The following is a 56,827-nucleotide window of genomic DNA, read 5'->3' as shown; positions in this document are numbered from 1 at the left end:
ATGCAACCCGCGCGGGGAGTGGGAGCTGCTCGGCGGCCGCCCCAATCCGGAGGACACCTCACCACAGGAGACGCTGCGGCGGGAGCTCCTCGAGGAGGCGGGCCTCGCGATCACCGTCGGCCCGATCCTCGACTCCTGGATCTACGACCTCGGCGATCCGGGACGCATCTGCCTGGTCACCTACCTCGCCTCCCCCGCGACGACCACCCCGCCGCACCTCAGCGAGGAGCACTCCGAGCTGCGCTGGTTCACCCCCGCCCAGGCGCAGGAGGCGACCATGCCGCAGGGCTACAAGGACAGCATCGCGGCGGCATCGGCCCGGTGACGTAGGGGGTGCGGAGTCCGTGAGGGACGAGGGGTGGCGGATCCCGTCGATCCGCGGAGTGCCAGCGCGTCATCGGCGGCCGACGATTCACGCCAGGGGCGCACCGTCGTAGGCCGCCAGCAGGCTCTCCATCGCGTCCTGCGTCTCCCCCGCCACCTCGGCGGGGTCCTTCCCCGTGAGCTGGCACGCCTGGATCGCGTCGGAGATCAGCTTGTTCATCTCCGAGGGCATGCGAGGTTCGCCGAGCGCGCCGGGGAAGATCTCGTCGCGGAACGTCCGCATCGGCCCGTCGTCGAAGAATCCCTGGTCGGTCGCACGCTGCATCGCGGATCTGCGATACGGGAGGTACGACTGCGCCTCGACGCACCATGAGGCGACCCGGTCCACGGAGTCCTCGCTCATCGACCCCAGCGCCCAGACGCAGAAGCGGGCCGCGGCCTCCGGGTCGCGACCGCGCGCATTCGCCGCGAAGGCCCAGCCGCCGGTCGCGGTCACGTAGGTGCCGCCCTCCGGGACCGGGATGCGGAACACCCCGTACTCGAGATCGGGAGCGCCGCCCGCCAGCGCGGAGACGCCCCACATGCCGGCGTTCTGCATGGCGCAGTACCCCGAGCCCAGGTTGCTGACGACGTCGGAGCCGCTGCTGCCCAGCAGGGTGCGGGGCGCCACGCCGCTGCCGATCATCTCCTGCCACAGCGTCAGGGCGTCGACCGCGCCCGGTGAGTCGAAGGATCCCTGAGGGGTCTCGAGCCCCGGGAGCCCGCCGCCCGCCATCCACAGGAACGGATAGAAGGTGAAGTTCTGGTAGTAGGTGGGACTGGTGTCCACGACCAGCCCGAACTGCTCGTCGGTGGTGAGGGTGTCCGCGACGTCGAGCAGCTCGTCCCAGGTCCCCGGCAGATCTCCCTCGGACAGCCCCGCCTTCTCGAAGGCCGGTACGGAGTAGTACATCGCCATCGGCCCGCCACCCATCGGCAGCGCGTAGATCCCCTCACCGACGGCCCGAGAGGCGATCAGATCCGGAGAGAAGTCCTCCCTGGCCTCCCGGGTCATGTACGGGGACAGGTCCTGGAGAACACCCCCGTTGTAATACCTCAGGAAGTCGCCGGGGCTGACGACGAAGACGTCCGGACCGTCCTCCGCGCTGAAGGCGGTCTGCAGCTTCGGGCCGCCGACGTACTGAGAGTTCGGCACGAACTGCAGGCTGATCGCCGTCTCATGGCCCTCGTTCCACTGCGTCACGAGCTCGTCGAACCAGTCGTTCTGCGCGGCGCTCGCGCCACGCGGTGCGTAGAACTGCCAGAAGCTGAGGGCCCCCGCGGGGCCCTCGGCCTTCCGGGAGCCGCATCCCGGGACCGCTGCGGCGGCCGCGGTCGCCCCGAGTCCGCCCAGCATCGTGCGCCGCGACAGGTGCGAGGAGGTCACGCCCTGGCCCTCTGCTCGGCCTGTCCCTGCTGCGCGGAGATCTCTGCACCGAAGTCCTCCACGCAGCGGTGCAGCTCGTCCAGCACCTGGGGATACAGCGAGGCCAGGTTGTAGTTCTCCCCCGGATCGGCCTCGAGGTCGAACAGCTGGGGCAGCTCGCGCAGGTCCTTGGTCGGGAAGCGGTCCACGTGCAGCTTCCAGCGCCCCCGGCGCACGGCGTTGAGGTGCCAGTGGCTGAAGAAGAACAGCGGACGCTCCGGGACCTCCCCACCGAGCAGGCAGTCGGTGATGTCGACCCCGTCCAACGGACGGTCCTCGGGGCAGTCGGCGCCGGTCAGGGTCGCCAGCGTGGGCATCAGGTCGATGAAGCAGGCCGGGGTGGTGCAGACGCTGCCCGCGTCGATCCGTGCCGGCCACCGGGCCAGGAACGGCATCCTGATCCCACCTTCGTAGGTGTCGATCTTGCGGCCGCGCAGCCCACCGGTGCTGCCTTCGAACCAGGGACCGTTGTCGCTGGTGATCATCACCAGCGTGTTCTCCGCCAGTCCGCGGTCCTCGAGATGATCCAGGAGTCGACCGACGTGATGGTCCAGGCACTCGATGACGTCTCCGTAGGTGCCGGCGGCCGAGGTGCCCCGGAATCCCTCTTCGACGTGCAGCGGGATGTGGGGCATCGTGTGCGGGAGGTAGACGAGGAAGGGCCCCTCGCGGTGCTCGTCGATGAAGTCCATCGCCTCGTCCGTGTACCGCCGGGTCAGGGTCGACTGGTCGACGTCCTCCTCCACCTCGTCGTCGACGTGGAGGACGACGGGATGCATGTCATTGCTGTAGGGCAGGCCGACGAAGCGGTCGAAGCCGTGGCGCAGCGGGGAGTGCTCCCTGCGCGCCCCGAGATGCCATTTGCCGAAGGCCCCGCAGGCGTAGCCCTGCTGCCCGAGCATCTCCGCGAAGGTCACCTCCTCGTGGGAGAGACCTTCGGGCTCCTCGGGGAAGATCACCCGGGGCAGCCCCACCCGCTGCGCGTAGCGTCCCGTGAGCAGCGCCGCGCGCGAGGGCGTGCAGGTGGGCGCGGCCGAGTACATCTGGGTAAAAGTGATGCCCTGCTCGGCGACGGAGTCCATGCGCGGGGTGCGGATCAGGCTCGAGCCGGTGCAGCTCAGATCGCCGTACCCCATGTCGTCCATGAAGATCAGCACGATGTTCGGAGCCGGAGAAGGGGTCGTGGGGGTGCGGGGGGTCGTGGTGGACATCGGTCTCCTCATTTCAGGCCGGTCGTCTTGATGGATTCGATGATCTGGCGCTGGAAGACCAGGAACAGCCCGAGCGTCGGGACAGTGGCGACGGTGGCGCCCGCCAGGATGTAGTTCCAGGCACCGGCGTGCTCGCCCTGCAGGGCGTTGATCCCGACCTGGACCACCCATCGCGACTCGTCGCTGGTGGTCGTGAGCGGCCAGAGGAAGGCGTTCCAGGCTCCGAGGAAGACGAAGATCGCGAGGGCGGCGAGGATGGGGCGGCTCAGCGGCAGCGCGATCCGCAGGAAGACGCGGAACGGTCCGCATCCGTCCAGCCGCGCCGATTCCTCGAGCTCCCCGGGCATCGACAGGTAGAACTGCCGCAGGAGGAACAGGGCGAAGCCCTGGAAGATCATGGGCGCGGCCACCCCGGGCAGGGTGTTCAGCAGGCCGAGCTCGCGGACCACCATGAACAGCGGCACGATGACCATCGGCATCGACACCAGGATCGTCGAGAAGAAGGCGAAGAAGATCTTGTCCCGCCCGGGGAACTCCAGCCGCGCCAGCGCGAAGGCCGACATCGAGTGGAAGGCCATCGAGACCACGGTCACGACCGTGGCCAGCAGGAAGCTGTTGGCTAGGTAGCGGGCGAAGGGCACCGTGGCGAAGACGTAGCGGAAGTTCTCCCAGGTCGGCTGTGCCGGGAGGAGGCGGGCGTCGAACACCGCCTCGGGCTGCTTGAACGCGCTGGAGACCATGAGCAGGATGGGTGCCGCCGTGAGCAGGGCGAGCAGGATGGCGACCACGAGCAGGGCAGCTCGGCGGACTCTACGCATCGTCGAACCTCCCGGCCCTGGTCAGGGCGAACAGGGCACCTGTCACGACCACCAGGAAGGCGACGACGGTGGCCGACATCGCCGAGGCGTAGCCGTAGTTGTTGAACTGGAAGGCCTGCTGGTAGATGTAGAACATCCCCAGGGAGGTGGCGTTCGCGGGTCCTCCCTGGGTCATCACGTAGATGAGGTCGAAGGCCTGCGCGCCGCTCACGGCGGCGACCGTCGAGACCACGAGCACGAAGAAGCTGGTCGGACGCAGCTGCGGCCAGGTGATGTGGCGGAACCGGGCGATCGCCGAGGCGCCGTCCATCGTCGCCGCGTCGTAGTACTCCGTGGGGATGTCTCCCAGCCCGGCCAGGAAGATGATCATGTAGTAGCCCATGTAGAACCAGATGCTCACCACGAGCACGGTCAGCAGGGCGAACCGCGTGTCACCGAGCCAGGAGATCCCCGAGAGACCGAGCGGTGCCAGCACCTGGTGGACGATCCCGACCTTGTCCACGAGCAGGAATCGCCACACCAGCCCGATCACCACCAGGCTCACCACGTGGGGCAGGAAGAACGCGGCGCGCAGCAGCCCGCGCATCGGGAGGCGGCTGTTCATCAGCAGGGCGAGGGCGAGGCTCGCCACGAACACTCCGGGGACCATGCCCAGGACGTACAGGCAGGTCACCAGGAGACTCTGCCCGAACAGGGGGTCGCTGAGCATGCGCCCGTAGTTGGACAGTCCGACGAAGTCGTAGGAGCCGAACCCGTCGGCGTCGAAGAGGCTGAGCACGAGGCTCGCGAGGATCGGGACCCCGAGGAACAGACTGAAACCGAGGATGTTCGGCGCCAGCATCACCACGGCGGCGAGGCGGTCTCCCCGGGCGCCGGGCGCCGAGCGGGGCGCACGGGTTCGCGGAGCGGCCTGGGCCATGACCATCCTCCGTCCGGTCCGGCGGACCATCGGGCCGCCGCGTACTCTTTAAAACCTACCGAGCACTCGGGAGTTTATGCAGGAACCCACCGCGCATGCAACGGGCCCCGGCGATAGGCTCTCGGCGACCGGCACCCGCCGCGCGGACGAACAGGATCGGAATGCCACGACCGACACGGACCACCCCCAAGGGCGCCGAGGCGCGGGCTCGCGTGATCACCGAGGCCACCCGCGTCTTCTCCCGCGACGGCTACCGCGCCGGTTCCCTGAGCAGGATCGCCGAGGCCGCAGGGCTCACCCAGCAAGGGCTGCTCCACTACTTCCCGAACAAGGCGGCGCTGCTGCTGGCGGTGGTCGCCGAGCGAGAGCGGAGCACGGCCGAGCATCTCGAGCGGACCTCGGGCAGCCGCTCGGTCCTGGACCGCTTCGTCGAGGCGGTCGAGCACAACATCGAGGAGCCGTACCTGGTCGAGCTGATGACCGTGCTGTCCGCGGAGAGCACGGATCCGGACCATCCGACGCACGCCTGGTTCCTCCAACGCTACGACGACCTGGTCGCGCGGCTGGCCGCGGGCGTCCTCGAGGAGCAGCGGTCAGGTCGCTGGGCGGGCGGGGCCGAGCCGGAGCAGGCGGCGCGCACGCTGGTCGGCCTGGCCGACGGGCTACGCCTGCAGCGGCTCCTCGGCCATCCGGAGCTGGATCACGCGGCCCTGCTCAGGACCCACCTCCAGGCGATGCGCATCGGGGGGACGACCCCCTGAGGTCACGGCCCTCGGCGCCATCGGGCCGATCCCTGCCGGTCAGCCCTCGGCCTCCTCGTCCCGCGAGGCCGCACGGCCGGCGACGTGGACGGCGACCCCGGCGCCTCGCAGCTCCTCGAGCAGGCTCGGATCCGCCGACGGATCGGTGACCAGGTCGTCGATCTGATCCATCCGCGCGATGCGCGCGAAGGCGGTGGCGCCGATCTTCGTGCCGTCGGCGACGACGACCACCCGGGAGGAGCGCTCGATGAGCCGGGCGCTGATGGCGGCCTCGGACTCGTCGTGGGTGCAGGCGCCGTCGGCGGCATTGACCGCGTTGACCCCGAGGAAGAGGATGTCGAGCCGGATCTGTCCGAGGAGCTGCTCGGCCCATCTGCCCACCAGCTCGAAGCTGGATTCGCGCACGATGCCGCCGGTGACCACGAGCTGCAGATGACGGCGGACCGCGAGCTCCTGCGCGATGTTCACCGCGTTGGTGACCAGCACCGTCGGGCGTTCCGCGTCACGGAAGGACGCGCGGGCGGCCAGCTCATGGGCGAGCGCGGTGGTGGTGGTGCCGCCGTTCAGACCGATCACGCCGCTCGGCGCGGCCAGGTCCACCGCCGCGGTGGCGATCGCCTCCTTGGCGGCGGCATGGCGGGCGGCGCGATATCTCATCGGCAAGGAGCTCGAATCGGGGTTCGCGGAGGCCCCGCCGTGGGTCCGGACCACGAGCTGCTGGTCGGCGAGCGCATCGAGGTCGCGACGTGCGGTCGCCGGGGAGGACCCGAGCTCGGAGACCAGATCGTCCACCGCGAGATGGCCGCGCTCGAGCACCATGTCGAGCACGAGATCCAGGCGTCGCCGCCTGCCGCGCACCCCCGTGGTGATCGACGCGCCGTCGCGTCCCGACTCCGCTCGCGCCATCGGCCCTCCTCGTGCTCTCCCGGCAGTCGTCCCGTCCTCGGCCTCATCCGTCGTCGATGAGCCCGGGCCCCGGCAGGATATCGCCCCCACCTCCGTGCTCGTTGATTGTTTTTGAGTGTTTGATAACGGTACGCTCACAGGACAGCATTCAGATGCAGACCTGCGACCCCACCGACCGCCTCCAGGAGGACCGATGACCAGCGCCACCGAGACCGAACTCCGCTCCCAGCCCCAGACCTGGCGTCGAGCCCTCGACCTCCTGGAGCAGGTCCGTGACCTGCTGCCCCGTCCCGGGGAGAGGGTGCTCGCCATCGGCTGCGGCACCTCCTGGTTCATGGCGACGGCCTACGCCGCCCTGCGCGAGGCAGCCGGCCAGGGCGTCACCGACGCCGCCACGGCCACCGAGATCCCCACGGGACGCGACTACGACCGCGTCGTGGCGCTGTCCCGTTCCGGGACCACCACGGAGATCATCGAGGTGCTGGCGGCGACCGCGGCTCCCTCGGTGCTGCTCACCGCCGTCGCCGGCGGGCCCGCCGCCGCCCACGCCGACTCCGAGATCGTCCTCGACTTCGCGGACGAGTCCTCCGTGGTCCAGACCCGCTTCGCCACCACGGCCCTGGCCCTGCTGCGCGCCTCCCTCGGGGACGACCTCGGCGCGGCCCTCACCGACGCCGAGACGGTGCTGGCGACGGAGCCGGACCCCACGTGGGTCGCGGCCGACCAGGTGACGTTCCTGGGCACGGGATGGACCAAGGCACTGGCCGACGAGGCCGCGCTGAAGTTGCGCGAGGCGACCAGGTCCTGGTCCGAGTCGTACTTCGCGATGGAGTACCGGCACGGCCCCATCGCGATCGCCGAGCCGGGCCGACTCGTCCATCTTTTCGGCGCCGCCCCGGCAGGGCTCGAGGCGCAGGTCACCGAGACCGGGGCCACCTGGGTCTCCACGGCGTCGGATCCTCTCGCGCAACTGGTCGCCGTGCACTTGTGGGCGCTCCGGCGTGCCGAGCGGCACGGCCTGGACCCGGACCGGCCGCGGCATCTCAGCCGCGCCGTCCATCTGGGCTCATGACCGGGCCGCGACCGGGCCGCCTCCCGCACACGATCGGCGTCGACGTCGGCGGGACCCGCACCAAGATCGGCCTGGTCTCTGCCGACGGATCGCTCGGCATCCCGTACTCCCTGCCGACCCCTCGGGAGCCCGAGGAGCTGTGCGCGATGATCGCCCACGAGTCGACCTCGCTGCACGAGCGGGCCGGCCTCGCGGTCACGGCCCCGGTCGGCGTCACCGTCCCCGGCATCCTGGACGAGGAGCGCGAGGTGGTCGAGCTCGCCGTGAACCTCGGCTGGAGGGACCTGCCGCTGGGCCGGATGCTCCGCGACGTCATCCCCTCCCCGCTGGCCGTGGGCCACGACGTGCGAGCAGCCGGCATGGCCGAGGCCGCGTGGGGCACTGGACGACTGTTCCCCCAGCATGCCGGGACGCGGGACCTGCCCCCGCTCGCCGATCTCGTCTTCGTGCCGATCGGCACGGGGATCGCCGCCGCGGTGGTCCATGACGGTGCCGTCTTCGGCGACCGGTTCACCGGCGAGGTCGGCCAGGTCCGCGTCGAGGAGCCGTACACCGCGCAGATGCTCAGGCTCGAGGAGGTCGCCTCCGCGTCGGCGATCGGGCGACGCTATGCCGAGCAGATCGATGCCGCCGACCATCCGCTGGTGACCACGGACGGCGGCCGGCCGGCCGCCCGCGCCGTCGTGGACCGCGCCCGCGCCGGCGATCTCGGGGCCGAGAGGATCCTCTTCTCCGCGATGGACACCCTCGCCCAGGCGCTCGCGACGATCACGACCGGCGTCGGCACCGTGCCCGTGATCATCGGCGGCGGACTCGCCGAGGGCGGCTCCATCGTGCTGGACACGCTGCGCGAGTCGATCGCCTCGCGACTCGGTGTGGTCCCCACGCCCCCGGTGCTGCCGAGCTCGCTGGGCATGTGGGCAGGCTGCCAGGGGGCGGGCCTGCTCGCCCGGGAGCGGGCCACACAGGATGATCCGACGTGATCCTCACGCTCACCCCGAATCCGGCCCTCGACCTCACCTGCACGGTCGACGAGGTGCGCGCGCATCACGAGCATCGCGTGCAGCAGGTGCGCACCGCCGCCGGGGGCAAAGGGGTCAACGTCGCCCGGGTCCTCGCACAGCTGGGCGTCCGCTCCCTGGCCGCCGGACCTCTCGGTGGCACAACCGGCGGCCTCCTGCGAGAGCTGCTGGACAGCATCGACGAGATCTCGCAGGCCTGGACCCCGATCGACGGCGAGACCCGTCGAACGCTCACCGTGGTGGACCGCTCGGGCGCGACCGGCTTCCACGGACCCGGCCCTCACCTGTCCACCGCAGAGGTCGCAGCCCTGCGCACTGACCTGACCCTCCTGCTCGAGGCACCGCAGGACGCAGGCGCCGACGTCGAGGCCGTGACCGTCTCGGGGTCGCTCCCGCCCGGCATGACGGCGAGCGCCCTGGCCGGCCTGGTCCGCGCCCTGGCCTCCCGCGGGCGTCCGGTGCTCGTGGACACCTCGGGCCCCGCCCTCCTCGAGGCCGCCCGCTCCGGCGCGACCGTGCTGAAGCCCAACGCCGCCGAAGCCCTCGCGACCACCGGGACCAGGACGCCGCTCGAGGCGGCCGCGGCCCTCGCCGATCTCGGACCGCACGTCGTGGTCTGTTCCCTGGGAGCCGACGGCATGCTCGGCCTCGAGCGGACCGAGCACGGCTCCCGGGCCTGGCTCGCCCGACTTCCCGAGCCGCTGGGTGGCAACCCCACCGGCGCCGGCGACTCCGTGGTCGCGGTGCTGGCCTCGTCCCTCCTGGCCGACGGCGCCGCGCTCCCCGAGGTGCTCGTGCGCGCCGTCGCGGTCGGCGCGGGCGCCGTGGCCCGGCCGGTCGCCGGAGAGATCGACCTCGCCCTCGCCGAGCTCCTGCACCCCACCGTCGAGATCGAGGAGATCCCGTGCCCCTGATGCCGCTCACTCCCCCGGCCCTGCGCGCCCGAGCCCACGGGCGCGGCCTGGCCGCGTTCAACGTCGTCCATCTCGAGAACGCGGAGAGCTTCCGGCTCGCCGCCGAGGCTGCCGGCGAACCGGTGGTCCTGCAGATCAGTCAGAACGCCTCCCGGTTCCACGGCGGGCTGGCCCCGCTCGCCCTCGCCACCCTCGAGGTGGCCCGACGAGCAGAGGTCGAGATGGTGGTCCACCTCGACCACGCCGACGATCTCGACCTCGTCGCCGAGGCGCTGGAGCTGGGCTTCGGCTCGGTGATGTACGACGGGTCGATGCTGCCCGACGAGGAGAACCGGTCCCGGACCGCGCAGGTGGCACGCCTCGCGCACGAGTACGGGGCCGGCGTGGAGGCGGAGCTCGGCGAGGTGGGCGGCAAGGACGGGGTGCACGACCCCTCGGCCCGGACGGACCCGGCGGACGCCGCCCAGTTCGTGGCGGACACGGGAGTGGACCTGCTGGCGGTCGCCGTCGGCTCCTCGCACGCGATGACCGAGCGCTCCGCCGCCCTGGACCATGACCTCATCGCCCGCCTCGCCGCGACCCTCGAGGTCCCCCTCGTGCTGCACGGCTCCTCCGGAGTGGCCGATGCGGACCTCCAGGCCGCGATCCGGGCGGGGATGACGAAGGTCAACGTGTCCACGCACCTGAACCAGGTCTTCACCGGCGAGGTCCGTCATTTCCTGGAGGAGAACCTCGACGTGGTCGACACGCGCCGGTGGATGCACCGCGGCCGCGAGGTCGGCGCCGCGGAGGCGGAGCGCCTCATCCGGCTGTTCCGCGACGCTCCCCACTCCCCGCGCGTCCCCGACCGGAGCTGATCTCGTGCCCGGGCCGGGCCACCGGCGCTCGGGCCGCCCGGGGTCAGACCGTCAGGGTCCGGGCCGACTCCCTCATCTCGGCCAGCCATCGCTCGTGCTCCGCCGTCAGCTCCTCGACGACCTCCGGATGCCATGCGGCCAGGTCCGTCGTCTCGTCGAGCCCCGCGAGGGTGGGGGCGGAGGCGCTGAGCTGCAGACCGTGCCCGATGTCGGTGTGCTCCACCTGGAGGATGCCGGCCCGGGCCCGTGACTCCGGGTCGACGTGACGCAGCTTCCACTGCGGGGTGCGGACGGCCCATTGGAAGGTCGTGTCGAAGTGGAGCACCTCGTGCACGGGGGTCGCGGCGTCCTCGAGGGAGGCACGCAGGTCGAGGCCGTCGCAGAGGGCTCCGTCCTCGAGCCCGCGACCGCTCGCCGCGAGGAACGTCGGCGCGAGGTCGAGCGAGCTCACCAGTGCCTCGGACACCGTGCTCGGCTCGGTCACACCCGGCCAGGAGATCAGCATCGGGGTGCGGATCCCGCCCTCGTAGAGGGTGTACTTCGAGCCCTCGAGGGGGGTGTTGCGGCCGTAGTTGCAGCGCGATCCCCCGTTGTCGGTCATATAGACGACGATCGTGTTCTCCGTGAGGCCGGACTCCTCGAGGTGCGCCCGCAGCCGCCCGATCTCGCGGTCCATGATCTCGAGCTGGGCGAGATAGTACTCGCGCCCGTTCTCGAGGTTCGGCTCCACCGCGCCGTCGTACCAGTCCAGGTACTCGGTGGTCTCGGCGTCGAAGTCCGGGTGGGCCGGCAGGCCGCGGGCGTCGAGCTCGTGCCGGGGCAGCTGCCAGGTGAAGTTGTGGACGGCGTTGAAGGCGACCATGGCGAAGAAGGGGCGCTCATCGGGCGCCTGTACGAAGTCGAGGGTCCGCTCGATGAACTCCTCCGTGAGGTGCCGCTCGCAGTCGACGGCCTCCGTGCCCTCCCACATCGGGGCGACGCCGTGGCGGTGGGCGGCTTCGCCGTAGGCCGCCTCGTGCGCCCGGGAGTGGTGCAGGTAGTGAAGGGGCCCCATGGAGTGGGCGGCGAGACCGTAGAAGGAGGTCTCGAAGCCGTGACGGGGCGGGCAGGCGCGGCTGCCCTCCTCGTCGGCCCCGTAGTGGACCTTCCCGAAGTACCCGGTGCGGTAGCCGCGCTCGCCGAGCTGTTCGGCGAGGCTGGGGACCGCCTCCGGGGCCATCTCCGAGTCGGTGAACCAGTGCGCACCCCAGCGCGCCTGGTGCACCCGGTGATCAGCCCCGCCCGGGAGGGGCTGCAGATCGGCGCGGTGACGTATGCGTTGTCGTAGACCCTGCCGTCGGCAGCGAGTGCGTCGAGGTGCGGGGTGGAGACCGCGGGGTCGGTGCCCCGGAACCCGAGGTCCCCGAACCCGTGGTCATCGGAGACCAGGAGCACGATGTTCGGGCGGCCGGCCTCCGGCGACCCCGCGCCGGGCTCTGCCATGGCTCAGGCCTGGCCCTCGTCGAAGTACGTGCGCAGCTGCTCCGGCAGTGCGGGGATGTCGTAGGGGGTCCCGCCGTGGCGGATCGACTCGGCGCCGTAGACGCCCGTGGCGACGGCCTCGCGGGCGGCGATCACCGACACGTCGGTGGCTCCGCCGTCGCGGGCGAAGCGCAGGAACTCCGCGACCAGGCTCGGGTCGGCGCCGCCGTGGCCGCCCGTCGCGCGGGCGACGACCTCGACCGCGTCGGGCCGGCCCGGACCGGAGCGACGGGACTCCCAGATGTGGATCTGGTCGCCGCTGCCGTCGCCCATGTTCTCGATCCGCCCGGCGTCCCCGATCACGGTGTAGTTGCGCCAGTAGTCGGGGGTGAAATGGCACTGCTGGTAGGAGGCGAGGACCCCGTTGTCCAGCGTCATGGTCAGCATCGAGATGTCCTCGACGTCGATGACGGGGTTGAGCTCCTTCTGCGTCGTGGGCGGCCAGATGTCCTCGTCGTACCACTCGCCCATCCGGCGGTCGGAGTTGTCGCGCCGGTCGGTGACGTCACCGTAGACGGCCAGGTCACCGATGCCCGAGACCCGCCGGGTGTATCCCCCGGACAGCCAGTGGATGACGTCGATGTCGTGGGCGCCCTTCTGCAGCAGCAGGCTGGTGGCCTTCTCCCGCTCGGCGTGCCAGTCCTTGAAGTAGAAGTCGCCGCCGGTGCCGACGAAGTGGCGGCACCAGATCGCCCGCACCCGGCCGATGCGCCCCGAATCCACGATCTGCTTCATCTGCCGGATCACCGGCATGTGGCGCATGTTGTGGCCCACGTAGAGGCGGGTGCGCTTCTCCTGGGCGAGGGCGAGCATCGCATCGGTGTCCTCGACCCGGATCGCCATCGGCTTCTCGCAGAAGGTGGGGATGCCGGCACCGAGGGTCTGCAGGGCCACCGAGGCGTGCGCGAAGTCGGGAGTCAGGATCATGACCGCGTCGACCGCGTGCCCGGCCAGCAGCTCTTCTGCCGAATCGACCGTCGCGACGCCCTCACCGAACCGCTCACGAGCCAGCTCCTTGCCGCGCGCGGAGGGATCCGCGACGACGGTGACGCGAGAGCCTTCGCCGGGCCGGTGGGCGTGCGTGGCCAGGGAGGAGCGTGCGCCGAAGCCGATCACGCCGAGCTGGAGGTCTGCCATGGAGGGGTACCGCTTTCGAAGAGGGGCACGACGGGCGTCTTCACCATTGTTCCCGACTGCTCCGTGCGGGGGACCGGTCGAAGCGTCGCCGACACGATGTACAACTGAGGTGAAAGCATTTACGCTCTGAGCCACCCTGTCAAGGCATCGACGCCTTCTGCGGCGAGCGCGCCTCCCCAGGGACACCACCGAGAGGACGGATCTCGTGACCATTCCCGCCACCACGCAGCCGCCTGCGCCGCCCGCAGGGGCGGTGAGCGCTGCGAGCACCCCTGGCTCCACGGTCCGCCGGCGCCCTCGCGCCTCGCTCCGCAGCCGCCTGCGCAAGGACTGGCAGATGCTCGTGCTGATGATCCCCGGCGCGCTGTGCCTGCTGCTGTTCTTCTACATCCCCATCCTCGGCAACGTCATCGCCTTCCAGGAGTACTACCCCTTCATCACCATCCCCGAGGCGCAGTGGGTCGGGCTGTGGAACTTCATCGATCTGTTCCACGACGAGCAGTTCCTGGTGGCGCTGCGCAACACTCTCGTGCTCGCGGCGGTGCAGCTGGTGCTGTTCTTCCCGGTCCCGATCCTGCTCGCGCTGATCGTGGACTCGATGATGACCCCGCGTTTCCGCAAGGCCTTCCAGTCCATCGTGTACCTGCCCCACTTCCTGTCATGGGTGCTGGTGATCGCGCTGTTCCAGCAGATGCTGGGCGGGGCCGGGTTCATCAACCAGTTCCTCGCCTCCCACGGCATGGACACGATCCCGTTCATGACCAACCCGAGCACCTTCCCCCTGCTGGTCACCCTGCAGACGATCTGGAAGGACGCGGGGTGGGGCATGATCATCTTCCTCGCGGCGCTCGCCTCCATCCCGGCCTCGCTGTACGAGTCGGCCGCGATGGACGGCGCCGGCCGTCTCCACCGCATCTGGCACATCACGCTGCCCGGGATGCGCCCGGTGATCGTGCTGCTGCTGATCCTGCAGCTGGGCTCGATCCTCACCGTCGGCTTCGAGCAGTTCATCCTCCAGCGCGACGCCGTCGGCCCCGACGCCGCCGAGGTGCTGGACACCTACAGCTACTACGCCGGGGTGATCGGCGGCAGCTGGTCGATGGGCGCGGCGGCCGGGCTGGCCAAGGGGATCGTCGGCACGATCCTCATCCTCGCCGCCAACAAGGTCGCCCACCTGCTGGGCGAGGACGGCATCTACCGAGGGAGCAGCAAGTGAGCGCAGCGACCGCACATCGCACGGACTCGGCCCCGCGCCCAGGACGTCCCGACGAGCGCGGGATCCACCGGCGCCTCTGGGACCTCATCGGCGGACGCTCCGAGCGGCCCAGCTGGATGGAGAAGCCCTCCCCCGCGCTGTCGGCCCTCAAGACGATCGTGATCCTCGCGGTCTCGATCTCGATCCTGGTGCCGATGCTGGTGGTGGTCTCCACCTCGCTCGCCTCGGACTCCGAGATCCGCGAGGCCGGCGGCTACGTGCTGTTCCCGACGGACCCGACGCTCGAGGCGTACCGCACCATCTTCGCGAGCCCGCTCATCTTCCGCGCGCTCGGGGTGAGCGTGCTGGTGACCGTCGCCGGGACCCTGATCGCACTGTTCGTGACGATCACGATGGCCTACGCCCTCAGCCGCCCGGTCCTGTTCGGCAAGCCGATGCTGCTGGGGATCGTGCTGACGATGTTCTTCTCCCCCGGCCTGATCCCGCTGTACCTCATGATCAAGGAGCTGCACCTGCTGGACAGCCTGTGGTCCCTGATCCTGCCGACGGCGTTCGCGGCCTTCAACTTCATCGTGATGCGCTCGTTCTTCATGGCCCTGCCCCAGGAGCTGCTCGAAGCCGCTCGGATCGACGGCGCCAGCGATTTCCGGATCCTCTGGCAGATCGTGATGCCGCTGTCCAAGGCCGTCATCGCCGTGATCGGCCTGTTCTACGCCGTGGCGTACTGGAACTCGTTCTTCAACGCGATGCTCTACATCAATGACCAGGAGCTGTGGCCGATCCAGCTGATCCTGCGCAGCTACGTCATCCAGGGCACCTCGATGACCGCCGACCAGCTCGGGGTGCAGCAGTCGGCCGCCCCGCAGTCGATCAAGATGGCCGTCGTGGTCGTCGCGCTGGTCCCCATCCTGCTGATCTACCCCTTCCTCCAGAAGTACTTCTCCAAGGGCGTCATCACCGGCGCCGTCAAGGGCTGAGCGGCCCACCCCCGAGAAAGGACCCCCCATGCGTCACGAACCCCGACGCCGCCACGTCCTCGCCGCCGCTGGAGCCCTCGCCCTCGGCACCGGTGCCGCCGCGTGCGGCTCCCGGCCCGTGCCGGAGATCCCCGACGTCGCCGACGTCACCCTCCCGACCTACCGTCCGCTGGAGGGCCTCACCCCGGATCTGCCCGGCAGCTCCGAGGGCCTCCACGACGTCTACCTGACCGTCCCCGACCAGCTGCTCACGACCACCACGGCCGAGCCGATCACCTCCGGGACGATCACAGGGCTGACCCAGACCTTCCAGACGCCTCCCCCGCCGATGGACCGCAACCCCTTCTGGCAGCGCCTGAACTCTGCATTGGGCGGGGTGTTCGACCTCGACGTCGTGGTGGACGACTACCCCTCGAAGTTCGCCACCACTCTGGCCTCGGGCAATCTGCCCGACCTCATGTGGGTGCCGCCGAACCAGGGCATCCCCAACGTCGGACCGATGCTCGAGGCCGCCTTCACCGACCTCACGGATTACCTCGCCGGGGATGCGGTGCTCGAGTATCCGAACCTCGCTGCGCTGCGGGAGGATTCCTGGCGCACCGCCGTGGTCAACGGGCGGATCTGGGGAGCCCCGATCCCCTCGACCCCCTTCGGCCAGGTCTACGTGGGCAACCCGGCGGTGTGGCAGGAGGTGGACGGCTTCCGCGCCGAGAGCGCCACCCAGTTCCTCGAGAAGTGCCGGGAGCTGTCGATACCCGGCAGGCGCTGGGCGCTCGAACCTTTCCTCCCCAATGCCTTCCACATGATCGGCGAATGGTTCGGCGTCCCCAACGGGTACCGCGTCGAGGAGGATCGCAGCCTCACCGCCGCGCAGCAGACCGACGAGTACCTCGAAGCCCTCGAGTTCGCCCGCGAGCTGTTCGCCTCCGGCGCCTTCTACCCGGACTTCAACCTGGCCGAGGCGCCGCAGCTGCTGGCCAACGGCACACTCTCCGCGCTCGTCTCGGTGGGGCCGAGCGGCGCCGCCGAGACCCGTCAGGACGACCCCGAGCTGAGGGGCGACATCCTGATCCCGTTCCCGGCCGTCGAAGGGCGCATCCCCACCTACGACATGGGATACGGCACCGTGGGCTTCACTCCCTTCCGCAAGACGGACGACGAGGCCCGCATCCGCGAGCTGCTGAGCGTGATCGACTACCTCTCCGCCCCCTTCGGAACCACCGAGTTCATGCAGGTCAACTGGGGCACGGAGGGCAAGGAGTACACCGTCGAGGACGGCAACTACGTGCTGACCAAGGAAGGATCCCAGAACGTGCCCGGCCTCCAGAGCGCGCTGGAGATCATGGCCGCGGGCGAGGGCGTCATCTACAACCCGATCCCCGACGACTCCCGCTACATCTACGAGCGCGAGCAGGAGCTGCTCCCCCTGGCGCAGAAGAGCCCGACGAAGGGGCTCTACTCCCCCACCGACTCCCGGGTGGGGACGACGATCAAGACCCGTCTGGACGAGGCGCGCGACGAAGTGATCCAGGGCCGCGCGACGATGGACCACTTCACCGCCGCCCTGCGGGAGTGGGAGGAGGAGGGCGGCAAGCAGATCATCGAGGAGTACTCCGAGCTGCTGCCCGAGGAGGTCCCCGTCACGCCGTCGAACCGGGTCTGACGCACCCGCCGGGCCCTCGGGCGGCCTAGTCGTCCGCGCGGCCGAAGCGGTGCTGCTCGGCGAGTGCGAGGTGCGTCGGGCGCTTCTCGAGGTCGACCAGCAGCACCTCGTTGCGTCCCTCCCGCACCAGCGGTGCCGGCACGTAGAGCGTCTGCTGCGGGCCGATGTTCCAATAGCGGCCGACGCAGAAACCGCCCACGAAGGCGACGCCGTGGCCCGCCCCGGAGACGTCGAGGAAGGTGTCGGCCTGCCGGTCCGCCGTGAAGGAGGCGCTGACCAGGACCGGCAGGGCGTCGTCGAGGGCGGGCGGAGACTTGGAGGGACCCTTGTCGGGATCAGAGCCGGGATCTGAGCCGGGATCTGAGCCGGGACCTGCGACGTCGCCACCGTCCGCCCCACCGCGCGCCACCGTTCCCGTGGCGCTGCTCTCCTCGAGCTCGGGGCCGACCTCGACCAGCGCGGCGAGCTCCTCGGCCATGTCCTCCAGCGGCCAGGGATCGGCCTCCCAGTCGTTGAGGAAGCGGACGCTCTGCCAGACGCCGCCGAGGATCCCCTTGCGCTCTCCCAGGTACGGCCCGAAGTTCACCCGTCCCAGGTTCTCGACCAGGATCTCCACCCGCACGGTGCGGTGACCGCCCCCGGGCAGGAGGCGGTCCGCGAAGGGCGCGAGCTCGATCATGGCGGGATCGGTGTCATCGGAGCGCTCGCCGCGGGGGCGGAGGGCCTGCGCCGGATCGAGCCCGGTGGCGCCCACGAAGATCCCGTCGACGTACACCCAGGCGCGGTCGTGCAGGCCGTAGAGCCGCAGCGGGTCGATGGCGGGCGATTCCCCGTGGCCGGTGCGGGTGATCTCCACGTCCCTCGTCAGGCGCAGCAGTCCCCGCTCGAGCCCGACGTCCTCGAAGGACGGCGGGGCCGGATGCACGGGGGCGGGACGGGTGAACCGCTCGGTGCCGCGCAGGGCGACGACCTTCTCCAGCGCCACCTCGCCGGCCGCGAGGCGGGCCGGGGCCGCGTCGAGACCGAGTCGAGTGAGGTGCTCCTGGAGCGCGGGCAGCGGGCGATGGCGGGCGATCACCTCGCGGAAGGCCCGGAACTTCTCCGTGAGCTCCCCGTTCTCCGCGATCGGGGCGTCGTAGTCGTAGCTGGTGGTGGTCGGCTGCAGCGCGCCGTCGTGATTGGCGCCGGCGCGCAGACCGAAGTTGGTGCCCCCGTGAGCCATGTAGAAGTTCACGCTCATCCCACTGCCCAGCATGTCGGCCAGCTCCCGGGCGGCGTCGCCCCCGGTGCGCTCATGATGCTCCTCGCCCCAGTGGTCGAACCAGCCGTTCCAGAACTCCATGCACATCTGCGGCTGGGCGGGCAGCTCGCGCTCGGCCATCTCGAGCACCTGCAGCGCGCGGGAGCCGAAGTTCACGGTGGCCAGCGCTCCGTCGACCGTGCCGCCGGTCAGCCAGCCACGGGTCGGGCCGTCGGAGGTCACCAGCAGCTCGTCGATGCCGCGCTCGCGCAGCCCGTCGCGCAGGTGGTGGAGGTAGGCAGCATCGTCGCCGAAGCTGCCGTACTCGTTCTCGACCTGCACCATCACGACGTTGCCGCCGCGGATGGCCTGTCGGGAGGCGATCACCGGGATCAGCTGGTCGAACCACGCGTCCACCAGCGCCAGGTAGCCGGCGTTGCGGTTCCGCAGGCGCAGATTGCGGTCGGCGAGGACCCAGCCGGGGAACCCGCCGTTCTCCCACTCGGCGCAGATGTACGGTCCAGGGCGCACGATCGCGTCCAGCCCCTCCTCCGCGGCGAGGTCCAGGTACCGGCCCAGGTCCGCGATGCCCGCGAAGTCGACCACGTCGGGCGCCGGCTGGTGGACGTTCCAGGCCACGTAGGTCTCGACCGTGTTGCAGCCCATCGCGACCAGGCGGCGCAGGCGGTCGCGCCACTGCTCGGGGTGCACGCGGAAGTAGTGGATCGCCCCGGAGATCACGAGGTGGGGCTCCCCCGCGCGGAGGAATCCGTCCGGGGTGGGCTGCAGCAGGGCGGTCATCGTCGTCCTCTCGGTGAAACTGTTCACGCCGCTCAGTGTGCCAGCCGAGCTCAGTTCTCCCGGATCACCGCCGCGGCTCCCGCATGCACCGTCAGCGCCCCGCTGGCCGCCGCCCCGGTGAGCATCTCGTGCCCGCTGACCTGCACCACCTGGTCGCGGTCGGAGTGGTTCAGGACGAACAGGTAGGTGGTGCCATCCTCGGCAAAACGGCGCACGGCCTCGACGTCGCGATGCAGGCCCGGAACCGTCGGCTCCACCCCTGCGGCGGTGACGATCTCGTTCACCAGCGTCTCGAGTCCCTCGGCGGCGGGGCGCGCGGCGACGTACCAGGCCGCACCCTCCCCGACCACCTGACGGGTGATCGCGGGCCAGCTCCGAAGCGGCCCGTCGGCCCAGGTGCGCACCGCTTCGGCGCCCTCGAGATGGGTCTTCTCGCTCCACAGGTCGGCGACGGTGCCGTCGTCGAGATAGCGGAGCTCGCCCTCCTGCAGCGGATGGAACTCCTCGCTGCGCACGCCGAGCAGGTCGCGGAAGGCGCCCGGGTATCCGCCCAGGCGGACGTGGTCGTTCTCGTCGACGATCCCGGAGAAGAAGGTGACCACGACCTGGGCGCCGGAGCGGGCCGCCTCGGCCAGACGCTCGGCGTCCTCGTCGGCCACCGTGTACAGCGTCGGGGCGAGCACCAGGTCGTAGCCGGTCAGGTCCGTGCCCGTCGGCACCAGGTCGACTCCGACGCCGAGATCCCACAGCGCTGTGTACCAGCGCAGCAGCTCCTCGCTGTAGCGCAGCGCCTGGGTGGGGTGGGAGTCCAGCTCGCTGCCCCACCAGGAGGGGTAGTCCATGACGATCGCGACCCGGTTCAGCACCCGGCTGCCGTGCACGGGGGCGAGCGCCTCGAGGGCACGTCCGAGCGCGACGGTGTTGCGCCACACGTCGGTCTCGCGCCCGGCATGGGGCACCATCGCCGAGTGGAACTTCTCGGCGCCGGCCTTCGACTGACGCCACTGGAAGAACATGATCCCATCGGCCCCGCGCGCGACGTGCGAGAGCGAGTTGCGCAGCATTTCCCCGGGGCCCTTGGCGCGGTTGTGCGGCTGCCAGTTCACGGCGGAGGTGGAATGCTCCATGAGGATCCACGGGTCACCGCCGGCGACACCGCGGGAGAGGTCCGCAGCCAGCGCCAGCTCGATCTGCCCGCGTTGCTCGGCGGCGATCAGGTAGTGGTCGTTGGCGATCAGATCGAGGTCATCCGACCAGGAGAAGTAGTCCATCCACTTCATCGCGGAGGAGAGCATGAGGTTGGTGGTGGCAGGGGTCTGCGGGGTCACCTCGCGCAGCACGTCGCGCAGGGCGCGGTAGTGGGCCAGCAGCTCATCGCTCGAGTAACGGGCGAAGTCGAGCTGCTGGGTGGGGTTGGGATAGGTGGGCGCGGCACGCGGCGGCAGGATCTCGCGGAAGGAGTCGTAGCGCTGGGACCAGAAGGCGGTGCCCCAGGCGTGGTTGAGCTCCTCGATGGTGCCGTAACGGCGTTCGAGCCAGCCGCGGAAGGCGACGGCGGCGTGCTCGGAGTAGTCGTGGGGGACGTGGCAGCCCAGCTCGTTGTCGACGTGCCACAGCGCGAGCGCCGGATGGTCGCCGTATCGCTCGGCCATCACCCGCGTCATCCGCAGTGCGTACTCGCGCAGCAGCGGCGAGGAGACGGCGTAGGCCTGGCGTCCGCCCTGGCCGAGCACGGTGCCGTCCGCGGTGACCGGGAGGATCTCGGGGTGGTGGCGGGTCAGCCACGGGGGCGGGGAGGCGGTCGCCGTGGCCAGCGCCACCTTGATGCCGGCCTCGCCGAGGGAGTCCATGACCTCGTCGAGCCAGGCGAAGTCGTACTCGCCCTCGCGGGGCTCGAGGGTGGCCCAGGCGAAGATCGCGACGCTGACCAGGGTGACCCCTGCCTCGCGCATGAGCTCGATGTCCTCGAGCCGCACCTCGCGGGGCCACTGCTCCGGGTTGTAGTCGCCGCCGTAGGCGATGCCGTCGACTCCGACGGGCCAGGGACGTGCTGCGGTCATGTCTCCTCCATCGCGAGAACCGTCGAGCGCTCTGTCACCAGGGTAGTCGGAGCAGCCGGGACCGCCCCCCGGACTCCAGTTACAGACCGCGCCCACCCACACCCGTACCCGGACGCAGCCAACTGCCCGTCCCCGCGAGCGGACCAGCGGCGACTACTCGGTTCGGGTCGGATCCCCGATCCAGCCGAGAACCAGGGGTGCGCGGGTGGAGCGCTCGTAGGCGACGACGAGGAACGGCGAGTCCAGCACCAGCTCATGCTCATCGATCACCACCGACGTCGTGCCCACGGCGGCTGCGGTCGCGGCGGCGGCCTCCATGCCCTCGTCGTCGACAGTGATCACCGCCTTCTGCAGCACGTGGGTGATGAAGAGGTCCTCCTCGCCGGTGATGCCGGAGAGGTCGGCGTCCTCGGAGAGGGCCTCGGTCATCCCGAGCTGGTCGAGCACGGGTGTCAGCGGCGCGTCCCATGCGATGTCGAAGCCGGGGAGGGTGAGCTTCGTGCTCTCCTCGGACGCCTCGAGCCCGGTGAGCAGCGCACCGAGGCCGGCGCGATCGTCGTCGGCCAGCTCCGACCAGGCGTCGAGGACGGTGTCGAGGTCCCGGGTGGGCTGGACGAGGGCGAGCGAGAGGTCATCTCCGTAGGTCTCCAGCGCGGTGGCGCGGCAGAGGTCGTCCTCGTACCAGCGCGGGGTGGAGCCGGAGAGCAGCTCGGTGCTCAGTGCGCTCCCGTCGGCGGTGGTGAAGGTGCCGGTGGTGCGGCTGAGCGTCTTGTGCCAGGCGGCCTTGAGGTGGAGGGCGTTGACGAGGACCAGGCGACTGTCGGCGTCGAGGACGTCCTGCGGGACCAGGTCCTGGATCAGGTCCTGCGTGGCCTCGGCGGCCCAATCGTTGATCCGCACGCGAGCCTGTTCCCGCTCGGCGTCGTCGGTGAAGTCGGCTTCGAAGACACCGCTGCCGAAGTATCGACCCAGGTCCTCGAGGTAGGAATCGCGGACAGTCATGCCCTGCTGCAGCCAGAGGCCGTTGACCAGCGAGACGGCGGCCGGTTCGGGCGCCTCGTCGTCCCGGTCTTCGCGCTCCTCATCGCCAACGGCAGCGAGCACGGCCGTCAGGGTGTTTGCGGCCTGGGCGAGTTCGTCCATGCCGCCGCCGAGGGTCTCCTCCATCTGCGCCCGGGTATCTCCCGCGGCGCCGAGGCCGATCATGGTCAGGACGATCTGGGCGGACAGGGGCGAGCAGACGGCGTTGACGTCGGCCCGGTCGATGGCGGCGAGCATCCGCGCACTGAACTGCGCGACGGGGTCCCCCGCCGTCGCGGAGCCGGGGTCCTCACGCGGCAGCTCGGCCTTCAGATCGGGCTCGGCGGACCCGTTCCGACCACTGCTGTCCCCGGCGCCCGCTGCGAGCGCGGGGGCGGTGAGCGGAAGCGTCGCGCCGGCGGCGAGGACGGATCGGCGGAGGAGGCGGGTGCGGGGCTCAACAGAACTCATGTCTCCATCGAAGAGCACTTCCGGCGCCGGGGCAAGGGGTCGCGCACATATAGAGCGCAGATCGGCGCCAGGTTATCGGCGTCGATCCACTCGCGCTCGGGATCCCGGCGAGGATCGCACCGATCCTGCTGGCTGCCATGATCGGCCTGAGGCCCATGCGAGCCCCAGGTCCCGGCGACCTCACGGGCACGGGGCCGAGCACGAAGGATACCCCGGCCCACCTCCTGAGAAAGGTGGACCGGGGGATCCGGGAACGGCCGACGGTTCGACGCCGGTCACCGGCTCGAGATCAGGCTCTACCTCGGTGCGGTGAGGGGTGTCAGCCTTTGATGGAGCCTTCGGTGAGGCCGCCGCGCCAGAAGCGTTGCAGTACCAGGATGAGGATCGCCAGCGGGATCACCGACAACAGGGCACCGCCGGTTGTGAGCTGGTAGAACTCCGGCAGCCGGTCGGTCTGGGCCCTCCAGTTGTCCAGCCCCAGCGTGATCGGATACAACTTCTCGTCCGCCAGCATCACCAACGGCAGCATGTAGTTGTTCCAGATCGCCACGAACTGGAACAACACGATCGTCACGATCGCCGGCGTCAACTGCGGCAACGCGAGACGGTGGAACAACCCCAGCTCCCCCACCCCATCGATCCGGCCCGCCTCCAACAACTCATCAGGCACCGCCGCACTGGCGTAGATCGAGGCCAGGAACAACCCGAACGGGCTCACCAGCGACGGGATCAACACCGACCAGTACGTGTTCGTGATCCCGATCGAGCTGAACAAGAAGAACAACGGCAACGCCACCGCCGTACCGGGCACCAGCACCCCACCCAGCACCAGGACATAGACGAAACGTCGCCCCGGGAAACGGTACTTCGCCAGCGCGTACCCCGCGGCGACCGCGAAATACGTCGCCAGCACCGACCCCACCCCGGCATACAGCACCGAGTTCACCGCCCAGCGGGGGAAGATACCGCCGTTGGCCGACAGCACCGCCTTGATGTTCTCCCACAGCTGGAAGCTCTCCCCGAACCAGAACCCACTGGTGCCGAACAGATCCTCCGTCGACTTGGTGGCATTGATGACCACCCAGTACACCGGGACCAGGAAATAGATCGCCACCACCGCCAAGATCGCGGTGACCAGGATCGTCGTCGTCGGCTTCCGCCCCGCATCACGAGTCCCGGCCCGACCATCCCCCTCCCGCGCACGCGGCGGGGTCGCCTTCCGCCGCCCCGCCACGGGATCCTGCCTGTGCTGCGTATCGTTCGAGGTGGTCATCGACGCTTCTCCGTCCACGAGGAGATTCCCAGCGCGACCGCTGAGAGGAGGAACGCGGAGACCGCGATGATCACGGCCTGCGCGGCCGCCATACCCACATCGTTGTACTGGAACGCGAAGGCATAGGCGGACATGTTCGGGGTGTACTCCGAGGTGATCCCCGCACTCATCGTCTGCATCAACCGCGGCTCGGCGAACAGCTGCAGCGTCCCGATGATCGAGAAGATGATCGTCAACATCAACGCCGGCCGGATCAACGGCAGCTGGATCGCCATCGCCACCTTGAACCCGCTGGCACCGTCGATCTTCGCCGCCTCGTACAACTCACCCGGGATCGCCTTCAGCTGCGCAATGATGATCAACATGTTGTACCCCGTATACGTCCAGGTCACGATGTTCGCGATCGACCACAACACCATGTTCGGGCCCAGGAAGTCGATCTCCAACCCCACCCAGCCCAGCACGTCCACGATCGGCGACAACCCCGGGATGTACAGGAACGACCACAAGATCGTCGCAATCACACCCGGAATCCCGTACGGCAAAAAATACGTCGCCCGGAAAAAGCCCGGCCACTTCGCGTTCGCCGTCTCCAACAACAACGCCAACACCGTCGCCGCCACGATCATCACCGTGACCTGCACGATACCGAACAGGACCATCCGCCCGATCGACTCCACGAAGTTCGCATTCGACAACGCCTTCACATAGTTCTCGAACCCCGCGAAACTATTCGTGAGACCACCCTCACCCAACAACCCCGACCGCTCCACCGAACTGAACGAATACCCGATCGCCATCACGATCGGCACGATCATCGTCCCGATGAAAACCACCAGAAACGGAGCCAACAACACCCACGGAGCACTCCTCGACCTCATCGCGCCTCCTCCGCATCCAAACCCATATCCCGCATGATCTGCACGATCTTCGTCTGCGTCTGCGGGAGCATGTCCACCAGCGGGACCTCCCCGCTGACGGCGGTGGTCATCCCGTCGCCGACGATGGCTGCTGCGCGCTGCATCAGCGGCGCCCACGTCCAGTCGAGGTTCTGGTCTTCGGCCATGGGGAGGATGACCTCTTCGTTGTAGTTCTGTCCGGAGAAGAACTCCGAGGGCTCCTGCCGGGTCTCGCCGATGTAGTCCTTGGCGGGCGACCAGCCGATGCCGGAGTACTCGATCATGGCGTCGATGCCCTCGGGATCGGTGCACATCCAGGTCAGGAACTCGAGTGCCTCCACGGGGTGCTTGCTCGTGGACAGCACCGCGGCCGCGGACCCGCCGTGGGCGCCGGAGGCATACCCGTCGGGCCAGGTGGGCATGGGGGCCACGGCCCACTTGCCCTCGGCGTCGGGCACCGACTGGACGAGCGCGTCGGCCCAGGAGCCGCCGATGGAGGCGAGCACGTCGCCCTCGCCGGCGGCGGCCATCCACGGGGTCGAGAAGGCGCCGTAACCGGTACCGATGATCTTCGCGGCCAGGATCTCGTCCCAGAACTCCGCGACCCGCATCGACGCGTCGCCGGTCATGTCCACGATCCACCCGTCACCCTCGGTCCGGAACCACACGGCACCGGACTGCATGATCCAGGAGATCAGGTAGGAGCCGTCCGACGGGTCGAGGGTGATGAGGTTCTTGCCGGCCTCGGAGACGGTCCCGGCGGTCTCGCGGAACTCCTGCCAGGTGGCCGGGGGTCGCAGTCCGAGCTCGCCCTCGAGCACCTCCCGGTTGTAGAAGGTGGCGACGGGGCCGGTGTCCTGCGGGACGGCCCAGTAGTCCTCGCCCACCTTCACCTGGCTGAGCGCGCCCGGATCGTAGGCGTCGGCCTGGGCGGCGAAGTCGTAGCGGTTCAGCTCCGTCAGGGCGCCGGCGAGGGCGAACTCCGGGACCTGCCGCAGCTCGACCTGGGCGATGTCGGGCCCGCCGTCCGCGGCGACCGCGGAGAGGATCTTGGCGTAGCCGCCGCTGTTGCCGCCGGGGATCCAGGTGGTCTCGACGCGGATGCGGTCCTGTTTCTGGTTGAAGATGTCGGCGACCTTCTGCAGGTCCTTCAACCAGGCCCAGTAGCTGAGGGTCACCGGGCCGTCAGTAGGTGGGATGACGGCCTCGGCGTTGACGTTGCCGGGGTTCGGCGGTGCACAGGCGGCCAGGCCGCCCACCATTGCCGCCCCGGACCCCGCCAGCGCTGTGCGCCGGGTCAGACGTGGCTTCATCGCTCTCCTTGTCCTTCCTCGTCCTTGAGTTCCCCGTGAGCGTAGCCGCTCCACCGCGGCATGGCGCCCCTCGGAGCGTGAACGTTCACGAATCGTGATCGTACGCGATCTTCCCGACTCGGCCCATCTCATGGCCTCCCACCCGCGGAAGGCGTCCCACCGGAACGCACGTCGGGCGCCACTCGGCCTCCGGGGATCGGGCGCCGCCCCGCCTCCGGAAACACTTCCGCCGGAGCGCGCGTCGAGCGCCACTCCGGGTGCGCGGGCGCCCCGGGCGTTCGATCGGCGGCGCGTCTCCGTATCACGACACCGCCACTACTGTCCCGCGGTTGCCGCTGTGAGCCATCGCAGGACTTCCCATCCGGTGGTAGCGTGTCCGCCCGGCGGTCAGGCTCCGCCGCCTCGAGGACGACGCAACAGGGCGTCGCGCCCGAGGCGCCCCTCTCCTTCCTCCGGAAAGCTGGTCCCCATGGTCGACATCCGCCTGGATGCTCAGTGGATCGACTACGCGATCATCGCGTTGTACTTCGTGTTCGTGCTCGGCGTGGGCTGGTATGCCAAGCGCGGCGTCTCGAACTCCATCGAGTTCTTCCTCTCCGGGCGCTCGCTGCCCGCCTGGGTCACCGGCCTCGCCTTCATCTCTGCCAACCTCGGCGCCGTCGAGATCATGGGCATGTCCGCCACCGGTGCGGAGCTCGGCATGCCGACCATGAACTACTTCTGGGTCGGCGCGATCCCCGCGATGCTGTTCCTCGGCGTCGTGATGATGCCCTTCTACTACGGCTCCAAGGTGCGCTCGGTCCCCGAGTTCATGCGCATGCGTTTCGGCACCGGCGCGCACCTGGTCAACTCGATCAGCTTCGCCGTGGCGCAGCTGCTCATCGCCGGCGTGAACCTGTCGCTGCTGGCCACCATCGTGAACCGACTTCTGGGATGGCCGATGTGGGTGGGCCTCGTGCTCGCCGCGGCCTTCGTGCTCTTCTACATCACCGTCGGCGGCCTCTCCGCCGCGATCTACAACGAGGTGCTGCAATTCTTCGTGATCGTCGCGGCCCTGCTGCCGCTGACGCTGATCGGCCTGCACCGCGTGGGCGGCTGGGGCGGCATGAAGGAGCGCGTCGCCGGTGACGGCATGCTCGGCTCCGAGCAGCTGCACACCTGGCCCGGTACGGCGCTGTCCGGCTTCGACAGCCCGATCCTGTCGGTCGTCGGCATCGTCTTCGGTCTGGGCTTCGTGCTCTCCTTCGGCTACTGGACCACGAACTTCGTCGAGGTCCAGCGCGCGATGGCCTCCAAGTCCATCACCGCCGCCCGGATGACGCCGATCCTCGGCGCCTTCCCGAAGATGTTGATCCCCTTCATCGTGATCGTCCCCGGCATGATCGCCGCGGTGATGGTGAACGAGCTGACCGAGTTCAAGCAGCTCGACAGTGCCGGCGACTCCGCCGCGGCCGCGGGCACCGGTGTCACCTACAACGACGCCCTGCTGCTGCTCATGCGCGATGTGCTCCCCAACGGTCTGCTGGGGGTCGCGATCGCCGGCCTGCTGGCGGCATTCATGGCCGGCATGGCCGCGAACATCTCGGCCTTCAACACCGTGGTCAGCTACGACCTGTACCAGCAGTACGTGAAGAAGGACGCGCCCGACGACCACTACATCAAGGTGGGTCGCATCGCGACGGCCGCGGCGTGCGTGATCGCGATCTTCACCGCACTGATCGCCGGGCAGTTCTCCAACCTGATGGACTACCTCCAGACCCTGTTCGGGTTCTTCAACGCGCCGCTGTTCGCGACGTTCATCCTGGGCATGTTCTGGAAGCGGATGACCGCGACCGCCGGCTGGACCGGCCTGGTGGCGGGCACCCTCTCGGCCGTCGTGCTGTGGGGATCCTCGACGTTCTTCCACGTGTTCACGCTGCCGGGTCAGGGGCTCGCCTTCATGAGCGCCGCGACCGCGTTCGTCGTCGACATCGTCGTCTCCGTCGTGGTCACCCAGTTCACCGCCCCGAAGCCCGTGCACGAGCTGAAGGGCCTGGTCTACTCGGAGACCCCGAAGGCGGACCTCGTCGACCCCGAGGAGGCGGCCATGCCCTTCTGGCGTCGTCCCCTCCCCATGGCCGGCATCGGTCTGGTCCTCGTCGTCGCCCTGAACGTCATCTTCGCCTAAGGAGCTCGTCATGACCCCTTCGCACAAGGAAGCCCCCGCGGGCGCGGCCGCCGAGTCCGAGCACGTCGAGACCGCTGGCGCCTTCGACATCCGCAACTTCATCGGCACCCTGCTCGGCCTGTTCGGCCTGATCCTGCTGGCCATGGGCCTGTTCGCCTTCGACGAGGGTGCGGCCGCCAAGACCGACGGTCTCAACGCCAACCTGTGGGCGGGCCTGGCCATGGTCATCGTGGCCGTCGCCTTCGTCGTCTGGACGAAGCTGGATCCCATCCGCATGGTCGTCCGCGAGAACGAGGAGGGCGCGGAGGAGCCGCGCGACATCGCTCCGCTGGACTGATCCTCCCGGCCACGCCACCGCACCACCACCACCGCACACCACCGCGAATCCCTCGATATGCCCCGCCTCCGGGGCAAATCGAGGGATTCGCGCATGCGGAGGGGTGTGTCGGCCGCGCACTGCGTCGACGGCCACCGCGCGGGCGTGCCCTCGCTCCATTGCCCCGCCGTCGGCCTCGCATAGCATCGAGGTCGACGCCGGATCCGACGAAGGAGCACGAGTGACCGACCAGCCCAGCACCCCCTCCCCCGATGCGGCGACCCACGCCGCCGGCCCCGACGCCGAGAAGCCCGAGGACCACCTGGTCACCACTGTCCACTCCCTGGCCCTGCCGGACAGGGCGCTGGACTACACGGCGACCACCGGCACGGTGGTGCTGAAGGAGGAGCCCGAGGGCGAGGAGTACGGGCGCGGCGCCGCCTTCGCCGAGCTGTTCTCCGTCTCCTACGTCGCCCAGGGCGCCGGCACGCAGGAGCGACCGGTCGTGTTCGCCTTCAACGGCGGGCCGGGAGCGTCGACGGTGTGGCTGCACCTGGGTCTGCTGGGTCCGCGCCGCGTGGACTCGGGCGATGCCGGCTCCCCCGCGGCCCCGCCGCATCGGCTGCTCGACAACCACGAGACGGTCCTGCGCCAGGCGGACCTGGTGGTGGTCGACGCGATGACCACCGGCTACTCGCGTCCCGTGCCCGGGGCGAAGACCGACCGCCATCACGGACTGGCCGCGGACCGCGATCTGATGGCCTCCTTCGTCATCGACTGGCTGACCCGCAACCAGCGCTGGACCTCGCCGATCTTCCTCGCCGGCGAGTCCTACGGCACCACCCGTGCCTCCGCGGTCGCCGCGCGCCTCATGGACCGCTACTACGTGGCGATCGCGGGCATCGCCCTGATCTCCCCGGTGCTGGACTTCGGCACCATCCGCTTCCACGAGGGCAATGACCGGCCCTTCGTGCACTACCTGCCCACCTACGCGGCGATCGCGCACGCGCACGGCAAGCACGAGGGTCGCCTGCTGCAGGACGTGGTCGACGAGGCGGAGGCCTTCGCCGAGCAGGAGTACCCGGCCCTGCTCGCCGCCGGGCTGCGCCTCGCCCCCGAGCAGAAGCAGGAGGCCGCCGCCCGCATCGGCGCCCTGATCGGTGTGGACCCGGACTGGGTCGAGCGCGCTGACCTGCGCGTCGAGCACCAGGCATTCCTCGCCGAGCTGCTGCGCGAGAACGGTCTGCAGGCCGGCCGCATCGATGGACGCTTCACCGCCCCGGCGGGTGACGGCAACACCGCCACGATGGAGAGCGACCCTTCGATCGACCAGCTGGCGCCGTCGTACACCGCGACCATCAACCAGTACCTCCGCCGCGAGCTCGACTTCACCAGCGACGTGGTCTACGAGATCATGTCCGGCCGCGTCCATCCGTGGAGCTACAAGGACTTCGAGAACCGCTCCGTCGAGGTCGCCTCCGACCTGGCCCGGCTGCTGCGGAAGTCACCGCACACGACGGTGCTGGTCTCCCACGGGTACCACGATGCTGCGACCCCGTTCCATGCCAGCGAGCACGTGCTGGCCCAGCTCGCGATCCCGCGGGAGGACTACAGCCAGCGGATCCGCATCGAGTACTACGAGGCCGGGCACATGATGTACTGCCACGAGCCGAGCCGCCTGGCACTGTCGCAGCACCTCGCCGAGTTCGTCACCGGCCAGGACGCCGCGGCCGACGAGTCCTGACCCGAGGCACCGACAGTTTCCCTGCTCGAGGACGACCGAGAGGATCCCAGCGATGACCGATCAGAGCCCGACGGCCCCCGTTCCGGAGCAGGAGGGCGTCCAGGTCCGCGATAATCCGTCTGAGAGTCGCTTCGACGTCTTCGTCGACGGGGACCACGCCGGCTTCTCGGTGTATCGCGACGTCGAGGGCATCACCGGCGACGCGCAGCGAATCTTCCACCACACGGTCGTGTTCGACGAGTTCGGCGGGCGCGGCCTGGCCGGCGCCCTGACCCGGGAAGCCCTCGCGGGCAGCATCGCCGCGGGTCGCCGGATCGTCGCGGTGTGCCCCTACGTCACCAAGTGGCTTTCCACGCATCATGAGTTCGACGCCTCCCTTGACCCGGTGACGCCCCGGCACCTCGAAGCGCTGGGCTGAGGCGGTCCGCTCCCCCGACGTCGTGACGAGAGGATCCCCCGTGAAGAGCCCGATCCCGGATTACCTGGACGAAGTCCTCGAGGACCTCCGCAGCGATACCGGTGGCGCGACTGCGCAGTACATCCCCGAGCTCGCGGCGGCCGACCCCGACCGGCTCGCCGCCGCGATCACGACCACGTCGGGAGCCACGTACACGGCGGGGGACGTCGGGACGGAGTTCTCGATCCAGTCGATCTCGAAGCCGTTCGCCTACGCGGCGGCACTCATGGACCGCGGCCTCGAGAAGGTGCTGAGCTCGGTCGGCGTCGAGCCGAGCGGGGAGGCCTTCAACGAGCTCTCCCTCGAGGGTGGGACGCACCGGCCCAAGAACCCCATGATCAACGCCGGGGCGATCACCACCCACTCGCTCCTCGTCGGTCGCGGCGCCGCGCAGGCGTCCCGCGTGGAGCACGTGCTCGACCTCTTCTCGCGGCTCGCGGGCCGGACTCTGCGCGTCGACGAGGAGGTGTGCGCCTCGGAGCTCGCCGAGGCCGACCGGAATCTCGCGATCGCGCACATGCTGCGCACCTACGGCGTGCTCGAGGACGATCCCCATGACGTGGTCGAGGGATACACGCGCCAGTGCTCGATCCTGGTCGGCGTGCGCGACCTGTCGATGATGTCCGCGACGCTCGCGACCGGAGGGGTCCAGCCCGTCACCGGCGAGCGCGTGATGACCCCGGAGGTCGCCCGGCAGGTGATGGCGGTGATGGCGGCCGCCGGCATGTACGACGCCGCCGGCGACTGGCTCACCCGCGTCGGCATCCCGGCCAAGAGCGGCGTCGCCGGGGGAATGGTCGGGGTGCTCCCGGACCAGGTCGGGATCGGGACCCTCTCCCCGCGGCTCGACGAACACGGCAACAGCCGCCGCGGCAGCGAGATCTTCGCCCGGCTCTCCCGGGACATGGGCATGCATCTCTTCGCCCCCGGTCAGGGCAGGCTCGATGCCGTCACCGCGCGCGAGGGCGAGCACAGCACGGTCCTCGCGACCCAGGGGACGGTGCAGTTCACGGCCGCGGCCGAACTGCTGGACCTGATGGCCGAGGTCGTCCAGGACGCCGTCGTGGAACTGGACGTCTCCGCGGTGCACTCGTTCACGGACGTCGGCCGCCGGATGACGCTCGAGGGACTGCGGCGGCTGCGCCTCGAGGGCCACGCGGTCCGGCTGCACGACCCCGGATCCGTCCTGCCCCAGCCGGACCTCGGCGACGGGAGTCTCCCGGATCTCGTGTGAGCGGCCTCGACCCCGGCCGTTCAGACGGGGTGGCGAGCCGGCCGAGGGTCTCGTGGAGCGATTCGGCCGAAGAGGGATGGGTCCCGATGCCGCCACCGTGGTCCGGCATGGCGCACCGTCCCGGCCGAGTTGACTGGTTCCCCACCGCTGCGAGGCCCTGCGTGGTGGACTGGGGCCATGACCAGTCCGCTCATCGAAGACCATGCCCTGCTGTCGGACCAGCGCACCACCGCGCTCGTGACCCGGGAGGGGGACATCGACTGGCTGTGCATGCCGCGGTTCGACTCCGATGCCCTGTTCTGCTCGCTGCTCGGGGACGAGGAGCACGGGCATTGGTCGCTGCGGATCGCCGACGGGGAGGTGGTCTCGCGCCGCTACCTGCCCGCCACGATGGTGCTCGAGACGGTGTGGCGCTCCCCCACCGGGACCGCCACGGTCACCGAGTTCCTGCCGATCGACGCCGATCGCACGCGGCCCGCGTCCGACGAGGGCACCGGCTCCGACGCCTCCCTCGGCGAGACGACCGGGCCCCGCGCCGACGACAGTGCCTCGGCCGGGGGCGAGCCGACCGGCTCCACCGCCGGGTCCTCGCCGGGCAGTGCGACCTCCCTGTCCGGGGACGTCGATGATCACTCGGACCTCGTCCGCTCGGTGACCTGCACCGAGGGGGAGGTCGAGGTGGTCCAGCAGCTGAAGATCCGCTTCGAGTACGGGCAGGCCGTGCCGTGGGTGCGCCGCGGGCAGGACACCGCCGTCGACAGGGTGCTGATCGCCGTGGCCGGTGGGGACGGCATCGCCCTGCACGGACCGCCGCTCGCGGCGAAGGGGCGCTCTCATGAAGGGCGCCACGAGCTGACCGCCGGCGAGACCGCCGCCTGGGTGCTGACCTGGTTCCCCTCCTGGCAGGAGGTCCCTGCGGAGCCGGACGTCGCGTCCGCTCTCGAGCGGACCTCGCAGGGGTGGTCGACCTGGCTGGGGAAGGTGCGCGTCGAGGACGAGCACTCCGAGCACGTGGCCCGCTCGCTGCTGGTGCTGCGCGCTCTCACCCATCGCCGCACCGGTGGGATCATCGCCGCCGCGACCACGAGCCTGCCCGAGGATTTCGGCGGGGTGCGCAACTGGGACTACCGCTTCTGCTGGCTGCGCGACGCCGCTCTGTCCCTGGAGGCACTGCTGGCCCACGGCCACGTGGACGCCGCCTCGACGTGGCGCGACTGGCTGCTGCGCGCGATCGCCGGCGACCCCGAACGGCTGCAGATCATGTACTCCATCACCGGCGACAGGAACCTGCCCGAGCGCGTGCTCGAGCACCTGCCCGGCTACGAGGGCTCGGTGCCGGTGCGGATCGGCAACGGCGCCGCCGTGCAGTACCAGGCCGACGTGGTCGGCGAGGTGATGATCGCACTGTCGGCCATGCGCGATGCCGGGCTCGAGGAGTCCGAGTGGTCCTGGCCGCTGCAGAAGGCTCTGGTGCGCTTCACGGTGGACCAGCTCGACGAGCCCGACCAGGGCATCTGGGAGATGCGCGGCGAGCCCGCCTTCTTCACCCACGGCCGGGTCATGGTGTGGGCGACCTTCGACCGGGCGATCGACGCGGTCCAGTCCCACGGCCAGCCCGCGTCCTCCGAGGACCTGTCCCTCTGGAAGCGACTGCGGGACCAGGTGCGCGAGGAGGTCATGACCCGCGGCGTCGGCGACGATGGCGCCTTCACCCAGACCTACGGCAGCACCGAGGTCGACGCCTCCCTGCTGCAGATCCCGCACACCGGCTTCCTTCCGGCCGACGACCCGCACATGCTCGCGACCGTCGCCCGGATCGAACAGGACCTCCGCACTCGGGACGGTCTGATCCTGCGGTACCGCACGCAGGGTCAGGACGGTCTGCCGGGCGACGAGCACCCGTTCCTGGTGTGCTGCTTCTGGCTGGTCGAGCAGTACGCCGCCTCCGGGCGGCTCGAGGAGGCCTCGGCACTCATGGAGCAGCTGCTGGGCTGCGCGAACGATCTCGGGCTGCTGGCCGAGGAGTTCGACAGCGGCGCGGGGCGGATGGCCGGCAACTTCCCGCAGGCGTTCAGCCACCTCGGGCTGATCCGGGCGGTCGACGCCCTCGCCGCCGCTCGTCGCTGAGGCCGCCGATCCGCCGTCATGTGCACCGCCCCGGGCGGACCGACCGGTCACGACACCCCTCCACCGATCACGCCGCCGGGTGCAGACTGGGAGGACCCGTCGACGCAGGAGGATCTCGTGCCTGATCTGCCCACCATCACCCCCGACCGCATCGCGGACCTGCTCGAGCGTGTGCCCCGCAGCTCGTTCGTCGGCGGCTCCTTCCTGGGGGGAAATCCCTCCCTCGAGGTACTGGATCCGGCCACCGCCAGATCGCTGACCACGGTGGTCGACGCCGAGGCCGCCACCGTCGGCCCCCGGGCGCTCGATGCCGCGGCGGCCGCGCAAGCGGACTGGGCGGCGACCCTTCCCCGCGAGCGCTCGGAGATCCTGCGCCGCGCCTACGAGCTCACCCATGAGCGGGCCGACGACCTGGCGCTGGCCATGACGCTCGAGATGGGCAAGCCGTTGAAGGAGGCCTACGGCGAGGTCACCTACGGCGCCGAGTTCCTGCGCTGGTTCAGCGAGGAGGCGGTGCGTCTGCCCGGCCGCTTCCGACACGCCCCCTCCGCGCAGGAGGCGATCGTGACGGTGGCCCGGCCCGTCGGCCCCACCCTGCTGATCACGCCGTGGAACTTCCCGCTGTCGATGGGCACCCGCAAGATCGGCCCGGCGCTGGCGGCCGGTTGCACCGTGGTGCTCAAGCCCGCGCAGAAGACCCCGCTGACCTCTCTGATCCTCATGGAGATCCTGGCCGAGGCGGGTGTGCCCGCCGGGGTGGTGAACTGCGTGGTCACCTCCGACTCGAAGGGTTTGAGCTCCACGCTGATGGCGGATCCGCGGCTGCGGAAGGTCTCGTTCACCGGTTCCACCCCGGTGGGCAAGGTCCTGCTGTCCCAGGCCTCCGAGCACGTGCTGAAGACCTCCATGGAGCTGGGCGGCAACGCCCCCTTCCTCGTGCTGCCCTCGGCGGACGTCGAGGTCGCCGTCACCGCGGCGATGCTCGGGAAGTTCCGCAACAACGGCGAGGCCTGCACCGCCGCGAACCGCTTCTACGTCCACTCCTCCCGCGCCGAGGAGTTCACCCGGCGGCTGACCGAGGAGACCGAGAAGCTGGTGGTGGGCCCCGGCGCCGAGGCGGGCACGACCCTCGGGCCGCTGATCGACGAGGACGGGATCGCGAAGGTCGAGGACCTCGTGGCCGATGCCGTCGAGCGCGGCGCGCGGGTGCTGACCGGCGGGAAGCGCCTGGAGCGCGAGGGCTTCTTCTACGCTCCCACCGTGCTGGCCGATGTGCCGCGCGAGGCCCGCGTGAACCGGGAGGAGATCTTCGGGCCGGTCGCGCCGGTCATCGTGCTCGACGAGGTCGAGGACATGGTCGCCGCCGCCAACGACACCGAGTTCGGGCTGATGGCGTACGCGATGGGTGAGGACCTCGGCGAGACGGCGGACGTCGCCGGCCGGATCGAGTCCGGCATGGTGGCCGTGAACGTGGGCGTGGCCTCTGACCCGTCGGCCCCCTTCGGCGGCGTCAAGGAATCGGGGCTGGGCCGCGAGGGCTCCCACGAAGGCCTCGCCGAGTTCCTCGAGACCACCTACGTACGCCTGCCGCTGTGAGCGTCGACGCAGGGAGGCTGGCGCGCTGCACGCCCGTCGACGTGCCGTCCCTCGCACGGATCCGCTCCGCGCGAGAGGTGTGGATGCTCGAACGCGGCATCGAGCAGTGGGCGCCCGGCTCCCAGACCCGGATGGAGATCCTCACGCAGGTCGACCGAGGAGAATGGTTCCGCCTGGTCGGGGACGGATCACGGGCCGACGGCGGAGACAGCTCGAGCAGCGACGAGCTGCTCGCCGCCGGCCGGCTGCTCGATTCGGACCCCGACTTCTGGGACGACGACGTCGCCTCGGCGCTGTACGTGCACGGGCTGATGGTCGACCTCCCCGCCGCCGGGCGCGGGCTCGGGGAGCAGGTGCTCGAGCTGGCCGCCGCGGAGGGTCTCCGACGCGGACGTTCCCTGCTGCGCCTGGACTGCGCTCCCCACCTGGTGGCGTACTACTGCCGGCTCGGCTTCGCCTCGGTGCGGCGCAAGGAGTTCCCGGACTTCACCACCGTGCTCCTGGAGCGCCCGCTGCGCCCCACGTCCACGCCGTAGTCTTCACCTCATGGCGAGCACCATCTACCTCACCGGCGAGTCCAAGGCGCCGAGCAACAATCCGATCACGGAGCAGTGGGGATTGTTCTTCATCGGCCTCATCGTCGATACTGAGTCCCACGTCATCGAGAAAGCGGACTGCACCGCCACGCTGACCCTCACCGTCGAGTTCGTCCGTGAGCTGCTGGTGGGTCGCTCGCTCCTCGAGGACGATTCCCTGGTGGGGTCGATCACCGACAGGTACCACGGGTCCTCGCAGAGGGCGCTCGCCACAGCCGTGCGCAACGCCGCCGCGAAGTACCGCGACTTGTCGGCCGGTCCCGCCGCATAACTCCATACGCGCTCGCCGTCTGCCCGGAACCTCACCGAACCGGATCCCGTCGGAAGCACCCGATCGCGCCTCGCCCGAGGCGTCGCTCGAGCGTGCTTCCGATTTTTTTGAGCCCTGGCGGCGCCCTCCACCCCTTCCCGAGGAGCTCTCCCGTGATCACCGACGGCCTGCTCATGCTCGGCGTCCTGCTGGGACTGTCGTGCGTGCTGATCGTGCTCGAACGCACGACCGGCTGGAAACTGTTCAAGTACGTGCCCGGCATGGTGCTGATGTACCTGCTGTGCGCCACCCTCAACTCGCTCGGCGTGTTCAGCGACGACGAAGCGACCCGCGAGCCCATCGCCCAGGTCAAGGACGTCCTGCTGCCGGCGATGATCTTCCTGTTCCTGTTCGGCTGCGATCTGCGGAAGATCATCCGGCTCGGCCCCAAGCTGCTGCTGACCTACTTCGTCGCCGCCGCATCGCTGTTCCTGGGCATGGTCGGGGTGTACGTCGTCTTCCAGAGCTTCGTGCACAGCGAGGCGTGGAAGGTGCTCGGCGCGCTGCTCGCCTCCTGGACCGGTGGCAGCGCCAACATGGTCGCGGTGCAGGACATCCTGCAGGCCCCCGAGCCCATCTTCGGCTACGCCCTGATCACCGACACGCTCATGTATTCCGTGTGGCTGATGCTCATGTTCGCCTCGGTCGCCGTTTCCCCGAAGTTCAACAAGTGGACCAAGGCCGACACCTCCTACCTCGACGCCCACGAGGGCGCCTTCGACAGCGACAAGAAGCCGATCACCGCGACCTCTCTCGCGATCGTCGCGTTCGGCTCGATCCTGGTCTCCACCGTCTCGATCTGGGTCGGCGGGCTGCTGCCCGAGTGGGGCGTGGTCATCAACGGCACCACCTGGTCCATCCTCATCGTCTCCGTGCTGGGCCTGCTCATCGCCGTGACGCCGCTGGGCGAGACCGCGGGATCCAGCGAGGTCGCCGGATTGATGCTGTTCGTGGTGATCGGTCAGATCGCCTCCGGGTCCGATTTCACCGCGATCACCCAGGCCCCGATCTACCTGCTGTTCGGCGTCCTGGTGCTGATCGTCCACGCCGCGATCATGCTGGTGTACGCCAAGATCGCGAAGGTCGAGCTGTTCTCCCTGGCCGTGGCCTCGACCGCGAACATCGGTGGCATCGCCTCGGCCCCGGTGGTCGCCGCCGCCTTCAATCGCCAGCTGGTCCCGGTCGGTGTGCTGATGGCGCTGATCGGCTCGTTCCTGGGCACCTTCGTCGGGCTCGCCGCCGCGTCCCTGATGTCGGCGCTGTGAGCGGCGACGCGATGACCAGCACCCAGAGCTCGCCACTGGAGGTGGTGGCGGTGCGCGCGCACCGCCACCGGGCACCGCTGCTGCGTCCCTTCGTCACTGCAGCCCGCCGCACCGAGGCCGTGGAGTACGTCGTCGCCGAGGTGGAGCTGGCGGACGGCACCGTCGGTCAGGGCAGTGCCGCCGAGACCGTCGCGGTCACCGGGGAATCGGCTGCGACCATCGCGGAGGCGCTGGACGGTCCGCTGCGCCGGGCCGTCGAGGGGGCCCGCGGCACGATCACCGAGCTCTCCGCCCGCGTGGCCGCGGCGCTCGAGGGCGCCACCAGTGCGAAGGCCGCGCTCGAGGTGGCGCTGCACGACGCCTGGGCCCGCTCCCTCGACGCTCCCCTGGTGGAGCTGCTCGGCGGGCGGGTCGGCGACGGCCTGATGAACGACATGACCATCTCCTTGGAGGACCCGGACGTGATGGCCGCGCACACCCGCGAGGCCGTGGCCGGCGGGGAGCAGATCCTGAAGATCAAACTCGGCCGGGACATCGACGAGGACCGCAAGCGTCTCGCCGCGGTGGTGGCGGCCGCCCCCGACGCCCGGCTTCGGCTGGATGCCAACCAGGGCTGGGAGCCCGAGCAGGCGATCGACATCATCGCCGGCTTCGTCGCCGACGGACTGCCGGTCGATCTGGTCGAGCAGCCGGTGGCCGCCGCCAACATCGAGGGCCTGGCCCGGGTCTCCGCCGCGGTGGAGGTGCCGATCATGGCCGACGAGTCCGTGTGGGACGCCGCCGACGCACGGCGTCTGGTCGAGGCCGACGCGGTGGACCTGCTGAACATCAAGCTCGCCAAGACCGGCGGGCTGCGCGGGGCGCTGGCCATCGCGGACGTCGCCCTCGAGGCCGGGGTGGAGTGCATGGTCGGCGCCATGATGGAGCCGCGCATCTCCATCACCGCCACCGCACACCTGGCGGTCGCCCACCCCGCGATCACCCTGATCGACCTGGATCCGCCCTTCTGGTTCGCCTCCGACGTCCCCGCCGGCGGGTACACGCAGGAGCGCGGGTGGATGCGTCTGACCGGCGGTCCGGGGCTCGGGCTCGAACGCCTCACGGCCGACGTCGACCCGTCCGGGGCCGACGTACCGCCGGTCCCCGCCCGACCGGGCGCCAGCGGCGGCGTGGCCGACCCGACCGGAGGTGGTCGATGATCCGAGGTCCCATCGCGCCGGCCGGACCCGGCCGACGTTCCCGTGCGAGAGCACGTCCACGCAGGTCATGACCCCACATCACGGATCTGCACACCCCCGCTCCGGCGGGGACACCGTCGAAGGAGACACCATGTCCACGGATTCCCCCACCCCCCGTCTGACCCGCCGTGACGGGCTGCGGCTCGCCGCCGCCGGCACCGCCGGGCTCGCCGCCGCTGGTCTGGCCTCCGTCGCCCCGGCGATGGCCGCCGGACCCGCCGAGCGCTCGGGACCCACCGAACATCCCGGGCCCTGGCCCGAGCCGGGAGTCGGCCTCACCCCGGGCGGCATCGCCCACGTCGCCGTCACCGCGACCACGCTGTGGGTGGACCCGCGCACGAACCGCCCCGGGATCGACGATCCCTCGCTGACCAATCCCGTCGACCTCGACGCCTGGAACGCCAACATGCCCGACACCGAGTCCCGGCAATGGCTGACCGGCATGCTCGAGTCGCAGGCGGTCCTCGGCAGCGAGGTCATCGTCGACGAGGTCGATGGCGAGTGGGCGCACGTCGTCGTCACCGCGCAGGGCACCCCGCGCGATCCTCGCGGCTACCCGGGCTGGGTCCCGACCATCCATCTGGTGGTCGACGACCGCTTCGCCCACCACGCGGCCTGCGCCCCGACCGCGACCGTCACCGCGCTGACCAGCACCCTCACCGGCACCCCCTGGGGGCGGCACCCGGGCATCGATGTCTCCTTCGACACGATCCTCCCGGTGCTCGGCCATGCCGGGCCGGCGGTGCGAGTGGCCGTCCCCGGGGGTGGCCACGCCTTCCTGCCCACGGAGGACGTGGTGGTGCGCGAGCACGGGGAGCAGCCCCCGCTGCCGACGGTCGAGGACATCGTCGCCACCGGTGAGCGGTTCCTCGGGCTGCGGTACCTGTGGGCCGGGGTGAGCGCCTACGGCTACGACTGCTCCGGGTACACGTACACGCTGTTCCACCACCACGGCATCGCCATCGATCGCGACGCCGGGGACCAGAAGAACCACTCCGGGCTGGACCCGGTGGAGCGGGAGGACCTCCAGCGGGGCGACCTGGTGTTCTTCGCGACCGAGCCAGGCGCGGATTCCATCCGCCACGTCGCCCTGTACCTCGGGGACGACATGATCATGCAGTCCCCCAACGCCGCCCGCAGCGTCGAGATCATGTCGCTGACGGAGTACGACACGGACGGCGAGTACGCGGGGGCGAGGAGGGCTCAGTTGGCCGACTGACCCGCGCCCCCGACGCGCCGAAAGTCGTCGGGCGGCCGGGGCGGCGTCACGCGCCCCGGCCGCCCGATCCGTGGCCGATGGGTCCACCGGATCCGCAAGGGGCGGTCCGGGCCCGCCGGCTCCGCGGCGGGCAGGCCTGACGTGTCCTCAGTCGACGATGAGTCGATAGCGGAACGGGTGGTACTCCGGCAGGTCGTCGTAGGGATAGGTGGCGGTGCGGGAGGTGGTGCCGCCGGCGCCGGAGGCCTGCTCGAGGACGTTGTAGCCGCCCTCGACCCAGCCGTTGAACAGCACGACGTGGCCCACCCCGCTGGAGGAGTCGGCGTTCCTCTGCAGGATGAAGTCGCCCGGGAGCAGCTCGTCCTTCGTGATCGGGTCGGACACGTCGAAACCGCCGTCGGGGTGCAGCGTCTCGGTGGTCAGCCCGGTCGGGTTGTCGTCGAAGCGGATCGCGAGCGCCATCGAGACGAAGCCCGAGCAGTCCTGGCGCCACAGGATGTCGGGATCCTGCTCGGGGCCCACGTCGAAGCTCTCCATGCTGTACGGGCGCGGGTCGTCGACCCAGGCGTGGGCACGCTTGATGACCTCGTCGCGGGAGATCTCATGGTTGAAGCCCGGCACCGGGGCCGCGGTGGCCGACGGGGTCGCCAGCGTCGACGCGGCGGCGCCGGTCACGGCCGCGGCGCCGGCGACGCCGAGGCCGCGGAAGAAGGTGCGGCGGGAGGGGGAATCGATGAGCTGATCGGTCACGGTCAGAACCTCCGTGTCATGTGCACTGCCCCGCCGCGGTGTCCGGCCTCCGGTCGGTCGGACGGCGGCGCCGTGCGTGATCTGGCCCTCACTGTGATCACGAGAAGGTCACGCCGGGCAACCCCTCCGGCGGGACGCATGCTGTCCTGTCACCCGCTGTTCATGCCCGGACCAGTGCAGTCGTGCCGGAACGGGGTCCACCGAGCGCTCGGTCGGCCCGAGAGTCACCCGCCGGATCGGGACCTCAGCGAGTGCGGTCGGGAAGCAGTTCGCGGGTGAGGGCCGCAATGCGCTCGTCGGCCACCTCCGGGTCGAGCCCCGCCGTCATCACGGCCAGGAAGCACACGTCCGGCGAGCCGGGGTCGCCGACGAAGGCGGCATCGTGCCGGTAACCGTCGACCCAGCCCGACTTCGAGCCCCACGCCACGCCCTCACGCAGCGACCGGCCGATCACAGGGATCTGCTGGGCGCTCAGGGCGGCGCGGGAGTGCACGGTCGAGCTCCGCGAGAGGCCGGCGTCCCCCTCTCCGGCGCCGGCGCCACCTCCGTCGCCGTGCACGAGCGCACGCATCGTGCGGGCGAGATCGATCGCGCTGGTCTCGTTGGTCGCCCCCGCCGCGAGCGCGCTCGCGTCACCGATCAGCCGCTCCAGGCGGGTTGCGCGCAGGCCCAGGCCGGCGATCGACTCGGCCACCGCGTCCAGGCCCACCAGCTCGAGCAGATGGTTGGTGGCCTCGTTGCTGGAGCGGTCGATCATCCGTGTCAGCAGCGCCTGGATGCTCACCCGCTCCCCGTCGAGCGGATACGTGGGGTCGAGGTGGTCACCGCCGAGCGTGAAGGGAGCGCCGTCGGCACCGGTGAAGGAGCGGGTCGCGGCGACGGTGGAGTCCAGGTCCAGTGCGCCGCGCTCGGCGGCCTGGAGGGCGGCCAGCAGCACGTGCAGCTTGATGGTGCTGGCGGCGTAGTAGGGCCGCTCCGCGTCTTCGGCCGCGAGCTGCCGACCCTCGGCGTCGAGGAGGCAGAAGGAGACAGCGGTCTCCGTCGGGGCGGCGGCGGTCGGGATCGTCATCCTTCGACCCTAGAGGACCATCCGGGAACCGGTGCCGTCCCGCGAGCCGCGACCAGCCGTGATCCTGAGCAGATCGACCATGCGCGGATCGCGCGCGGGCAGAGGGATGCTGCGCGGGCGCCCCACACCGGCCCCCTCACTCGGCCCCGGTCGCGTAGAGCGCGACGGAGCCCTTCGCCACGAGCTTCCTGGTCGCCGCGAGCTGCTTCTGCTGCTCCCGCGCCCAGCGCTCGGGGTCCCGACGGAGCGTGGCCCGGCTGCTGCGAACGCGGGCGATGGCGACATCCAGTGCTTTCTCGGCGACGACGTTCCTGCGCAGGCCCAGCTCCTCGGCGATGGCGGAGGGGTGGAACCGCCGCGCCAGATCGTTCAGGGCGAGCCCTCCGAGCGTCGGGGGGACCTTGAGGATCTGGTGGAGGAGCCCCGAGATCGACGACAGGGTGGCGCTCGCGAGCACGGAGGAATCCGGGATGAGGGGGCCCGTGACCGCCTGGAACATCGCGTCCACCCGGTGCGCCTGGTCGTTGGACTCGATGCCCTCGACCAGCTCCGGGTCGATGCCCAGCAGGTGCGCGATCACCCACCAGTACCGGTAGAGGTCCGCGGTCTCGGACGAGGTCAGGCCGAATCCCATCGTGGCCTCGGCATCGAGCATGGTGACCGTGAAGTCCATCCACGTGCGCGCGAGGTCCACCTGGTTGATCGGGACCCCGAAGGACTCCTCGTCGACACTGCGGGTGCGGGCGAGACGGCGCATCTGGGCGTGGAGCATCCGCACCTGGATCGTCGCGACGTACCCCGGGGCGCCCGGGCGCAGGCTGCCGGGAAGCATCGCGGTGTTCACCCAAGAGCCCGTCTCCCGGATGCGGCGGTCCGCGCCCTCGACCAGCCGTCCGGTCGTCATCAGCACATTCGTGATGGACGGCGACTGGTACACACGGATCAGAGCACCGGCGCTGAGGGAGATGATGTGCGCCGCCGGGGGCATGGTGAAGAAGGCGAGCGATCCGTGGTCGAGCAGCTCATCGGTCGCGTAGTCGGGCAGGTTCTCGGTGCTGGCCAGCAGTTCCGCGACGGCCGGGTGCGGATCTTCGAGAGTTCCGAGGCCGTGATGGAGCCCCTGGCCGAGCTGGATCCGGAGCGAGGAGCCGTGACGCTGGATCGCCTCCACGACCGCGTCAGCCAGCGGGTCGCCGGTCGTCAGCGCCCTGCCTACGAGTTCCGCGCGGGTGGCGCCGAACTGCAGCTCCAGTCCGCGGCGATGCCCGCGCTCACGCGGCCACGATGGGGTGGAAGTCGTCATGGGCGATCCTCTCGTCGTCGATGTCCAGTCTCCCTCCTCGGCGGGAAGCTCGTGGGCCGTCGAGGCCGCGATGCCTGCGGCACCGGGCTCGCGGCGGGCGGTATGGCTCTCGCGGACGCGGCGCCTGAGGACAAGCCTCTGCGAGATCGCTGCTCGTATCCAGTCTCTGGTGATCCGTGGCTGAGGGGCGCGGGACGGTCAGCCGGCGTCCACCATCGACCGCCTCCACTCCCGAGGTCCACCGTCCAGTCGCTTCGGCACCTCGACGACCACCAGCGCCGGCGACTCCTGCTCCGGGCACTGCGCCGCCCACCGGCCGTTCGCACCGATCACACCGGACGGCACGTGCGGCGCATTCGTCGTGGGCACGCTGTAGCCGACGACGAGGCCGTGCTGGCTAGCAGCAGCCCGGGCCGAAGTCGAGAGACTGTCCGCCTCCTCGGGTTCGCCCGGTCCCTGGGAGGAGAACAGCACGGCGTCGGCCCCGGCATCCTCGTACGCGAGGAAGATGTCTCCGAAGAGCACCTCGAGGCCCGAGGCGAGGCCGAGCCTGATCCCGCCGACCTCGAGGGTCACCTGCTCATGTCCGCGCTCGTACAGGTAGGTGGCCTTGCTCCGGGACAGCCGTCGCTCGTCGTACTGCGCATGGATCCTCCCCTGGGGATCGATGACCAGCAGGCTCGTGCGCGGCCTGCGCTCCTGCACCGTCCCGGTCTGCGGCGCACGGGTCTGCGCTCCGACGACGGTCCAGAGCGAGAGCTGCCGAGCCGTCTGCCGCACCTGGTGCAGCTCCGCGTCGAGCGCGTCCCAGGCGAACAGCTGCCAGTCGGCCTCGGTGAGCTCGTCCCGGGAGCGGGACAGAGCCCACTTGTCCGGGAAGCAGAAGGTCGCCTCGGGGAACTGGATGAGATCCGCGCCCTGGTCCCGGGCCCTGTGCATCAGGTCCCGGATCTCGCGGCCCGCGCGGCGGAATCCGTCGGGGTCCGCCGGGTCGTGGTGCGGCGTGGTCTGGGCCGTCGCGATGCGGACGGCCGGGGATGTGGTGTTCTGTGTCGGCACGGTGCCTCCTGGAACGGAGCGGAGGTGCCGGAGGGCAGCCGTGTAGGACTCGCCCGTGCGCGCCATGCGGGCGCGCACGCGCTTCTTCAGTGCTCGATGTGCTGTCATCCGGACTCCCGCAGCACCTCACGTCGGCTCCCCAGCAGCTGCGACCCGAGGTACGGGTGTTCGTGACAGCGACCGGAGACAGTGTCCCTTTGCCTCGGGATGCACCCGGAGGTGCGGGCTCGTGCTGGGGACGGGCCGTCGAGGTTCGGCGTCGGTCACGCCACGTCGACAATAGCGCGACGCCCGGGCGTCGCACGGCGCGGCACGCCGGGCGCTCTCAGAGGTTCCCCGGGGACGCGACCGCCCGGCGTCAGCTGATGCGCACGACGTGCTTGCCTCGCACCCCGCCGGCCTCGAGAGCGCGGTGCGCGGTGGCGATGTTCTCCAGGGGGTGCACGGTGTCCACCACCGGGCGCACGTCCCCGCTGTCGGCGTGACGGGTCAACTCGGCCACCAGGTCGCTGTGGGGATCGCCGCGGAAGAAGCGCACGCGCTGCGCGCCGTGGACGGCCGACCCGGCCAGGTAGGCGATGCTCCCGGGCAGGTGGTCGAAGTCCAGGCTGACGGCGACCATGCGTCCCCCCGGGGCGAGCAGGCCGCGGTAGGTGCGGTGGTCGGTCCCGGCGGTGTCCAGCACCACGTCGAAGCGCCCCAGATCGGCGGGCGTCGTCGTGCGGTAGTCGTGGACCTCGTCGGCGCCCAAGGAGCGCACGAAGTCCAGGTTCTTCGCGCCGGCGAGCCCGGTGACATGTGCTCCGAAGAGCTTGCCGATCTGGACGGCGAGGCTGCCGACCCCGCCGCTGGCACCGCGGACCAGCAGTCGCTCGCCGGGCCCCAGGTGCGCGTGATCGCGCAGCGCGGTGATCGAGGTGGTGCCGCCGGCGAGCAGTGTCACCGCCTCGACGGGCTCGAGGGTCGTGGGGGCGGGGGCGAGCTTTTCGGGGCGCACGAGGGCGAACTCCGCGGTGGCGCCGAACACGCTCTCATCGACCAATCCCCACACCCGGTCCCCGACCTTCACGGACGAGACCTCGGCACCTACGCGCTCGACGGAACCGACGAGATCGATCCCGACGAGTTTCGGGAACCTGCGGCCGGTCAGCAGCCGGATCTTGCCCTCCCGCGCGCTCAGCTCGCCACCGTTGACGGAGGAGGCTTCCACCCGCACGAGCACCTGATCGGCGGGCACCTCGGGGATCGGGAGGTCGGCGAAGTACAGCACCTCCGGCGGGCCGTAGCGGTCGTACATCGCAGCGCGCATCATGTCCATGAGCAGTCCTCGTTCTCCTCCGGTCGGGGTCCTCGGGCGGCGCGATCCTGCGCCGTCACCTCCTGTCAACCACCTAAGCGCACACCCTCTTCCACTTATCCCTAAAGTGAGAGACATGGACGCTCCGAACTCGCAGAAGACGCAGGATCATCCGCCGATCTCACGCAGGGGCGCCGGGGCGGGGCGCACGCAGCACCTCCGGGCCGATGCGCGGGCCAACCACGCAGTGCTCGTCGACGCCGCCCGCGCCCTGTTCTCCACCGACGGCATCGACGTGCCGCTCAGTGCGGTCGCCCGACGGGCGGGGGTGAGCGCGGCGACGCTGTACCGGCGCTTCCCCACCCGTGACGCGCTGATCGCCGACGTCTTCGACGAAGAGCTCGCCGAGTGCGACGCGGTGCTCGGCCGGGCCCTGGCCGACGAGGACCCCTGGCGGGGCCTGGTGCGACTGCTCACCACGGTCAGCGAGATGCAGGCCCGCAGCCGCGGCTTCAGCGCCGCGTTCCTCGCCCGCTACCCCGACGCCGTGGACCTCGACGCGACACGCGCCCGGGCCGATCAGAGCCTCCTCGGCCTCGTGCAGCGGGCGAAGGAGGCCGGTGCCCTGCGTCCAGACTTCGACCACACCGACATCTACCTGCTGCTGCTCGCCGTCGACGCCCTCTCGACGCAGCCGACGGAGATCGCCGTGGCCGGATCGCGCCGGCTGGTGGCGTACGTCCTCCAGGCCGCGCGCGCCGGGCACACCGCTCCCCTGCCGCCCCCAGCAGCTCTTGAGCCGTCCGCCCTGCATCACGAACGGGGGCGGTGACGGCGGCGGCCACGCCTGCCCCTCGACGCGATCGCGCGCTGCGCTTCCAGCGGTGGAAGCACAGCGCGCGATGGCGTGTGTCGGGCCCTTCGCACGGCCCTGAGGGACTCGAGCCCCTCTGTCGTGCGTCAGACCCTTCGACAGGTCGTACCGGGTCAGGCCCCCTGGTGCCCCGCGAAGGCGCCCGGGTGCAGCCCCTGCCGGCCCTCCTCGCCCTTCTGCAGAGCGGTGATCTGCGAGACCTCGTCGTCGGTCAGCTCGACCTCGAGGGAGGCGAAGTTCGACACGATGCGCTCGGGCGTCACGGACTTGGGGATCACCACGTTGCCCAGCGCGAGGTTCCAGGCGATGACGACCTGCGCGGTCGAGGCGCCGTGGGCGTCCGCGATGGCCTGGATGACCGGGTCGGAGAGTTCGCCGCCACCCTGGCCCAGCGGTGACCAGGACTCGGTGAGGATGTTCTTGGAGGCGTGGAACTCACGCAGCTCGGGCTGGTTGAAGTAGGGGTGGAGCTCGATCTGGTTGAGCACTGGCCGCACGCCGGTCTCGGCCTCGACCTTCTCGAGGTCCTCGATGCGGAAGTTGGAGACGCCGATCGAGCGGATACGCCCCTGCTCCTGCAGCTCGACGAGGGTCTTCCAGGTCTCCACGGCCAGGCCCTTCTCCGGTGCCGGCCAGTGGATCAGGTAGAGGTCGAGCTCGTCGAGGCCGAGATCGGCCATGGTGCCGTCGAAGGAGGCGAGCGTCTTGTCGCGGCCCTGGTCCTGGTTGGGGACCTTGGAGGTCACGAACACGTCGTCGCGAGTCAGTCCCGCGGTCTTCAGCGCCGCGCCGACGCCGGCCTCGTTGTTGTAGCCGCGGGCGGTGTCGATATGGCGGTAGCCCGCCTCGAGGGCCTGGACGACGACGTCGGAGGCGACAGCGTTCTCGACCTGCCACACGCCGTAGCCGAGCTGCGGGATGGAACGGCCGTCGTGGAAGGTGATGGACGGAGAGGCGGGCATGATGCTCCTCGGGTCGGGGTACGGCAGTGCGCCGCGAACGGACTACGGGGCCAGGCTAACGCTTTCCTCCCCGCCTGTGGCCAGGATGTTCTCCCATGTGGACATCTCTGCCTGCTCGGGCCCGCGCTCGGCGCGAGGCCGAGCCGGGCCCAGTGATGCACCGACACGACCGGTGCGGCGGCCCACATCGCTCGTGCGGCCGCAGAACTCGGTGGCCGACGCCGCGGGGGCGGCACGGTGAGCGCCCCGACGTCGCGAGGAATGCCCAGGGGCAGCCACGCCACCGCGTCGCCGGGCGCTCAGTGCGACTCGCGTCCTACCTCGGAGCCGCTCGCCCCGACGAGGAAGTCGAGGTCGGCGCCGGTATCGGCCTGCTGGACATGGTCGACGTAGAGCCGCTCCCAGCCGCGCTGCGGGTTCGCGAGCGCCTCGGTCATCGCGGCCGACGGCTCGCGTGCGGCGAGCTCGGCGTCGCTCAGCTCCACGTCGAGGCGGCGCCCGGCCACGTCCAGCACGACCCGGTCCCCCGTGCGCACGAGCCCGAGCGGCCCGCCGGCGGCGGCCTCGGGCGCGACGTGCAGCACCACGGTGCCGTAGGCGGTGCCGGACATGCGCCCGTCGCAGATGCGCACCATGTCCCGCACACCCTGCTCGAGCAGCTTGGTGGGCAGCGGCAGGTTGGAGACCTCGGGCATGCCCGGGTAGCCCTTGGGGCCGCAGCCGCGCAGGATCATCACCGTGCTCGCGTCGACCTCGAGGTCGGGGTCGTCGATCCGGGCACGGAAGTCCTCGATGCTGTCGAACACCAGTGCCCGCCCGCGGTGCTGGAGCAGCTCCGGGGAGGCGGCAGCGGGCTTGATGATGGCGCCGTCCGGTGCGAGGTTGCCGCGCAGCAGCGCGATGCCGGCGTCGTCCTGCACCGGGGTCTGCCGGGAGGAGATGACCTCGCGGTCGAAGATCTCGGCGCCCTCGAGATGGTCCACGAGCGGCCTACCCGTGATGGTGAGCGCCTCGGGGTCCAGCAGGTCCTCCACCTCGCGCAGCACGGCGAGCAGTCCGCCGGCACGGAAGAGGTCCTCCATGTGGTGCCGGCCCGCCGGCTGGAGGTCCACCAGCAGCGGCACGTGGGAGCCGATGCGGTCGAAGTCCTCGACGCTGAGGTCGATGCCGAGGCGGCCGGCGATCGCGAGCAGGTGCACGACGGCGTTGGTGGAGCCCCCGATCGCGGCGAGCGCCACGATCGCGTTGTGGAAGGACCCCTTGGTCAGGAAGGTCGACGGGGTGCGGCCCTCCGTCACCAGGTCCACCGCCAACCGTCCCGTGAGCTGAGCGGCCTCGCTGAGCCGGGCGTCCGCTGCGGGGGTGCCGGCGATCCCCGGGACGATGGTGCCCAGCGCCTCGGCGACCAGCGCCATGGTCGAGGCGGTGCCCATGGTGTTGCAGTGGCCGGCGCTGCGGATCATCGCGGATTCGGAGCGGGTGAAGTCCTCCGGGGAGAGGGTGCCGGCGCGCACCTCCTCGCTGAGCTTCCACACCCCGGTGCCGCAGCCCAGCGGCTGCCCGCGGAAGGTGCCGTTGAGCATCGGACCGCCCGGGATCACCACGGCGGGGATGTCGACGCTGGCAGCGGCCATGAGCAGGGAGGGGATGGTCTTGTCGCAGCCGCCGAGCAGCACCACGCCGTCGACGGGGTTGGCGCGCAGCATCTCCTCGGTGCTCATCGCGGCCATGTTCCGCCAGAGCATCGCCGTGGGGCGCACGTTGCTCTCGCCGAGGGAGACCACGGGCAGCTCCTGGGGGACGCCGCCGGCCTCGAGGATCCCGTTCTTCACGAACTGGGCCACGGAGGTGAGGTGGGCATTGCAGGGGGTGAGGTCGCTGGCCGTGTTCGCGATCGCGATCTGGGGCCGGCCCCGGAAGGCGTCGTCGGGCACACCGCGGCGCATCCAGGCGCGGTGGATGTAGGCGTTGCGGTCCTCGCCCGCGTACCACTGGCTGCTGCGGAGCTCCATCGCTGATTCCGTTTCCCGAGACGGCGGTCTACCCTGTGGAACGCCTGCATGCTACGTCAACCCGCGTCACGTGGATCGACGAGTCCGCAGGTGAGACACGCGCCGAGAGGAGCTGCCGCCATGCGTGCCCTCGTGATCACCGCACCCGGGGAGGCCGGGGTGCAGGACATCGCCCCGCCCTCGGCCGCACCCGGCGAGGTGGTGGTCGACGTGCAGCGGGTGGGCATCTGCGGCACCGATCTCGAGTTCCACACCGGGCGCATGGCCTACCTCCGCTCCGGCCACGCCCAGTATCCGATGCGCATCGGGCACGAGTGGATGGGCACCGTCAGCCACGTGGGCGAGGGCGCGGATCCCGGATGGAGGGGCCGACGGGTCATGGGCGACACCATGCTCGGATGCGGGACCTGCCGACGCTGCCTCCGCGGGCATCAGCACGTGTGCGGGGAGCGCCAGGAGGTCGGGATCCGTGGCGGCCGCCACGGGGCGCTGGCGCAGCAGCTCACGGTCCCCGCCGCCAGCCTGCACCACCTGCCTGACGCCCTCGATCCTGCTCTCGGCGCGCTCGTCGAACCCGGCGGCAATGCGCTGCGCGCGGTTCAGGGCGCGGACCTCTCCCCCGGTGACCGGGTGCTGATCATGGGCCCGGGAACGATCGGGCTGCTGTGCGCCCTGTTCGCCCGCGCGGCCGGCGCGGAGGTGCACCTGCTGGGCCTGCCCGGGCCGGGCTCGGAGTTCGCCCGCTCGCTCGGGTTCGAGCACGTCTGGGAGCAGTCCACGCTGCCCGACCTGCCGCTGGACGCGCTCATCGACGCGGCGACCTCCGCCGAGCTCCCGCCCTGGGCGCTCTCCCGCGTCGAGCCGGGAGGTCGCGTGGTGCTGATCGGACTGGCCGACGAGCCCAGTCGGATCGACACCCGTGACGTCGTCCTCGGGGATCTCACCGTCGTCGGCGTGCTCAGCGCCTCCCCCGCCCTCGAGGAGACCATCGCGGCCTACGCCTCCGGCGCCGTCGGCCCGCGCCCGCTGATCGCGGCGACCATCTCCCTGGAGGAGGTGGCGGGCGTACTCAGCGGCACCCGCCCACGTCGCGCGTCGGCCGCGCCCAAGATCCACATCGACCCGCGCCTGACCTGACCCGCGCCAAGGCGCCCCGGGTACATCGCCACCGTGCTCAGTCGGTGCAGACCCCCAGCGAGAGGGGGCGGCTGCTGGGATCGGACTCGAGCCAGCGCGCAAGGCCGACGGGATGGAGGCGGTACTCCCCGAGCCCGTCCAACGGCAGCCACGCCGTGCCCACCTGCCCGGGATCGGGCGCGGTGCCCTCGCCCGGCTCCTCACCCTCGGCGAGGTCGCACCAGTACGCGATGTTGACCTGGTGGAACGGCGGGGTCTGCGCGCCGTCGACCATCCGCTGCTCGGTGAGCACCTCGTACAGGCAGGCCACCTGGAAGACCTCGACCCCGGCACCGATCTCCTCCCGGCACTCGCGGATCAGCGCCGCGACCTGGTCCTCACCGTGTTCCTGGCCACCGCCGGGCGGCGCGAACACGTCGGAGCCGTCGGGGTCGACGATGTGGTTCATGAGCACGTGACCGGCGCGCACGACGAGCGCCTTCACCGCCACTCTCGGAGTCCTCACGCCGCCCCCTCCCCCGCGCCGCGCAGGCGGATCCCGGCGCGCTCGCGAAGGGTCTCCTCGTCGGTCGCCTCCAGCAGATCGGTGACGGCTGCCCCGTCGCGCAGCAGACCCATCAGGCGCTGCAGGGCGGCGAGGTGCTGACCGGCATCGGTGAGCAGAGGCATCACCACCAGGCGGGCGTCGACGGTGCTGCCGGTCCCGCCCATCTCCCCGAAGGCCACGGGCCGGGCCAGGGTCGCCAACGCCAGGCCGGGAGTCAGCACGTGCTGGGGATCGGCGTGCGGGATCGCGGTCGGGATCGGCGTGGGCAGGCCCGTCGGGTAGCGCTGCTCGCGGCTGCGCAGCGCCTCCGGGAAGTCGACCGTCACCGCCTCGGCATCGAGCAGAAGACCGGACAGGGCGCGCAATGCCTCGTCGGCGTCGGTCACGTCGAGCTGAGCGACGACGACCGTGAGGGTGAGGGGTACGGGCTCACCTGCGCCCTCGCCGTGGGCATCGTCGTGCGGTCGCTGCTCAGAACTCATCGGGCCTCCCTGGTCGCTGCCACATTCTGACACCCGAACCGGCACCGACCGGGCGTGAGGGGAAAACTCGCCCCCGAAAGCTGCCGCGGGCGGGGTGCGACGGGGGTCAGGCCTTCCCGGTCAGCAGCGCCTCGAAGCGCTTCGTGAGCTCGAGGTCCACGGGCAGATCGGTGTCGTCGAGCTGGGAGATCGGGGCGGCCAGGCGGGTCGAGGACAAAAGCCAGGCACCGTCGGACCCGGCGACGTCCGCGACCGTCATCAGGTGCTCACGCACCTGGTGGCCTGCTCGCTGCAGGTCCGCGAACAGCGTGTTCACGCAGGTGCCAGGCAGGACGCCGGCGCTGACCGGGGTGGTGGTGAAGGTGTCGCCCTGGCGCACGAGCAGCGTGGACGTCGGCCCTTCGAGCACGTAGCCGTCGGTCGCGACGAAGAGGCAGTCGGCGGCTCCCCGACGCTTGGCCTCGCGCCCGGCGGCCATGTTGACCGCGTAGCTGAGGGTCTTCGCGCCGGGCAGCAGCCAGGGGCTGGTCTCGGGGACGGTGGTGGACAGGCCCCGGTCCAGGGTGACCACGCGGATGCCGGAGCGGTACGCGGTCCAGTCGTCCGCGGTCCGGGCATGGATCCAGCAGGTGGGGGCACCGGCGCCCTCGAGGCCGCGGGTGTACATGATGCGCACGCTGAGCTCGGCCACGTCCGTGTGGGCCTCGATCGCGGCGTCGATCGCGGCGACCAGGGTCTCGCGGTGCGGTGCGGGCAGCTCCAGCAGGAAGGCGCTGCGGGCCAGGCGGTCCAGGTGGGGGCCGACGTTGACGGGCGTGCCGTCGAAGACGCCGACGGTCTCGAAGATGCCGTCGCCGCGGGTGACGACCAGGTCGGTCACCTTCAGCTGCGGCGCCGTGGGGTCGGCGAGATGGAAGGGGGCGGTGCCGTCGCTCGGGGCCCCCGCCGCCCCGGGGACGAGGAGGAGAACCGGTGCGGGGGTGTCCGGGAGGGACGAGGTCATGGTGTTGCTCCTGGTCGTGGTGACTCGAGGACGAGGTGGTCGCGCCTCCAGGGTAGACCCGCGGGCCACAGGCCGGACGGCTCAGGAGAAGCCGATGTCCGCGCCGATCAAGGCGGCGTTCGGGGAGGGCCCGGTCCCTCCCGAGGAGAGGATGTCGTCGAGCTCCGCCTCGCCTCCGCCAGGCAGGCCCGAGGTGTCCCCGCCGAGGAGATCGCGCAGCAGGGAGTCGGTCACGCTCGAGAGGTGGCGCAGGAACTCGCCGGTACCGGCTCCGGCCGCGGTTCCGCCCGGCCCGTCCGGGCTGGAGGTCGCCTCCTGCTCGTCGGCATGGCTGATCAGACGGCGCGCGCCCTGACGCAGCTCCACATAGCAGTCCTGCAGGCCGGGCCGCACCTTGCCTGCCCAGTCGGCCCGGAAGGTCTCGGCGTCCTCCCCGGTCCACTCCATGGTCGAGATGGAGGAGGTCAGGCGCGATTCGAGGTCCGCCAGCACCTCCGCACGGCGGACGTAGACGGATCCCATCGACCGCAGCGCCTCGGTGTCCGCGCCCCAGAACCCGCTCATCGGCCGCCGTGCTCCCCTCGTCCTCGCACCCGTTCTCCCCTGTGACGATCTCACCGTAATGGGGCGGCGCGCGCCCTGCCATGGGGAGGACTACCCATGCACGGCGCGGAGAGCACGGCGGCCGGGCGCCCGTAACCCTCGCGTGAGCCAGTTCTGCCCGCCGCACGACCGATATGCCAAGCGACATCGGTCGTGGGGCGAGCAGAACTCGCCTGCTCCGGCGGGGCAGGCCCAGCCGCGACGCTTCAGGCGGTCAGCAGCGCCACGACGCGTCCGCGTTCCCGCCAGGCAATGCGGAGATCCAGCGGGTCCCCGGGCACCTCGGCGTCGATCAGGTCCACGCGGGCGCCGAGCGGTGCCTCCCGCAGGTCCGCCACGGCGAGGGTGCCCTCGGGAAGGTCGCGGAGGCCTGAGGCGGTCGGGTCCTGCAGATCGATCGTGGGGCCGGCGTCGCCGGTGCCCGAGCGCCCCTCCCGCTCCTCCTCGGCGTCCCCGAGGAACGCCGCGAACAGGTGCTGGTCCATGAGCTGCTCGGCGAGCTCGCTGCGGGCCCCTCCCTCCGCGGTGCTCTCGTCCAGTGTGGCCAGGCTCGCCTCCAGGGCGTCGGCGAAGCGCTCGAGATAGGCGGGCAGATCCGGGGCGGCCAGCTGCAGGGCGAGGTCCTCACCGATGCCGTAGACCACGCCGGGCGCACCGTCGTCGTCGATCGTGAGGATCGCAGCCGCTTCAGGGGTCTCGAACAACGGGTAGAAGGTCGTCGCCGGCCCCAGCAGGGTGTAGGGGCCGACGTCGGTGCGGTTCTCGACCAGCAGGTCCAGCACCGGGTTGCCGCACAGTTCGATGCCCCCGAGCTCGTCGAGCGCCTGCTCGAGGGCAGGGGGCGGGTCGGCGGCGGGCTCCTCCTCCGCCACGGCGAGGCCGGGGATGAGCGTGACGTCCTGCTCGTGGGTGCGGGCCAGGGAGGCGATGCGGTCCAGGACCTTTCGTACGGACAGCAGCGGGATCGCGGGGGCCTCGGTGGGCCAGGGCAGGGAGGAGTTCATGGGCGTGCTCACGACCTCATCGTGACACAGTGCCCGACCTCGATCCCGCAGCCCCTCGTCTCAGCTCGGCCGCCCGATCTCGTGCGCTCCCGGAAGCACCTGGAGCATCGATTCCCACGCCGTGATCGAGGGAACGGGCACCAGATCGATGCCATCCTCCCGTTCGACCACCACGAAATACTGCGTGGAGACCCTCAGGTACACGGCAAGGTTCTCGGACGCCTCCCCGTCCGTGGCGATCCGGTTCGCGTGCGACTGGGAGACCTGCCAGGAGCTTTCCTCATCGGCCGGGTATCCGGCCTCTGTGAGCAGCCGTCGTACGTCGGGCTGCCCCTCCAGAGCGTCGAGCGGCACGGCCACCGCACGACGTCACGTGCCTGCGACAATCATCTCGTGTCGTCTGGAGCCCTCCTGCCCCTGGTCCTCGTCGTCGTCGGGCTCCTGTTGTTGGCCTACTGCGCCTGGTCCCGACGTGGCGGATCACCCGCGGCCCGTCACTGGATCGATCCGCCGCCCGCCGAGAACTGGATGCTGGAGCGGATCGTGGTCCTCGGCACGCCCGCGGTGGGACTCGCCCTGCTCGACGTCGCAGCGATCATCCTCCTCCAGGACCTCCCGGTGCTGAGGGCCCTCGCGTTCGTCGTGCTGATCGTGCTGCTGATCCCGGTGCTGTACTTCCTGGCCGCGGTGATCCCGATGCCGCTGTTCCTCTATCCGCGCTGGGCAAGGGAGGTGGTGAGGCGGCGCCGGCGGTACTGGCGGGAGTTCCGGGCCCGACGGGGCTGAGACCCGACACGTTCTGGGTGCGAGCCAGCAGGGTGGGAACGGGGCCCGAGGGAACCGCCTGGCACAGTGTCCGCGCGCCGTGGCGTCCACGCACCGCGTCTCAGGCCCGCACGCGTCGGGCGCCGCCCCCCGGTCTCGTGATGGCGGTGGTCGCTCCGATGCGCTCGGGGTGGGCGGCGCGGTAGGCCTCCAGCCAGCGGGCGGCGAAGTCCTCGGCCCCGTCGGCCGGCACCAGGGCCCAGACGCTGCCGCCGAAGCCGGCTCCGAAGGCGCTCGCGGCGTGGGCGCCGTGCTCCCGCGCCAGGCGCTGCAGGGTGATCGTCTCGGGGACCTGGTTGCGCAGCCCGTCCTCGGCGCCGGCCTGGGACTCGTCGACCAGGCGCCCGAACTCCTCCAGGTCACCCTCCTCGAGCGCGACCGATGCGGCGGGGATGATCCGCTCGGACTCGGCGAGGAACTGCTTGAGGCGCCCGCTCAGGTACTCGTCGTCGGCGGCGAGGGCGCGCAGCCGCGTCACGGCGGCGGGACCGCTGGCGACCGCGTCGGCCAGGGTCGCGTCTGGGCGCCCGGTCTCCTCCTGCCAGCGCAGCACCAGCTCGGTGACCGCGAGGGAGACGCGGTTATAGGCGTCGCGGGCGGCGCCGGTCTTCGCGGCCTCGACCCCGCTGACGGCGACCACGAGCACGAGCGCCGGGTCGAGCTCGAGGGTGCGCTCATGGCGCACAGGGCAGAAGGAGTACTGCACGAGCGCATCGGGCACGCCGCACAGCACCGCGGTGTGGTCCTCGCTGCCTCCGAAGGTGCCCACGCCGCGCTCGCCCGCGAGGGAGCCGAAGCTCTGCCCGTTCTCGAGGGTCCCGAAGTACTCGCCGAGCTGCTCGGCGGTGGTGATCTCACGCGTGAAGGCGGGGTCGGTGGCGAGGCCGGAGAGGTCGAGGAGGACCAGCGCCAGGCCGACGACCAGCGCCGAGGAGCTGGACATCCCGGCCGCCAGCGGCAGGGTCGAGGTGACGGTGACCTCGGCCCCGCGCAGCTGCCCGGGGAAGTTCTTCTCCAGGCGGGCGGCGACGGTGCGCACGTACCCGCCCCAGTGTCCGTCGGGCTCGTCGGTGCTGGCCTCGCCCGCCCGGTCCAGGTCGAAGATGACAGTCCCGTCGGCTCCCTCGGAGCTGACCTGCAGCACCCGGTCATCACGGGGCCTGGCGGTGAGGGTGTGGCCGGTGTCGACGGCGGCCAGGAGGGAGCGTCCGCCCGCATAGTCGGTGTGCTTGCCCAGCACCTCGAGGCGGCCGGGCACGAACCAGCGGGAGATGTCCCCGGGCACTCCGGCGGCGAGCTCCTCGAGGGCCCCGCTCACAGGCGCACCTCGACCCCGGCGAGGGCCTCCTGCACGGCGGCGACGTCCCCACGGGAGGACATGTCCAGCACCGGCGCGGAGACGGGGACGACGGTGACGTCCTCCCCGTCGGCGACCAGGAGCCGGACGGCGTCGATGATCTCCAGCTCTCCGCGCACGGAGGGTTCGATGCGGGCGCAGGCGTCGAAGATCGCGGGGGTGAACAGCCAGGCGTTCATCGACACCGGGGCGTCCTGGCCGTAGGCGGCGAGGGTGGCCGGATCGGGTTTCTCGACGATGTCGCGCAGACGGCCCTGCTCATCGGCGGCGACCAGGGCGAAGGCACGGATCCGCTCGGCAGGGATGCTGGATCCGGCCAGCAGCCCCGCGCGGTCGAAGCCGACCAGGGCGCTGCCGGGGGCGGTGACGAGTGCGGCGAGCGCCTCGCGCGGATAGTAGTTGTCCGAGTTCAGC

At 70.7% G+C, this 56,827-nt stretch carries 52 protein-coding genes and 1 pseudogene (2 of these 53 only partly in view); 24 read left to right on the top strand and 29 right to left on the bottom strand.

The window, feature by feature from the left end:
- Positions 1-325, top strand: partial view of an NUDIX domain-containing protein gene (locus tag JOF43_RS06015; protein ID WP_209900254.1) — the 3' portion only. Its footprint begins 62 nt before the window's first position; 325 of the gene's 387 nt are visible here — the last part of the coding sequence; its start codon lies off the left edge, out of view; it ends in the stop codon at positions 323-325.
- 87 nt (positions 326-412) lie between these two features.
- On the opposite strand, the gene JOF43_RS06010 is transcribed toward JOF43_RS06015, so the two are convergent.
- Genes JOF43_RS06010 through JOF43_RS05995 form a run of 4 tightly spaced genes read right to left on the bottom strand, consistent with a single transcriptional unit; the run spans position 413 to position 4,737 of the window.
- Positions 413-1,750, bottom strand: coding sequence for an ABC transporter substrate-binding protein (locus tag JOF43_RS06010; protein ID WP_209900252.1), 1,338 nt, complete (start codon positions 1,748-1,750; stop codon positions 413-415).
- Positions 1,747-3,000: a sulfatase family protein gene (locus tag JOF43_RS06005; protein WP_209900250.1), complete on the bottom strand. Its 1,254-nt coding sequence runs from the start codon at positions 2,998-3,000 to the stop codon at positions 1,747-1,749. The genes JOF43_RS06010 and JOF43_RS06005 overlap by 4 nt, the downstream gene beginning before the upstream one ends.
- 8 nt (positions 3,001-3,008) lie before the next feature.
- A complete protein-coding gene (locus JOF43_RS06000) occupies positions 3,009-3,818 on the bottom strand; it encodes a carbohydrate ABC transporter permease (RefSeq protein WP_209900248.1) in 810 nt (269 codons plus the stop codon).
- On the bottom strand, positions 3,811-4,737 hold the full coding sequence (locus JOF43_RS05995; protein WP_245354029.1) for a carbohydrate ABC transporter permease: 927 nt from the start codon (positions 4,735-4,737) through the stop codon (positions 3,811-3,813). Before JOF43_RS05995 ends, JOF43_RS06000 begins: the two co-directional genes overlap by 8 nt.
- 161 nt (positions 4,738-4,898) lie before the next feature.
- Here JOF43_RS05995 and JOF43_RS05990 point away from each other — a divergent pair, with 161 nt between their 5' ends.
- The gene (locus JOF43_RS05990) at positions 4,899-5,498 is read left to right on the top strand and encodes a TetR/AcrR family transcriptional regulator (protein ID WP_209900246.1); all 600 of its coding nucleotides are present in this window, start codon (positions 4,899-4,901) and stop codon (positions 5,496-5,498) included.
- Positions 5,499-5,537: 39 nt separating this feature from the next.
- On the opposite strand, the gene JOF43_RS05985 is transcribed toward JOF43_RS05990, so the two are convergent.
- The gene (locus JOF43_RS05985; RefSeq protein ID WP_209900244.1) at positions 5,538-6,404 is read right to left on the bottom strand and encodes a DeoR/GlpR family DNA-binding transcription regulator; all 867 of its coding nucleotides are present in this window, start codon (positions 6,402-6,404) and stop codon (positions 5,538-5,540) included.
- 193 nt (positions 6,405-6,597) lie between these two features.
- Here JOF43_RS05985 and JOF43_RS05980 point away from each other — a divergent pair, with 193 nt between their 5' ends.
- The 4 genes from JOF43_RS05980 to JOF43_RS05965 are packed head-to-tail and all read left to right on the top strand — an operon-like array spanning position 6,598 to position 10,269.
- Complete coding sequence (locus tag JOF43_RS05980; protein WP_209900242.1) at positions 6,598-7,476, top strand: SIS domain-containing protein; 879 nt, start codon at positions 6,598-6,600, stop codon at positions 7,474-7,476.
- Positions 7,473-8,459, top strand: coding sequence for an ROK family protein (locus JOF43_RS05975; protein ID WP_209900240.1), 987 nt, complete (start codon positions 7,473-7,475; stop codon positions 8,457-8,459). Before JOF43_RS05980 ends, JOF43_RS05975 begins: the two co-directional genes overlap by 4 nt.
- Complete coding sequence (locus JOF43_RS05970; protein WP_209900238.1) at positions 8,456-9,412, top strand: 1-phosphofructokinase family hexose kinase; 957 nt, start codon at positions 8,456-8,458, stop codon at positions 9,410-9,412. Before JOF43_RS05975 ends, JOF43_RS05970 begins: the two co-directional genes overlap by 4 nt.
- Positions 9,412-10,269: a class II fructose-bisphosphate aldolase gene (locus tag JOF43_RS05965; RefSeq protein WP_209903135.1), complete on the top strand. Its 858-nt coding sequence runs from the start codon at positions 9,412-9,414 to the stop codon at positions 10,267-10,269. The genes JOF43_RS05970 and JOF43_RS05965 overlap by 1 nt, the downstream gene beginning before the upstream one ends.
- Before the next feature lie 43 nt (positions 10,270-10,312).
- On the opposite strand, the gene JOF43_RS05960 is transcribed toward JOF43_RS05965, so the two are convergent.
- From JOF43_RS05960 to JOF43_RS05955, 3 genes and pseudogenes are all read right to left on the bottom strand, one after another.
- Positions 10,313-11,533: a sulfatase family protein gene (locus tag JOF43_RS05960; RefSeq protein WP_245354028.1), complete on the bottom strand. Its 1,221-nt coding sequence runs from the start codon at positions 11,531-11,533 to the stop codon at positions 10,313-10,315.
- Positions 11,534-11,580: 47 nt separating this feature from the next.
- Positions 11,581-11,751 (bottom strand): annotated as a pseudogene (locus JOF43_RS22940) (hypothetical protein); the annotation flags it as partial.
- A gap of 3 nt (positions 11,752-11,754) precedes the next feature.
- Positions 11,755-12,927: a Gfo/Idh/MocA family protein gene (locus JOF43_RS05955; protein ID WP_209900236.1), complete on the bottom strand. Its 1,173-nt coding sequence runs from the start codon at positions 12,925-12,927 to the stop codon at positions 11,755-11,757.
- Between the two features lie 205 nt (positions 12,928-13,132).
- On the opposite strand from JOF43_RS05955, the gene JOF43_RS05950 reads away from it, so the two are divergent.
- The 3 genes from JOF43_RS05950 to JOF43_RS05940 all read left to right on the top strand — a co-directional run bounded on the left by JOF43_RS05950 (position 13,133) and on the right by JOF43_RS05940 (position 16,783).
- Entirely contained in the window at positions 13,133-14,143 is a 1,011-nt protein-coding gene (locus JOF43_RS05950; protein WP_377783136.1) for an ABC transporter permease, read from the top strand.
- A gap of 116 nt (positions 14,144-14,259) precedes the next feature.
- A complete protein-coding gene (locus tag JOF43_RS05945) occupies positions 14,260-15,120 on the top strand; it encodes a carbohydrate ABC transporter permease (RefSeq protein WP_209903131.1) in 861 nt (286 codons plus the stop codon).
- Between the two features lie 28 nt (positions 15,121-15,148).
- Positions 15,149-16,783, top strand: coding sequence for a type 2 periplasmic-binding domain-containing protein (locus JOF43_RS05940; RefSeq protein WP_209900235.1), 1,635 nt, complete (start codon positions 15,149-15,151; stop codon positions 16,781-16,783).
- Between the two features lie 25 nt (positions 16,784-16,808).
- Here JOF43_RS05940 and JOF43_RS05935 read toward each other — a convergent pair whose 3' ends face one another.
- The 6 genes from JOF43_RS05935 to JOF43_RS05910 all read right to left on the bottom strand — a co-directional run bounded on the left by JOF43_RS05935 (position 16,809) and on the right by JOF43_RS05910 (position 25,860).
- Positions 16,809-18,851 carry a glycoside hydrolase family 35 protein gene (locus JOF43_RS05935; protein WP_342592095.1) on the bottom strand — a complete coding sequence of 681 codons (2,043 nt, stop codon included), beginning with the start codon at positions 18,849-18,851 and terminating at the stop codon, positions 16,809-16,811.
- A 23-nt stretch (positions 18,852-18,874) separates the two neighbouring features.
- Positions 18,875-20,884 (bottom strand): beta-galactosidase, encoded by a 2,010-nt coding sequence (locus tag JOF43_RS05930; protein ID WP_209900233.1) that lies wholly within the window; start codon positions 20,882-20,884, stop codon positions 18,875-18,877.
- A gap of 153 nt (positions 20,885-21,037) precedes the next feature.
- Complete coding sequence (locus tag JOF43_RS05925; RefSeq protein ID WP_209900231.1) at positions 21,038-22,375, bottom strand: serpin family protein; 1,338 nt, start codon at positions 22,373-22,375, stop codon at positions 21,038-21,040.
- A gap of 319 nt (positions 22,376-22,694) precedes the next feature.
- Entirely contained in the window at positions 22,695-23,648 is a 954-nt protein-coding gene (locus tag JOF43_RS05920; RefSeq protein WP_209900230.1) for a carbohydrate ABC transporter permease, read from the bottom strand.
- Positions 23,645-24,529: a carbohydrate ABC transporter permease gene (locus JOF43_RS05915; protein ID WP_209899043.1), complete on the bottom strand. Its 885-nt coding sequence runs from the start codon at positions 24,527-24,529 to the stop codon at positions 23,645-23,647. Before JOF43_RS05915 ends, JOF43_RS05920 begins: the two co-directional genes overlap by 4 nt.
- Entirely contained in the window at positions 24,526-25,860 is a 1,335-nt protein-coding gene (locus tag JOF43_RS05910) for an ABC transporter substrate-binding protein (protein WP_209900228.1), read from the bottom strand. Before JOF43_RS05910 ends, JOF43_RS05915 begins: the two co-directional genes overlap by 4 nt.
- A gap of 469 nt (positions 25,861-26,329) precedes the next feature.
- Between JOF43_RS05910 and JOF43_RS05905 the strand changes: the two genes are divergently transcribed.
- The 12 genes from JOF43_RS05905 (at position 26,330) to JOF43_RS05850 (ending at position 40,129) form a co-directional block, all read left to right on the top strand.
- Complete coding sequence (locus tag JOF43_RS05905) at positions 26,330-28,027, top strand: sodium:solute symporter family protein (protein ID WP_209900226.1); 1,698 nt, start codon at positions 26,330-26,332, stop codon at positions 28,025-28,027.
- Between the two features lie 10 nt (positions 28,028-28,037).
- Positions 28,038-28,364 carry a hypothetical protein gene (locus tag JOF43_RS05900; RefSeq protein ID WP_209900224.1) on the top strand — a complete coding sequence of 109 codons (327 nt, stop codon included), beginning with the start codon at positions 28,038-28,040 and terminating at the stop codon, positions 28,362-28,364.
- A gap of 220 nt (positions 28,365-28,584) precedes the next feature.
- Positions 28,585-30,087 (top strand): S10 family peptidase, encoded by a 1,503-nt coding sequence (locus tag JOF43_RS05895; RefSeq protein ID WP_209900222.1) that lies wholly within the window; start codon positions 28,585-28,587, stop codon positions 30,085-30,087.
- Positions 30,088-30,139: 52 nt separating this feature from the next.
- Positions 30,140-30,505, top strand: coding sequence for a GNAT family N-acetyltransferase (locus tag JOF43_RS05890; protein ID WP_209900220.1), 366 nt, complete (start codon positions 30,140-30,142; stop codon positions 30,503-30,505).
- A 40-nt stretch (positions 30,506-30,545) separates the two neighbouring features.
- A complete protein-coding gene (locus JOF43_RS05885) occupies positions 30,546-31,778 on the top strand; it encodes a glutaminase (protein ID WP_209900218.1) in 1,233 nt (410 codons plus the stop codon).
- Positions 31,779-31,925: 147 nt separating this feature from the next.
- Complete coding sequence (locus JOF43_RS05880; protein WP_281065079.1) at positions 31,926-33,905, top strand: glycoside hydrolase family 15 protein; 1,980 nt, start codon at positions 31,926-31,928, stop codon at positions 33,903-33,905.
- A gap of 117 nt (positions 33,906-34,022) precedes the next feature.
- Positions 34,023-35,501 carry an NAD-dependent succinate-semialdehyde dehydrogenase gene (locus JOF43_RS05875; RefSeq protein WP_342592094.1) on the top strand — a complete coding sequence of 493 codons (1,479 nt, stop codon included), beginning with the start codon at positions 34,023-34,025 and terminating at the stop codon, positions 35,499-35,501.
- Positions 35,498-36,037, top strand: coding sequence for an N-acetyltransferase (locus tag JOF43_RS05870; protein WP_209900212.1), 540 nt, complete (start codon positions 35,498-35,500; stop codon positions 36,035-36,037). The genes JOF43_RS05875 and JOF43_RS05870 overlap by 4 nt, the downstream gene beginning before the upstream one ends.
- Positions 36,038-36,047: 10 nt before the next feature.
- The gene (locus JOF43_RS05865) at positions 36,048-36,368 is read left to right on the top strand and encodes a DUF3870 domain-containing protein (RefSeq protein ID WP_209900210.1); all 321 of its coding nucleotides are present in this window, start codon (positions 36,048-36,050) and stop codon (positions 36,366-36,368) included.
- Positions 36,369-36,520: 152 nt separating this feature from the next.
- Entirely contained in the window at positions 36,521-37,672 is a 1,152-nt protein-coding gene (locus JOF43_RS05860; protein WP_209900208.1) for a DUF819 family protein, read from the top strand.
- A gap of 11 nt (positions 37,673-37,683) precedes the next feature.
- Positions 37,684-38,871 (top strand): dipeptide epimerase, encoded by a 1,188-nt coding sequence (locus JOF43_RS05855; RefSeq protein ID WP_209900206.1) that lies wholly within the window; start codon positions 37,684-37,686, stop codon positions 38,869-38,871.
- Positions 38,872-39,001: 130 nt separating this feature from the next.
- Positions 39,002-40,129: a C40 family peptidase gene (locus tag JOF43_RS05850; RefSeq protein WP_209900204.1), complete on the top strand. Its 1,128-nt coding sequence runs from the start codon at positions 39,002-39,004 to the stop codon at positions 40,127-40,129.
- Positions 40,130-40,276: 147 nt separating this feature from the next.
- Here JOF43_RS05850 and JOF43_RS05845 read toward each other — a convergent pair whose 3' ends face one another.
- From JOF43_RS05845 to JOF43_RS05825, 5 genes are all read right to left on the bottom strand, one after another.
- Entirely contained in the window at positions 40,277-40,879 is a 603-nt protein-coding gene (locus JOF43_RS05845) for a hypothetical protein (protein WP_209900203.1), read from the bottom strand.
- Between the two features lie 244 nt (positions 40,880-41,123).
- The gene (locus JOF43_RS05840) at positions 41,124-41,948 is read right to left on the bottom strand and encodes a serine hydrolase (RefSeq protein WP_209900201.1); all 825 of its coding nucleotides are present in this window, start codon (positions 41,946-41,948) and stop codon (positions 41,124-41,126) included.
- Positions 41,949-42,084: 136 nt separating this feature from the next.
- Positions 42,085-43,251: an oxygenase MpaB family protein gene (locus tag JOF43_RS05835; RefSeq protein ID WP_209900199.1), complete on the bottom strand. Its 1,167-nt coding sequence runs from the start codon at positions 43,249-43,251 to the stop codon at positions 42,085-42,087.
- A gap of 198 nt (positions 43,252-43,449) precedes the next feature.
- Positions 43,450-44,418, bottom strand: coding sequence for a carbon-nitrogen hydrolase family protein (locus JOF43_RS05830; RefSeq protein WP_209900198.1), 969 nt, complete (start codon positions 44,416-44,418; stop codon positions 43,450-43,452).
- Between the two features lie 250 nt (positions 44,419-44,668).
- The gene (locus tag JOF43_RS05825) at positions 44,669-45,628 is read right to left on the bottom strand and encodes an NAD(P)-dependent alcohol dehydrogenase (RefSeq protein WP_245354027.1); all 960 of its coding nucleotides are present in this window, start codon (positions 45,626-45,628) and stop codon (positions 44,669-44,671) included.
- A gap of 115 nt (positions 45,629-45,743) precedes the next feature.
- Here JOF43_RS05825 and JOF43_RS05820 point away from each other — a divergent pair, with 115 nt between their 5' ends.
- Complete coding sequence (locus JOF43_RS05820; protein ID WP_209900196.1) at positions 45,744-46,439, top strand: TetR/AcrR family transcriptional regulator; 696 nt, start codon at positions 45,744-45,746, stop codon at positions 46,437-46,439.
- A gap of 155 nt (positions 46,440-46,594) precedes the next feature.
- Here the strand turns inward: JOF43_RS05820 and JOF43_RS05815 are convergent, their stop codons facing one another.
- Both JOF43_RS05815 and JOF43_RS05810 read right to left on the bottom strand, forming a co-directional pair.
- Positions 46,595-47,443: an aldo/keto reductase gene (locus JOF43_RS05815; RefSeq protein ID WP_209900194.1), complete on the bottom strand. Its 849-nt coding sequence runs from the start codon at positions 47,441-47,443 to the stop codon at positions 46,595-46,597.
- Between the two features lie 299 nt (positions 47,444-47,742).
- Positions 47,743-49,455 carry an IlvD/Edd family dehydratase gene (locus tag JOF43_RS05810; protein WP_209900192.1) on the bottom strand — a complete coding sequence of 571 codons (1,713 nt, stop codon included), beginning with the start codon at positions 49,453-49,455 and terminating at the stop codon, positions 47,743-47,745.
- 120 nt (positions 49,456-49,575) lie between these two features.
- Between JOF43_RS05810 and JOF43_RS05805 the strand changes: the two genes are divergently transcribed.
- Entirely contained in the window at positions 49,576-50,592 is a 1,017-nt protein-coding gene (locus JOF43_RS05805) for a zinc-dependent alcohol dehydrogenase (protein ID WP_209900190.1), read from the top strand.
- 37 nt (positions 50,593-50,629) lie between these two features.
- Here JOF43_RS05805 and JOF43_RS05800 read toward each other — a convergent pair whose 3' ends face one another.
- From JOF43_RS05800 to JOF43_RS05775, 6 genes are all read right to left on the bottom strand, one after another.
- Positions 50,630-51,097: an NUDIX domain-containing protein gene (locus tag JOF43_RS05800; protein ID WP_209900188.1), complete on the bottom strand. Its 468-nt coding sequence runs from the start codon at positions 51,095-51,097 to the stop codon at positions 50,630-50,632.
- Positions 51,094-51,621 carry a PTS sugar transporter subunit IIA gene (locus JOF43_RS05795; RefSeq protein ID WP_209900186.1) on the bottom strand — a complete coding sequence of 176 codons (528 nt, stop codon included), beginning with the start codon at positions 51,619-51,621 and terminating at the stop codon, positions 51,094-51,096. The genes JOF43_RS05800 and JOF43_RS05795 overlap by 4 nt, the downstream gene beginning before the upstream one ends.
- A 106-nt stretch (positions 51,622-51,727) precedes the next feature.
- Positions 51,728-52,624 (bottom strand): aminodeoxychorismate lyase, encoded by an 897-nt coding sequence (locus JOF43_RS05790; RefSeq protein WP_209900184.1) that lies wholly within the window; start codon positions 52,622-52,624, stop codon positions 51,728-51,730.
- 81 nt (positions 52,625-52,705) lie between these two features.
- Positions 52,706-53,188 (bottom strand): WXG100 family type VII secretion target, encoded by a 483-nt coding sequence (locus JOF43_RS05785; RefSeq protein ID WP_209900182.1) that lies wholly within the window; start codon positions 53,186-53,188, stop codon positions 52,706-52,708.
- Between the two features lie 245 nt (positions 53,189-53,433).
- Positions 53,434-54,243: a hypothetical protein gene (locus JOF43_RS05780; protein ID WP_342592093.1), complete on the bottom strand. Its 810-nt coding sequence runs from the start codon at positions 54,241-54,243 to the stop codon at positions 53,434-53,436.
- A 48-nt stretch (positions 54,244-54,291) separates the two neighbouring features.
- The gene (locus tag JOF43_RS05775; protein ID WP_209900180.1) at positions 54,292-54,591 is read right to left on the bottom strand and encodes a hypothetical protein; all 300 of its coding nucleotides are present in this window, start codon (positions 54,589-54,591) and stop codon (positions 54,292-54,294) included.
- A 33-nt stretch (positions 54,592-54,624) separates the two neighbouring features.
- On the opposite strand from JOF43_RS05775, the gene JOF43_RS05770 reads away from it, so the two are divergent.
- On the top strand, positions 54,625-55,017 hold the full coding sequence (locus tag JOF43_RS05770) for a hypothetical protein (protein ID WP_209900178.1): 393 nt from the start codon (positions 54,625-54,627) through the stop codon (positions 55,015-55,017).
- Positions 55,018-55,117: 100 nt separating this feature from the next.
- Here the strand turns inward: JOF43_RS05770 and JOF43_RS05765 are convergent, their stop codons facing one another.
- On the bottom strand, positions 55,118-56,374 hold the full coding sequence (locus JOF43_RS05765; RefSeq protein WP_209900177.1) for a GHMP family kinase ATP-binding protein: 1,257 nt from the start codon (positions 56,372-56,374) through the stop codon (positions 55,118-55,120).
- Positions 56,371-56,827, bottom strand: partial view of a nucleotidyltransferase family protein gene (locus tag JOF43_RS05760; protein ID WP_342592092.1) — the 3' portion only. It continues 389 nt past the right edge of the window; only the last 457 of its 846 coding nucleotides appear in the window; its start codon lies off the right edge, out of view; its stop codon occupies positions 56,371-56,373. The genes JOF43_RS05765 and JOF43_RS05760 overlap by 4 nt, the downstream gene beginning before the upstream one ends.

Origin of the sequence: Brachybacterium sacelli (assembly GCF_017876545.1) — a bacterium.
Lineage (GTDB): Bacteria > Actinomycetota > Actinomycetes > Actinomycetales > Dermabacteraceae > Brachybacterium > Brachybacterium sacelli.
Note: the sequence above shows the minus strand (reverse complement) of the source record. Positions and strands in the feature narration are given on the sequence as shown.

Bases quoted from the DNA above. Each gene is read 5' to 3' on its own strand.
- JOF43_RS05820 (WP_209900196.1), top strand. From the start codon at position 45,744: ATGGACGCTCCGAACTCGCAGAAGACGCAGGATCATCCGCCGATCTCA.
- JOF43_RS05785 (WP_209900182.1), bottom strand. From the start codon at position 53,188: ATGAGCGGGTTCTGGGGCGCGGACACCGAGGCGCTGCGGTCGATGGGA.
- JOF43_RS05930 (WP_209900233.1), bottom strand. From the start codon at position 20,884: ATGACCGCAGCACGTCCCTGGCCCGTCGGAGTCGACGGCATCGCCTAC.
- JOF43_RS05790 (WP_209900184.1), bottom strand. From the start codon at position 52,624: ATGACCTCGTCCCTCCCGGACACCCCCGCACCGGTTCTCCTCCTCGTC.
- JOF43_RS05815 (WP_209900194.1), bottom strand. From the start codon at position 47,443: ATGCCCGCCTCTCCGTCCATCACCTTCCACGACGGCCGTTCCATCCCG.
- JOF43_RS05830 (WP_209900198.1), bottom strand. From the start codon at position 44,418: ATGACAGCACATCGAGCACTGAAGAAGCGCGTGCGCGCCCGCATGGCG.
- JOF43_RS05995 (WP_245354029.1), bottom strand. From the start codon at position 4,737: ATGGCCCAGGCCGCTCCGCGAACCCGTGCGCCCCGCTCGGCGCCCGGC.
- JOF43_RS05990 (WP_209900246.1), top strand. From the start codon at position 4,899: ATGCCACGACCGACACGGACCACCCCCAAGGGCGCCGAGGCGCGGGCT.
- JOF43_RS05940 (WP_209900235.1), top strand. From the start codon at position 15,149: ATGCGTCACGAACCCCGACGCCGCCACGTCCTCGCCGCCGCTGGAGCC.
- JOF43_RS06000 (WP_209900248.1), bottom strand. From the start codon at position 3,818: ATGCGTAGAGTCCGCCGAGCTGCCCTGCTCGTGGTCGCCATCCTGCTC.
- JOF43_RS05865 (WP_209900210.1), top strand. From the start codon at position 36,048: ATGGCGAGCACCATCTACCTCACCGGCGAGTCCAAGGCGCCGAGCAAC.
- JOF43_RS05835 (WP_209900199.1), bottom strand. From the start codon at position 43,251: ATGACGACTTCCACCCCATCGTGGCCGCGTGAGCGCGGGCATCGCCGC.
- JOF43_RS05850 (WP_209900204.1), top strand. From the start codon at position 39,002: ATGTCCACGGATTCCCCCACCCCCCGTCTGACCCGCCGTGACGGGCTG.
- JOF43_RS05955 (WP_209900236.1), bottom strand. From the start codon at position 12,927: ATGGCAGACCTCCAGCTCGGCGTGATCGGCTTCGGCGCACGCTCCTCC.
- JOF43_RS05910 (WP_209900228.1), bottom strand. From the start codon at position 25,860: ATGAAGCCACGTCTGACCCGGCGCACAGCGCTGGCGGGGTCCGGGGCG.
- JOF43_RS05975 (WP_209900240.1), top strand. From the start codon at position 7,473: ATGACCGGGCCGCGACCGGGCCGCCTCCCGCACACGATCGGCGTCGAC.
- JOF43_RS05945 (WP_209903131.1), top strand. From the start codon at position 14,260: ATGGAGAAGCCCTCCCCCGCGCTGTCGGCCCTCAAGACGATCGTGATC.
- JOF43_RS05985 (WP_209900244.1), bottom strand. From the start codon at position 6,404: ATGGCGCGAGCGGAGTCGGGACGCGACGGCGCGTCGATCACCACGGGG.
- JOF43_RS05810 (WP_209900192.1), bottom strand. From the start codon at position 49,455: ATGGAGCTCCGCAGCAGCCAGTGGTACGCGGGCGAGGACCGCAACGCC.
- JOF43_RS05900 (WP_209900224.1), top strand. From the start codon at position 28,038: ATGACCCCTTCGCACAAGGAAGCCCCCGCGGGCGCGGCCGCCGAGTCC.
- JOF43_RS05905 (WP_209900226.1), top strand. From the start codon at position 26,330: ATGGTCGACATCCGCCTGGATGCTCAGTGGATCGACTACGCGATCATC.
- JOF43_RS05965 (WP_209903135.1), top strand. From the start codon at position 9,412: ATGCCGCTCACTCCCCCGGCCCTGCGCGCCCGAGCCCACGGGCGCGGC.
- JOF43_RS05805 (WP_209900190.1), top strand. From the start codon at position 49,576: ATGCGTGCCCTCGTGATCACCGCACCCGGGGAGGCCGGGGTGCAGGAC.
- JOF43_RS05825 (WP_245354027.1), bottom strand. From the start codon at position 45,628: ATGGACATGATGCGCGCTGCGATGTACGACCGCTACGGCCCGCCGGAG.
- JOF43_RS05840 (WP_209900201.1), bottom strand. From the start codon at position 41,948: ATGACGATCCCGACCGCCGCCGCCCCGACGGAGACCGCTGTCTCCTTC.
- JOF43_RS05795 (WP_209900186.1), bottom strand. From the start codon at position 51,621: ATGAGTTCTGAGCAGCGACCGCACGACGATGCCCACGGCGAGGGCGCA.
- JOF43_RS05915 (WP_209899043.1), bottom strand. From the start codon at position 24,529: ATGAGGTCGAGGAGTGCTCCGTGGGTGTTGTTGGCTCCGTTTCTGGTG.
- JOF43_RS05925 (WP_209900231.1), bottom strand. From the start codon at position 22,375: ATGAGTTCTGTTGAGCCCCGCACCCGCCTCCTCCGCCGATCCGTCCTC.
- JOF43_RS05855 (WP_209900206.1), top strand. From the start codon at position 37,684: ATGACCAGCACCCAGAGCTCGCCACTGGAGGTGGTGGCGGTGCGCGCG.
- JOF43_RS05920 (WP_209900230.1), bottom strand. From the start codon at position 23,648: ATGACCACCTCGAACGATACGCAGCACAGGCAGGATCCCGTGGCGGGG.
- JOF43_RS05980 (WP_209900242.1), top strand. From the start codon at position 6,598: ATGACCAGCGCCACCGAGACCGAACTCCGCTCCCAGCCCCAGACCTGG.
- JOF43_RS06005 (WP_209900250.1), bottom strand. From the start codon at position 3,000: ATGTCCACCACGACCCCCCGCACCCCCACGACCCCTTCTCCGGCTCCG.
- JOF43_RS05890 (WP_209900220.1), top strand. From the start codon at position 30,140: ATGACCGATCAGAGCCCGACGGCCCCCGTTCCGGAGCAGGAGGGCGTC.